Below are 55,714 nucleotides of genomic sequence, written 5' to 3' on the forward strand. Positions count from 1 at the left end.
TAGACCCGGCGCCGCTTGGGCGGACGGCAACCGTTGTGCGGCTGCGGCGTGACGTCGGAGATGGCACCGACCTCCAGGCCGGCGGCCTGCAACGAACGTATGGCGGTCTCACGGCCCGAGCCCGGGCCCTTCACGAACACGTCGACCTTCTTGACACCGTGCTCCTGCGCCTTGCGGGCGGCGTTCTCGGCGGCCAGCTGCGCAGCGAACGGGGTGGACTTACGCGAGCCCTTGAAGCCGACGTGGCCCGACGACGCCCAGGCGATGACGTTGCCCTGCGGGTCGGTAATCGTCACGATGGTGTTGTTGAAGGTGCTCTTGATGTGTGCGGCACCATGCGGGATGTTCTTCTTTTCCCGCCGCCGGGTCTTGTGCCCCTTCTTGGGCCCGGTCACTTTCTTCGGTGGCATGACGATTACCTGGCCTTCTTCTTACCGGCGATGGTGCGCTTCGGGCCCTTACGGGTGCGCGCGTTGGTCTTGGTCCGCTGGCCGCGCACCGGCAGGCCGCGGCGATGCCGCAGGCCCTGGTAGCAGCCGATTTCGATCTTGCGACGGATGTCGGCCTGCACCTCGCGGCGCAGGTCGCCCTCAACCTTCAGGTTGCGCTCGATGTAGTCACGCAACTGGGTGAGCTGGTCGTCGGTGAGGTCCTTGGTGCGCTGGTCCTTGTCGATACCGGTCGCGGCCAGGATTTCGTTGGAACGGGTACGGCCGATGCCGAAGATATAGGTCAGCGCGATCTCCATGCGCTTATCGCGCGGCAAATCGACGCCCACTAGTCGTGCCATGGGTGGCATTCCCTCTTTCGTAGCGGAGGTGTTGGTCCCAGCCCGTTCCCGGCCCAAACAGCTCCGGGGCCCGGCCTCCGATCCGGGCGTGTGTGAGCCGGCCCATCTCTAAAGATGCCAGCCGTTCACTGGTACTGGGAGGTCTGCATTCAGTTGTGGTCTGCGGTGCTGCCGGGGACTAGCCCTGGCGCTGCTTGTGGCGGGGGTCCGAGCAGATCACCATGACCCGGCCGTGCCGACGGATCACCCTGCACTTGTCGCAGATCGGCTTGACGCTGGGGTTCACCTTCACGGCGCTGTGGTCCTGTTCTAATCGCTGGTTGACGTACTGCGGCGGTGCTTGAAGCTACTTGTACCGGTAGACGATGCGTCCCCGGGACAGGTCGTAGGGAGACAACTCCACGACCACCCGGTCTTCGGGCAGGATTCGGATGTAGTGCTGCCGCATCTTGCCGCTGATGTGGGCGAGCACCTTGTGGCCGTTCTCCAACTCAATGCGAAACATCGCATTGGGCAGGGGTTCGACCACTCGACCCTCGACCTCGATGGCACCGTCTTTCTTGGCCATTACTCTCCGGCGATCCTCCGTGTCTGACTTACCCTTGTCGCGTGTGCATGCGCCCGCCCGGCGCAGCATCGACTACGACTGCAAAACGTGAGCCGGTGACAGGAAATTCCAGGTAGATCGCCAAGAATCTCAGACTGGGCACGCAAGAGTCGACGCGGACGCCGCACCGTCGACCTACGATACCCGCATCCGCCTCACACGCCAAAAGCGCGCGCATTCGCACGCAGCCGCGGCATGCGAGGATGGCCTCACAACCGGTGAAGTGGCCGTCGGGCGGTCGCCGTTCGATCTGGCAGGAGGCGTCGTGACGGCTGTGTACCTGGCGGCGTTCACCGTCGGTGCGATCGCGCTGCTCACGGCCCTGCTGCTGACCGATATCGAACACGACGGGATGCCATTCCTGAGCCTGACCGGGTTGGCCGCCGCCCTGGTCGGAACGGGTGCCGGCGGCTTGGTGGGCACCTGGGCCGGCTTCGGCGCCGTGCCCACGGGTGCGCTCGGGCTCGGCACCGGGGTCACCCTGGCCGGCATCCTGCACGGCGTGGCGCTGCCCTACCTGCGCCGACAGGAATCCAACTCACAGCATGGCCGGTCGGCCTACGTCGGCCTGCTGGGAACGGTGACTCTCGACGTGCCGCCGGGCGGGTGGGGCGAGGTCGCGTTCACCGACCCCGACGGCAACCGGGTCCGGGCCCGCGCGATCAGCCCGGAGCCGCAGACCCTTGCCAAGGCCACCCGCGTCTACATCGCCGATGTCGACGCCGACTACCTGCACGTCGTCGCAGTACCCGCTCAGTAACGCAGCTGGAGAGGCAGGCTCATGTCCCTTGTCCCGATCGTGGCCATCATCGCCGTCGCAGCACTGTTGCTGCTGGTCGGGCTGCCGATGATCTACGTCAAGAACTACATCAAGGTCCCACCGAACGAGGTCGCGGTGTTCACCGGGCGCGGTCAGCCGAAAGTGGTGCGCGGCGGGGCCCGGTTCCGGATGCCGGGTATCGAACGGGTCGACATCATGTCGCTCGAGCCGTTCAACGTCAGCATCAACCTGCAGAACGCGCTGTCCAACAACGGGGTGCCGGTCAACGTGGAGGCCGTGGGCCTGGTCCGGATCGGCTCGGCCGATGAGGCGGTGCAGACGGCGGTGCAGCGCTTCCTGACCTCCGACCTGGACGGGCTGCAGCGCCAGATCAACGACATCCTGGCCGGCAGCCTGCGCGGCATCACCGCGACCATGACCGTCGAGGATCTCAACTCCAACCGCGACACGCTGGCCCGCAGCGTGGTCGAGGAAGCCGGTACCGACCTGGCCCGCATCGGCATGGAGGTCGACGTCATCAAGATCGCCGGCATCTCCGACCGCAACGGCTATCTCGAATCGCTGGGTCAGCGCCGCATCGCCGAGGTGAAACGGGACGCCACGGTCGGCACCGCCGAGGCCGAGCGGGACGCCCAGATCCGGTCTGCCAAGGCCCGTCAGGAGGGGGCGGTCGCCCAGGCCGAAGCCGACACCGCGATCGCCGCCGCCAACCAGAAGCGCGATGTCGAGCTGGCCCGGCTACGTGCCCAGACCGAGGCCGAGAACGCCCAGGCCGACCAGGCCGGCCCCTTGGCGCACGCCCGTGCCGAGAAGGATGTCGGGATCGCCGTCGAGCAGGCGGAGGCCGCCCGGGTGCAGGCCCGCATCGAGGTGGAGCAGCGGCGCGCCGAGCAGGCCCAGGCCGCTCTGCAGGCCGACGTGATCGCCCCGGCCGAGGCCCAACGGCAGGCCGACATCGCCCGCGCCGAGGGCCAGCGGCAGTCCGCGATCCTGGCCGCTCAGGCCCAGGCGGAGGCGGCCCGGCAAGCCGGTGAAGCCCAGGCCGACGCGCGCAAGGCGGCCGCCGACGCCCTGCGGGTGGAACGCCAGGCCGAGGCCGACGGCGCCAGGGCGAGCCTGGTCGCCGAGGCCGAGGGCACCAAGGCCAAGCTGCTTGCCGAGGCCGAGGGCAAGAAGGAGATCGCCAACGCCCTCAACAGCTACAGCGCCGAGGCGGCCCGGATGCTGATGCTCCCCGACGTGCTGGCCTCGGTGGTGCAGGCCACCCAGGCCGCAGCCGCACCGCTGTCGGACATCGAGCGGCTCTCGATCGTCGGCGGCGCCGGCGATGCCCAGGAGGCAATCGGCGGTCTACTGGGTATCAGTCCATTGGGCATTGCCAAGGTGCTGGAGACGCTGAAGACGTCCGGGGTGGACGTGGCGGCCATGCTGCGCCCGGATTCCACCGAACCCCCGCCGGCACCCAACTCGCATCCGCTGCCCACCGAGTAACCAGAGCAGAGGAAGTCAAATGTCGGACACGCTCGCACTCAAACCCGACCTGAGCCGCTACGGGGTGTGGACCGGCGGCTCCCCCACGCCTGCGCAGGCCGCCGAGATCGAACGGCTCGGCTACGGCGCGATCTGGGTGGGCGGCTCGCCGGCCGCTGAACTGGCGTTTGTCGAACCGCTGTTGGAGGCGACGTCGACGCTGCAGGTGGCGACGGGGATCGTCAACGTCTGGTCGGCGGCGGCGCAACCGGTCGCGGAGTCCTACCACCGCATCGAGGCCGCCTACCCGGGCCGGTTCCTGCTCGGTATCGGCGTCGGCCACCCCGAGGCCAACACCGAGTACCGCAGCCCGTATGCGGCCCTGACGGACTACCTCGACGCCCTGGATGAGGCCGGGGTACCGACCAGCCGCCGGGTGCTGGCGGCACTGGGGCCCAAGGTGCTGGAGCTGTCGGCGGAGCGCAGCGCGGGGGCGCACCCCTATCTGACCACCCCCGAGCACACCGCGACCGCCCGCGAACTGATTGGCCCGTCGGTGTTCCTGGCGCCTGAACACAAGGTGGTGCTCTCCACCGATGCCGCCGCGGCCCGCGAGACCGGGCGTGAGGCGGTCGGCTTCTACCTGCGGCTGTCCAACTACGTCAACAACTGGCGGCGGCTGGGCTTCAGCGACCGCGACGTGCGCGCGCCCGGCAGTGATCGGTTGATCGACGCGGTCGTGGCCCACGGCACCCCGGAGGCCGTCGCCGCCCGGCTGGGCGAACATCTGGAGGCCGGAGCGGACCAGGTGACGATCCAGGTTCTGGGTGGTTGGAAGAAGCTGCTGCCGACGCTGACGGAGCTGGCCGGGCCGCTGGGGTTGACGCCTCAGGACTGAGCGCGAGTGGGGATCTCACGACACGACACGCGAGGTTGGCGTCGTGGATTTCCCGCCGGCGAGCGCAGCTTTGCCCGCGGCCGCCCCCGCCACCGTTAGGGTTGCCCCATGCGTCTGCTGGTCACCGGTGGCGCCGGGTTCATCGGCGCGAACTTCGTGCACAGCACGCTCGTGCAGCGTCCCGGTACGGCGATCACCGTGCTGGACGCGCTGACCTACGCCGGCAGCCGCGAATCGCTGGCCGACGTCTCCGGTGACATCCGGCTGGTGCAGGGTGACATCACCGACGCCGCGCTGGTCGCCGAGCTGGTCGCCGAGCTGAATCCGGAGACCGACGCGGTGGTGCACTTCGCCGCCGAAACCCACGTCGACAACGCACTGGCCGACCCCGAGCCGTTCCTGCGGTCCAACGTGATCGGCACCTTCACCGTGCTGGAGGCCGTGCGCGCGCATCAGGTGCGGCTGCACCATGTCTCCACCGACGAGGTCTACGGCGAGCTGGCCCTCGACGATCCGCGCCGGTTCACCGAGACGACCCCCTATCGCCCGTCCAGCCCGTACTCGTCGACCAAGGCCGCCGCCGACATGCTGGTGCGGTCCTGGGTGCGCTCCTATCGGGTCCGCGCGACGATCTCGAACTGCTCCAACAACTACGGGCCGTACCAACACGTGGAGAAGTTCATCCCTCGGCAGATCACCAACCTGCTGACCGGGCGCCGGGCCAAGCTGTACGGCAGCGGCGCCAACGTGCGGGACTGGATCCACGTCGACGACCACAACAGCGCGGTCTGGCAGATCATGACCGGCGGCCATGCCGGGCGCACCTACCTGATCGGTGCCGACGGGGAACGCGACAACCGCAGCGTGCTGCAGACCATCCTGCGGCTGATGGGCCACGACCCGGATGACTTCGACCACGTCGCCGATCGGCCCGGCCATGATCTGCGCTACGCAATCGACCCGTCGGCGCTGCGCGACGAACTGGACTGGAAACCGGAGCACACCGATTTCGAGGCGGGCCTGCGCGCGACCATCGACTGGTACCGGGCCAACGAATCCTGGTGGGCGCCTTTGAAAGACGCCGCCGAAGCCCGCTACGCCGCGCTGGGACGCTGAGGTGGACGTGCGCGAACTGGCCATCCCGGGAGCCTGGGAGCTCACCCCGACCCAGCATTCCGATACCCGCGGCGTGTTCTACGAATGGTTCACCGACGCTGAGTTCACCGGGTTCGCGGGACATCGTTTCGACCTGCGGCAGGCCAACTGCTCGGTGTCGAGCGCGGGCGTGCTGCGCGGCCTGCATTTCGCCCAGGCGCCCCCCGGGCAGGCCAAATACGTCACCTGCGTGTCGGGATCGGTCTTCGACGTCGTCGTCGACATCCGGGTCGGTTCACCGACCTACGGCCGCTGGGACGCGGTCCTGCTGGACACCACCGATCGCCGCTCGGTGTACATCGCCGAAGGACTGGCCCACGGATTCCTTGCATTGCAAGACAATTCGACGGTGATGTACCTGTGCTCAGCCGAATATGACCCGCAGCGCGAGCACACCATCTGCGCCACCGACCCGGCGATCGGCATCGACTGGCCGAACGATCACCCGCTGGTGCTCTCCGGCCGGGACGCCGACGCACCGTCACTGGCAGAGGTCCGGGCCGCCGGCCTGTTGCCCAGTTGGGACCGGGGCTGACCGCGAGCTGCGTTCAGGTCAGCGCGATGTACTTGGTCTCAAGGTATTCCTCGATTCCCTCCCCGCCGCCCTCTCGGCCCAGCCCGGACTCCTTGATGCCGCCGAAGGGCGCGGCCGCGTCGGAGATGACGCCGCGGTTGACTCCGACCATTCCGGATTCGACCTGTTCGGCCACCCGCAGCGCCCGGTCCAGGTCACGGGTGTAGATGTAGGCGGCCAGCCCGTATTCGGTGGCGTTGGCCGCGGCCACCCCGTCGGCTTCGCCGTCGAATCCGGCGATGGCCGCCACCGGTCCGAACACCTCTTCGGTGAGCAGCCTGGCGCCGGAGGGGATTTCGGTCAGCACGGTCGGGGGGTAGAAGTAGCCGCGCCCCGGGGTGGGCTGCCCTCCCAGCAGCAGCGCCGCGCCCTTGTCGACCGCATCGTCGACCAGTTCGCCGACCCGGCTGCGCTGCCGCTCGTTGATCAGCGGTCCGACGTCGACGCCGGGACGCGTCCCGTCTCCGACGGTCAGCTTCGCCATCCGGACGGTGAGCTTCTCGGTGAATTCGGCCAGCACCGCGTTGTCAACGTGAATACGGTTGGCCGCGGTGCAGGCCTCACCACCGTTGCGCATCTTCGCTGCCAGCGCTCCTTCGACGGCGGCGTCGACATCCGCGTCGGCGAACACCACGAACGGTGCATTGCCGCCGAGTTCCATCGAGGTTCGCAACACCCGGTCGGCGGCCTGCGCCAGCAGGCTCTTGCCGACGCCGGTGGAGCCGGTGAAGGTGAGTTTGCGCAGTCGCGGGTCGGCCAGCAGCGGTGCGGCCACGGCGGCCGCGTCCGAGGTGGGCAACACCGACAGCACCCCCTGCGGCAGGCCGGCCTCGGCCATCACCGCCCCGAAGAGCAGCATCGTCAGCGGGGTGTCGGGCGCCGGCTTGATGATGGTGGTGCAGCCGGCGGCCACCGCGGCGGCGACCTTTCGGGTTCCCATCGCCAGCGGGAAATTCCACGGTGTGATCGCCAGCGTCGGCCCGACCGGCTGTTTTGTCACCAGGATCCGGCCCGCGCCCGACGGGGCGGCGGTGTAGCGGCCGTTGATCCGGACCGCCTCCTCACTGAACCAGCGCAGAAACTCCGCCCCGTAGCTGACCTCGGCGTGGCTCTCCGCCAACGGCTTTCCCATTTCCAGGGTGATCAGCCGGGCGAACCGGTCGCGGTATAGCTCTACGAGTTCGTATGCCCGGCGCAGGATCTCAGCCCGTTGTCGGGGCGGCGTGGCCGCCCAATCGGGTTGCGTGGCAGCAGCGATGTCCATGGCCTGTGCTGCGTCGTCCGGCCCTGCGTCGGCGGTCTCGAGCAGGATCTCTTCGGTGGCCGGGTTGTAGACCGGGAAACGGCGGGCCCTGGCAGCCGGCTTCTCGCACCCTCCGAGCAGTAGCTCAGTGGGTACCGATGTCAATGTGGCGTCCATCAATCCCCTCTCGCAGCGAAGAACCTGCGCCGGCCCCGCCCGTCGAAGATCCGCATCAGGGTGGTCACCAGCCGGGAACGGACTCGCGACGCCGGGTACCACAGTGGTTCACGTTTCAAGGCCGGACCGCGGGGCACCAGAATCGCCTGCTGGCGGCAGTATTTGCGGATTCCCGCCGGCCCACCGAAGCGGGCGCCCATACCGGAGTTCTTCCAACCGCCCATCGGCACCGCGAAGTTGACCAAGTTGGCGAACGCGTCGTTGATGTTGACCGCACCGGCCTCCAGGCGGCGCGCCACCCGTTCGCCGCGTTGCCGATCGCCGCACCACACGGTGGCCGACAGGCCGTAGTCGGAATCGTTGGCCAGCCGGATCGCCTCGTCTTCGTCGGCAACCCTGATCACCGGCAGCAGCGGCCCGAAGGTCTCTTCGGTCATGCAGGTCATCGAATGGTCGACATCGACCAGAACGGTTGGCTCGAAGAACGCGCCGGCGCCGGTGGCCTTGCCACCGATCAGGATCCGCGCGCCGCGTGAGACCGCGTCCTCGACATGCCGCGTCACGATCTCGCACTGGCCCGGGGTCGCCATCGCGCCGATGTCGAAGCGGAACCCGCGGTCGTCGTGACCTTGCCGGAGCTCTCGAACCTGGTCGACCAGGCACGCCACGAACCGGTCGTAGACCGGCGCCTCGACGTAGATCCGCTCCACTGAGATGCATACCTGGCCGGAGTTGAACAATCCCCCGTAGACGATGCCGGCGACCGTCCGGTCGATGTCGGCGTCGGCCAGCACGATGGCCGGATCCTTGCCGCCCAGTTCCAGACTGCAGGGCTTCAGGGCATCTCCGCACACCGAGGCGATCGCCCGCCCGGTCGCGGTGGATCCGGTGAACTGCACATAATCCACCGCATCGACCACGGCGCGCCCGGTTTCCACGCCTCCGGTCAGCACCGAAAACACCGGCGGGGCACCGATCTCCGCCCAGCCGCGGGCCAGCTCACCCGCGCTCAGCGGAGTCACCTCCGACGGCTTCACCAACACTGCGGCGCCGGCCATCAGCGCCGAGAACGCGTCGAAGCACGGGTTGAGCAACGGCAGATTCCACGGCGTGATGATGCCCACCACCGGGTAGGGCTGGTATCGGGTGATCAACCGCTTCGTCAGCCCGATCGGACTGTGCGGTGTCGGCCGTTCCTCGGTGAGGAATCCGCCGGCGTGCCGCGCCCAGTACTTCGCGAGGTCGATCGCGGCCGGCACTTCGATTCCCGCGTCGAACCGGGTCTTCCCGGTCTCCGACTGCACCACGTCGGTCAACCGGTCAGAGTTGTCCATCAACCAGTCCAGCAGCCGCAACAGCCATTCCGCACGCGCCGCGCTGCCGATTGCGTCCCACTCCGGCTGCAGTCGGCGCAGTTGCCCAACGGTGTCGGCCACCATGGCGGGTGGGTGGTCCTGGACCTGTCCCACCACCAGACCATCGGCGGGATTGCGGACGTCGATCGTGGGTGTCGTCACGGCTGTCCCAATGCCTGCCGGTACAGCGGGCCGTCGGCGCTGTAGTAGTTGCAGTGGAATCCGCTCGGGACGCGGAACGGAATGCGCACCCGCGCCAGCGGCCCCGCCGAGAGATTCTGGGCGTCGAAGACCACCAGCTCAGTCTCGTTGGCGCCGGCTTGATGGACCAATGTCACGGCGTAGCCGTCTGATTCGTCGCGACCACCGATACGCGGGGCGAAGATGAGTTCCCCCGCAGCGGCACCGTCGCCGAAGTGGTACACGTCCTCGGCGCCGGTCTGGGTGTCGACCCGCAGTACCGCGTCCATACCGTCGGCGCGGCCGTCGATCGAGTGCAGATTGCTGTTGGCGAACACGTTTCGGCTTGGCCGGGTCATCATCCGGTCGTCGGGGCGGGGGAACTGGATGTCGTGGTCGCTGAGGATCTGCTCGAACACCACATCGGTGCCTGCCGCCGGGTCGATCGTCCAACGGCGCAGGCTCTGCTGGGTTTCGGCGTGTGAGCGGCGATTGCCGTGAACGTCGGGGAACAGTGCGGTCCCTTCGGCGGCCGCCACGTCGGCGACGATACAGCCGCCCTCCTCCCATACGTTGGCCTGATGCATCATGTGCCGCGGCTCGGCTTCGAACCAGCGAACGTCTGCCGCCGACCCGGTGCGTGGCATGACACCGAGTTTGGTCGGACGGTCGGGGTCCCACGCCACCATCGGCCCACCAGACATCGCCCGTTCCAGGCTGATGTCCAACGGTGTCACCGGAAACACCACGTGGTTCTCGGTGACGAAGAAGGTGTGCATCAACGTCTGGTGCGGTATTGGAATCACCTCGTAACGCAGCAGCTCACCGTCGAAATCCACGACTTCGTAATGGATTTCCGGCACCGCCCCCGGACGATACGGAACCGAACCGATGTTGATCAGTTCACCGGTGGCGTAGTCGACGGTGGGATGCGCCGAGAACGTGGTGGTGATGGCCCCGCCGTAGTGTTCCTCGCCGATGGTGTCCAGGGTGCGTGGCTCCAGCCGGACCGGAGGTGCGCCCTCCATCAGCGCCAACAGCTTTCCGCCGTGCAGGATGATGTTGGTGTTGGCGGTGTTGTACCGGGTGCCGCGGGCGAGCGGGTCGGTGGTGGCCGGGTTGTCGAGCACCCCGAACAATCGCCGGCCGTGCTTGAGCTCCAGCTCCAGCTTTTCGGTGCGCACCCATCGGCTGCGCATCGATACCCGGCCGTCTTCGATGAAGAACGCATAGACCATGCCGTCGCCGTCGAACCAGTGGTAGTCCTCGTCGGTCGGCGGGTACAGCGGTTCGGCGCCGTTGCGATAGAACACCCCGGCCAGATCGTCGGGCAGGTCGCCTTCGACGAACAGGTCCGGTGCGGTCACTTCCATCCGGTTGGGCTGGTGATGCCCGGTGAGAAAAGGGCTTTCGCGGAAACGCGGGCTAGCCACTGGTGCCTCCGTTCATTCGATGGCACCCAGGTGGGTGCCTACCGGGTAGCTTTCGTCGGCCTGGGCGTCGCCGTGGCGCAGGATACCGGCACAGGGTGCCGGGATGTCGGTCTCCACCTTGTCGGTGCCCACGGTGTAGAGGTCTTCGCCCTCGGCCACCGGGTGACCGTCCGGAACCAACCAGCCCATGAAGATGCCCTCGGTCATCGTGACGTCGAGTTTGGGCATTCTGATGTCCATCGCAGCCTTCCTAATCGGTGATCCGCAACGCCTGGCTCGGGCAGGACGCCACCGCCTGGGCAACTGTCTCGTGGTGGTCCTCGGGAATCTCGTCGAACAGCACCTGGGAGATGCCGTCGTCGCCGACGGCGAAGACGTCCGGGGCCTTCATCTCGCACATGCCGTGCCCCACGCAGCGGTCTTGGTCGACAGTGACTTTCACGATTCGGCGACTCTTCACGGTTCCTCCGATCAGCGGGTCAACACGGTGCAGGCACTCAGGCCCGGTGCGCCATAGACGTGGGAGAAGGCCACCCGGGGTGATTCGCCGACCTGGCGGCCGCCCGCTGCGCCCCGCAGCTGCAGTACATTCTCGTGGATCTGACGCAGACCCGACGCGCCGATCGGCTCGCCGTTGGCCAGGCAGCCACCGTCGGTGTTGATCGGCAGCCGGCCGGTGAGTTCGGTGGCGCCGGCATCGATCAACGAGGTCTGGGCGCCGTGCTCGCACAGGCCCGTCTCGGCCAGGTGGATGATCTCGGCGCCGGCGTCGGTGTCCTGCAGCTGGGCCAGGTTGACCTCGCCGGGTCCGATACCGGCCGCCTCGAACGCCGCGGCCGCCGCATCCACACTCGGACTGACACCGCGGTGCACCGACAGCGACGGGCTGAGCACCTCGAAGGAACCCGGCCGGCGGGTCCGCACCGCCGCGCCCGCGATATACACCGGATCGGCCCGATACTGCTTGGCGCGTTCGGCCCGGCACAGCACCAGTGCGGCGGCACCGTCGCCGGGCGAGCAGAGCATGTACTGGCGCAGCGGGTCGGACAGCATCATCGACGCGCGCACGTCGGCTTCGGTCAGCGGCTTGCGCCGCCAGGCGTTCGGGTTCAGCGCTCCGTTGCGGAACGCCTTGCTCGCAACGGTTTCCAGCAACCGCGCCGGCAATCCGTGCTCATGCAGGTAGCGCTGGATCTTCAGCGCGAAGAACTGCGACGTCATCGCCAGGCCGGTGGTTCCGTACCAACGGCCCAGGCCGAGGGCCTCCGGCTGGATCGCGAACGCGCCCCGCGGATGCGAATCGAAGCCCACCACCAGTGCGGTCTCGGCGGCCCCGGAGGCGATGGCCTGCATCGCGGCCACCAGTGAACTGGTGCCGGTCGCGCAACCGTTCAGCACATTGACGAACGGAACCCCGGTGAGCCCCAGATCGGCGACCAGGGTGTCCGCCGAACCCGCGTCCATGCTGCCGCCCACCGCGTAGTCGATCTGGTCCCAGGACATCCCGGCGTCGTCGAGCGCGGCGCGGACCGCATGGACGGCCTGCTTGCGTGCGGTGGTGTCCAGGTAACGGCCGAACGGCCGGCAGCCGATACCGACGATCGCAACGGATGCCATCAGCTCCCCTCCTCATGCTCGGGCGCGAAAGCGAATGTTATTGCGGCGCTGTCCGTCTCCGCAGGCACTTCGACGCCGGTCAGCCGCATCGGCATTCCGATGTGCAGGCGCGCCGGGTCGGACTCGGTGAGCCGGGTCTCGACGATGACTTCGCCGGGCAGTTCGACATAGCCCAGACCGAACGGGGTGAAGTCGTCGCCGTCGGGCAGGTATGGCGGGCTGGGCGGCGGAAACCGTTGAATGGTCCAGCTCCACAGCACACCGCGATCGGCCAGCCGAACCGGCTGCACCCCGTCGGCGCCGCAGGTCGGGCAACTGTCCCGGCGAGGGAAGGTGATCTCGCCGCAGGATCCGCACCTCCCGCCGAGCAGCCGGACTTCGCCCTCGGCGAGCTCCATGATCTCGGGATCGATCGGTTTCAAGCTCATGTGGCCGGCCCCTTTCTGCGGTTGCGTACCCCACGCTTGCGGACGACGACGTCTCCGTTGACGGCGGCCTGGCAGGCCAGCCGGACGTGATCTCCGCGTCCGCCGTGATCCCCCGAAAGACCCTGTACCGCCTTCGCTTCGGTGTCGCTGGGCGGCGCCAGACACTCGGGGTGCTCGAGTACCTCCACGTGGCACACCAGGCATTCGCCGTTGCCGCCGCAGATCGTGGGCCACCGGTAGCCGGCGGTCTCGGCGGCCGCCATGATGGTCTGCCCGTCGTCGGCGCTGAATCGGACGCCGGACGGTTGGACGGTGACGGTAGCCATGTCAGCCTCGCCGTAGTTCGCGCCAGGGCCGGCCACGGTCCAGGTCGGGCTCGCGGTCGAGCCCGAGTACCCGCTCGGCGATGATGTTGCGCTGAATCTCTGAGGTTCCGCCGGCAACGGTGAGCCGGCGGCTGTCCAGCAGCCCGTAGGCCTCGGGCGGCTCCTGATCGCCGTCCCAGCACGCGGCCGACGGCCCGGCCAGATCGAAGGCCAGTTCGCTGATGCGCTGGGACAACTCGGATTGCAGCAGTTTGGTGATGGACCCTTTGGCGTCCCCGGTGTTGTGCAACCGCAGATTAGTCAGGGACAGTGCACGTTCGGTGGCGATCAGTGCGGTCAACCGGTCCGCCAGCAGGGCATCGTCCCATCCGCCGCTGCGCCGGGCCAGCTCCACGACCGGGCCAATCTCCACCCCGCTGGCCGCCGATGCCCCGGACAGCCCGGATCGCTCGGCGGTCAGGGTCGACATCGCCACCCGCCACCCGCCGTCCAGCGGGCCGAGGATGGCATCCGGCGGCAGCACGACGCCTTCCAAGAACACCTCGCAGAAGTGTTCGCTGCCGGTCATCTGGCGCAACGGCCGCACCGTCACCCCCGGAGCCTGCATGTCGACGATGAAACAGGTGATGCCGGCATTCTTCGGCTTGTCGATATCAGTGCGTGCCAACAGCATTCCGTACCGGGACAGATCGGCGAACGAGCTCCACACCTTCTGCCCGTCCACGATCCAGCCCCCGTCGGCGTCCGGTACCGCGCGAGTCGCCAGGCTGGCCAGATCGGATCCGGCCCCCGGTTCGCTGAACAGCTGACACCACATGTGCTCGCCGGAGACGATCCCGGGCAGATGGCGCCGGCGCTGTTCGTCGGTGCCCCACTCGATGATGGCCGGGCCGATCAGGGTGAGCGGTACGAAATGCTGCACCGGCAGATCGGCTTGGGCACTTGCTGATTCATACCAACTGCGCGCCGAGTCGGGATCGAAGCTCTGGTCAGCCATCGGTACGCTGCCCCGCTTCCAACAGCGCAGCCAACCGGCGGCGGTGGTGGCCTGCCGTTCCGGTGAGGGCGGTCACCGCGTACGCCCGGCGCAGGTAGCGGTGCGCCCAATGCTCCCAGGTGATCGCGATGCCGCCGTGCAATTGCACTGCGGCCTTGGTCATCTCGACGGCGGTCTGCCGGGAAAGCACGGCGGCCACCGCGAGGTCCGCCTCGGCCTGGGCGCTACCGTCCGGGAACTGCCAGGCGGCGGCGTACACCGCGGAGCGGGTCAGCTCCACCTGGGCGAGCAGGTCGGCCAGCCGATGTTTGACCGCCTGAAAGGATCCGATGGTTCGCCCGAATTGGACACGCTGGCGCACGTAGTCGACGGTGCCGTCCAACACCCGCTGGGCCACCCCCAGCAGCTCCGCGGAGAGCACCAGGTCGCCGCGGCGGCGCATCGTGGCCAGGGTTTCCGGCGAACACGCCAGCGGCGACGACGTCCCCGCACCTCCGGCCCGGCCCACGACTCGGGACAGGTCCAGGCCGGACAGCGCCCGCAGTCCGGCCGCAGCGCCGTCCTCGACAACGACCGCCGGTTCGCCATCGATCTCGCGTACCACCACGGTGTTCTCACTGAAATCCCAGTAGTCGCGGGAACTCCCGGCGTCGACCCGGGTCAGCGAGACCGCCGCTGACACCCCGCACTCCCCGCTGCGCACCCGATCGAATGCGGGGGCGCCGGCCAGCGGGCCCACCGCGGTCGCCGACAGCAGGGGACCGTCGAACAGGGCGGCTCCGGCTTCTTCAGCCAGGATCACCCATTCGACCGCAGAGCCACCGTCGTCGTCGAAGAGCAGATCGTCGAGGCCGACCTCGGTGAGCAGGCGCCGCCACCGGACGCCGCGCTCCACATCGGCGGTGGCGGCGAAGTAGTCGCGCAGCACCTCGCGCAGCGCGTCGTGTTCGTCGGTGAAGGCGAACATGGGGGCGTCGAGCTGGGTAGACGTCATCAGCGGTGCACCGGGTCCGGTTGGCGGGCGGCCAGATACTGCTCCCGCAGCTGGCGCTTGTTGATCTTGCCCATGGCGGTGCGCAGCTCGACGTCCACCAGCTCGACCAGGCTCGGACATTTGTGGTGCGACAACCGGTCCCGGCACCAGGCGACCAGCTCGGCCGGGTCGGTGCCGGGGTCGGCGACCACCAGCGCGCAGAGCTGTTCACCGAGGTCGTCATGCGGGATGCCGATCACCGCGACGTCACGCACACTCGGATGCGTGCGCAGCACCGCCTCGGACTCGGCCGGATACAGGTTCACCCCGCCGCTAACCACCATGTCGGAGGCGCGGTCGGTCAGGTACAGGTAGCCGTCGGCGTCGAGGTAGCCGATCTCGCCGATCGCGAACACTCCGTCGGCGACGTAGCTGCGCCGTGTCTTGTCCGGATCTCCGTGGTAGCTGGGCCGATGCCCGGTGGTGGATTCCACACACACCAGACCGGATTCGCCGGTGGGCGCCACGGTGCCGTCGTCGCTGCGGATGGTGAGCTGGTAGCCGGGCAGCGCCCGCCCGACCGATCCGGGATGGGCCAGCCATTCGGTCGAGTCGATCGTGGTGACGGTGCCCGCCTCGGTGGATCCGTAGGCTTCGACGAACACCGGCCCGAACCAGTCGATCATCGCCCGTTTCACGTGCACGGGGCAGGCCGCGCCGGTGTGGATGATGCTGCGCAGGCTGCTGACGTCGTAGCGCTCCCGAACGTCCTTGGGCAGTGCCAACATCCGGGAGAAATGGGTGGGCACCATCATCGAGGATTCGATGCGGTGCGCTTCGATGGCGGCCAGCGTGGCCTGCGCGTCGAACTTGGGCAGGACGACCAGCGGGGTGCCCACCGCCAGGCCGCGCACACCGGTGATGGGGCCGGTGTGGTGCATGGGCGCGACCACCAGATGCTTGCCGGCCGGACGGATCCGCGAGGCCCTGATCTGCTCGACGTGCTCGACCATGGATGCGCCGCCCGGGAACATCTGCGCGGGAAGCTCCACGCCCTTGGGCAGCCCGGTGGTGCCCGAGGTGTAGTACAGCGGGGCGGCCGGTGCGATTGCGTCCGACGGCTCGGTGTCGGAGTACCCGGAATTCGACGCCACGGTGCGGTCGAATTCGTCCCAGTCCACCACGGCGACACCCGCGCCCGCCTCACGCACGGTCGCGGCGGCGCGCGCGCTGCACAGCACGGTGTGCACCGACCCGTCACGCAGGATGTAGCCGACTTCGCCGGCGGTGAGGTGATAGTTCACCGGTACCACCGAAAGCCCGGCGTAGGTGGTCGCCAGGTGCGCCAGTGCGGTGTGGGCGCTGTTCTCAGCCATCACCGCAACCCGGTGTCCGGGCTCGATGCCCAGTGATGTCAGCCAGTTGACGGCGCGGTTGAGCAGCGAGTTCAGTTGCGGCCACGTCCATGCCGTGACACCGTCGGTGAGGGCCACCCCGGCGTCACGTTTGGCATGCTGCGCAATCCCGTAGACCAATCGGCTATCCCCTCAGCGCGGTCCGCGACCGGGCGAGCGTCGCCTTGGCAGCCGCGACGATCTGACCGGGGTTGGGCACGAACGCATCCTCGAGCACTTTCGCGAACGGGATCGGGGTGTTGGCGCCGGCCACTCGCTGCACCGGGGCGCCCAGCTCGTCGAACAGGTTCTCGGTGATGAGGCTGGCCAGCTCGGCGCCGAAACCGCTGCGGCGCACCGCCTCGTGGATGACCACGGCGTGCCGGGTGCGCCCGACCGACTCCAGGATGGTGGCCTCGTCCAGCGGCACCAGGGACCGCAGGTCGATCACCTCGGCGTCGACGGAGTCCTGCGCCAGCCGTTCGGCGGCGGCCAGCGCGTCATGCACCTGCCGGCCGTAACTGATCAGGGTGATGTCGCTGCCCGGCCGCACCGTGGCCGCACTGCCCAGCGGAACCACGTGGTGGCCGGTCGGGACCGGTTGCGGCGGACCGAAATACAGCAGGCTCTGCTCGACCACCACGCACGGGTCGGGGTCGAAGATGGCCGCGGTCAGCAGTCCCTTGGCGTCGGCCGGGTTGCTGGGCACCACGACTTTCAGGCCGGGAATGTGGGTCAGCCACGCTTCCAGCATCTCCGAATGCTGCGCACCGAACTGCATTCCGGCGCCGGCCGCGCAGCGGATGGTCAGCGGAACGGTCGTCTGCCCGCCGGACATGTAGCGCAGTTTGGCGGCGTGGTTGGACAGCTGGTCCATGCAGACGGCGAGGAAGTCCATCAACATGATCTCCGCGACCGGACGCATCCCGCCGATGGCGGCGCCGATCGCCGCCCCGACAATGGCCTGCTCGCTGATCGGCGTGGCCCGCACCCGGTGCGCGCCGTATTTGGTGGACAGTCCCACCTGCGTCTTGAACACTCCGCCGCTGGGGTCGGCGATGTCCTCACCGAGCAGGATCACCGACGGATCGCGGCCCAGTGCGTCATCGAGCGCGCTGCAGACCGCCTGAAACCCCGACATCGGTTGCTCGCTCACGCCAGCGCCTCCTCGTACACGTCGGTCAGCCCCTCCGACAGCGGCGGTTCGGGACTGTCGATGGCGAACTTCACCGCCGACGCGATCTCGGCCTTGGCGTCGGCTTCGATGGCCTCGATGGCGTCGGCGGTGAGCACGTCGTTGTCGATCAGCCATCCCCGGAAGGCCAGTACCGGGTCGGCGGCGCGCGCGGCGTCGAGCTCACCGGGCTTCATGTATTCGTTGCCGTCGGACATCTGGTGGCCGTAGAACCGGAAGGTCATCGCCTCGATGAGGGTGGGACCTTCCCCGGCTCGGGCCCGCTCGACGGCGTGGGCAGCCGTGGCGTACATCGCGATCGGGTCGTTGCCGTCCACCCGCACGCCCGGCATGTTGTAGCTCGCGGCGCGGTCGGCGATCCGGCCCACGCTGGTGCCGTCCTCATACGAGGTGTGTTCGGCGTACCGGTTGTTCTGACAACAGAAGATCACCGGCAGCTTCCACAGGCCGGCCAGATTGCACGCCTCGTGGAACGCCCCGATGTTGGTGGCGCCGTCACCGAAGTTGACCACGGTGACCCGGTCGCTGCCCTGCAGCTGCGCGGCCAGCGCCAGCCCGGCCGCGATCGGCAGACCGCCGCCGACGATGCCGGTGGTGACCATCAGCCCCGACGCCGGATGGGTGATGTGCATCGGGCCGCCCTTGCCCTTGCAGGTGCCGGTGGCCTTGCCCATGAACTCGGCCCACAGCTCCGGCATCGGCACGCCCTTGGCCAGGTGGTCGTGCAGCCCCCGGTAGGTGGTGACCACGTAGTCGGTGGGCTTGAGCAATGCACCGATGGACGCCGGGATGATCTCCTGCCCGCGCGGTGAGTAGTACTGCGCGCTGACCTGCCCGGTGAGGATCAGCGAGCGGAACTTCTCGTCGCACAGTTTGATCCGGGTGGCTGTGGTGAAGATTCGCGCCAGCGTGGAGTTGTCCACGCCGGTATCGGCGATCGAACTGGTCACGACGCCTCCCTATTAGTTAGTTCGATAATTAATTTGTAACACCGGTCACGATCCACTGTCAACGTCGATGTCACCGCGGTGCTAATGCCGCGGCCCCAGCTTCGCCTCTCCTCCGTCGAGCCTCGCTGAACCGCGGTATTCGGCTACTCGCCGGCGTCCAACAGCAGTGAGTCGAACAGTGCGGTCATGTCGTCCATGGCCGCCGGGCTGGTGGTCGCGGCCGCGTGCGCGAACCCGTCGACGATGGCGCTGATCATGTGTGCGATCGCGACGGGGTCGCGGTCGGCGGGGATCAGGCCGTGCTCCTGGCCGTGGCGAACCGCCGCCGCCAGGGTCTCGGCCATGGCGACGGCCTGCTTGGAGAACGCCTCGGTGAGCTCGGGATGACGGCGCGCGTCGATGGGTGCGGTGGCGACGAACCCGGCCAGTGCGGGCGACTCGTGGTTGATCCGCATGGACTCCCCCAGCACCGCATGCAGCAGTCCGCGCACCGATTGCGGCTGGGCCATCGCCACTTCCGCCGACCGCGCGATGATCCTGCCGTACACGTCCTCGCACACGGCGTCGAAGAGTTTGCTCTTGGTTCCGTAGTGGTAGTAGACCGCGCCGGCGGTGACCCCGGCCAGTTCGGCGATCAGGCTGTTGGTCGCCGGGCCATACCCGTACTGCGCGAAACACCGACACGCCGCGTCGATCACCCGCTGGCGGGTGTCGCCGCTGTCGATTCCGGCTGGACGCCCCGGACCGGGTTTCACTCGCGCGTCGCTCACGTCACCATCATGGCAAACCGCAACGGAATTCCGGCTCTTCCCGTTCGGCGTGGAACCGCCCTGCCCACATTGACCCATGTAGTGACGCATGTTACAAACTAATTAGTCCGCCAGTCAATACTAACGGGAGGAGCGCAGCAATGGACCTCGGCCTCACCGGAAAGCGCGCACTGATCACCGGCGCCAGCCGCGGGATCGGCTTCGCCATCGCGCGCACGTTGCTGGCCGAAGGTGCCTCGGTGGGAATCTGCGCACGCGGCGCACAGGCGCTCAGCGCGGCAGCCGAGCAGCTGACCGGCCGCGGCACGGTGTTCCACCAGCCGGTCGACGTCAGCGACCCCGCCGCGGTGAGCGCATTCGTGCAAGACGCCGCGGACGCCCTCGGCGGTGTGGACATCGTCGTGGCCAACGCGTCGGCGTCCGTCGGCGAGGGGCCTTCATCGTGGGCGGCCAACTTCAACACCGACCTGATGAGCTTCGTCGGTCTCATCGAGGCCGCCACCCCGCTTCTGGAGGCCAGCGACTCTGCGTCGGTGATCGCCATCGCCAGCACGTCGGCATTGGAGGCCGGTGTGCTGCCGACCGCCAACAGCTTCGGTGCTCTCAAGGCCGCCATGCTCCAACATGCCGCCGCCCAAGCCAGACAGTTGGGCGCCAAGGGGATTCGCGTCAACGCGGTGTCACCGGGACCGGTGTACTTCGAGGGCGGGGTCTGGGAGAACATCAAGGCCGGTATGCCTGAGCTCTACGAAGCGGCCCAGGCGTCGGCGGCCCTGGGCAAGTTCGCCTCCGCCGAAGATGTCGCCAACGCTGTGGCATTCCTGGCCTCACCGGCGGCCGGCCATATCACCGGGACCAACCTGGTCATCGACGGCGCCTTCACCAATCGGTTCGACTTCTGACAAGCCGTGGCCCGTCGCATCCAGGCCGCGCTGGTGTGCGGCGGTCAATGGCACGACTTCGACTATGCGCGGCTGCAGCTGCTGACCGAGCTGGCGGCCTATGAACAGGTCCACACCCGGGTCTGCGCGGACTACGACTGCCTCGACACGCTCGCATCGGTCAATCCCCTGATCACCTACACCTGCAATGTGGTGCCCTCGGACGAGCAGTGCGCGGCGTTGGCGGCGTTTCTCGCCGGCGGCGGACGATGGCTGGCGCTGCACGCCACCAATGCGGCGATCGTCCCCGCACCGCCCACCGCGGATCACCTGTTCAGCACACCTGCGCTTCCCGGCGAACTGGCCGAGATGCTGGGAAGCCGATTCCTGGGCCACCCGCCGATCGCGCCCTACACCGTCGCCCCGTCCACCTCCGATCATCCGTTCACCGCCGGCATCGGCTCCTTCGCGGTCACCGACGAGCTCTACATCAGCGAACTGCATCCGCCGCTGCAGGTGTTGGCGCACACCAACTTCGTGGGCGAGTCGACCGGGTTCGCCGAAGGGCATACCACTGTCGACGAGCCGCGTCCGGTGCTCTATATGAAGCAGCACGGCGCGGGCGCGGTCTGCTACTTCACCCTGGGGCATTGTCGCGGCAGATTCGATCTCGCCGACCTCGGTGTCGAGGACCTGGGCGAGGTGGACCGGGGCAGCTGGAACGTCCCCGAATACCGCACGATCCTGCGGCGCTGCCTGCGCTGGGCGGTCACCGGGCAGCTGGAGCCGACGCCCTGATCAGGTCGCGTCAGACCCCAGGTACGCGTCCAGATCCTGGTGGAACTGGCGGATCCGGCTCTCCTGGTAATTCGCCAGTGTCACACCCGGTTTGGTCATCGACTTCAGCCCCCGCTGCACCCAGCCCAGGTTGGTCAGATCCTGGTTGAGCACCGCGCACAGCCCACCCAACTCCGGTGCGGCGTGGAAGTCTTCGTCGGGCCCCAGCACGTGCGGCGGAGCCGCCTTGGGTTTCGGTGCGCCCGCCGGCAGCGGAATCAGCATCATCACGTCGAACACGCAATGGTCCGGGTCGTTTCCGTACGGCCGGAACCGGTAGGTCAACGGGGCACCCACCCCGGCCCACGGGGCCATGTTGGGAAACACGAAATACTCGATGGCGTCCAGGATCTCGCTGTCGCTGACCTGGGACACGTCGGCCCCGGTGGCTGCCACCAGCTGAGCCCGCATCGCTTCGGCCACCACCGGGCGGGCCTCCTGACCGTCCGGCACCTCGATGCTGCCGACTCCCTCCGGGTAGAAGTCGCGGAACATCGCCTCCAGCACGTCCTGGGGCTCCAGCGGCTCACCCAGGTGCGGGCTGCTGATGGCCTGGGCGGTGATCATCCGGTTGAACCCCGGCAGCCCGTCGTTGCGCCGGTAGATGTCGTACTGGGTGTTGCAGTCCCCGAGGTACTCCAGTAACTGCGGATGGGTCGCAATCACGTGGTAGGACTCGATGAACGCCTCCAGCGCCACCTTCCAGTTGCAGTCCAGAACCTTGACGACATGCACCGCCTTGAAGCGATCCTGCAACCCGAACGGCTCCAGGTGCCGATCCACCTCACCGATGAAGTCGGCCAACGGGACCGCATCGCGGTCGGGGTTGACGAAGACGAATCCGGCCCAGGTCGCGGTAAGCGCTTCGGGCAGCCCGAATTTCTGGTCATCGATGTGCGGGAAGTCCCAGCGGCAGGGCACGTCGGTCAACGCACCGTCGAGGCTCCAGGTGAAACCGTGGAACGCGCAGCGCAATTGGTTGACGCTCCCGGAGTCGTCGCAGAGCCGGCGGCCCCGGTGCAGGCAGGCATTGTGGTAGGCCTTGATCTGCCCGCTCGCCGTGCGGACCACGATCAGCGACATGTCGGCGACGTCGTAGACGACGTAGTCGCCCGGCTCGGGAATGTCTTCTTCCCGACAAGCCATCTGCCACACCCGTTTCCAGAGCTTCTCCACCTCAAGTCGGTGGAACTCGCCGCTGATGTACCGCTCTTTGTCGATATCGGCGGAGCCCAGGAACTCGTAGGACTCCTCGAGCAACGGCTTGGGCACCTCGCGGGTGTCGGTTGCCAACAGTTCCTGCACCGTGGGCCCCGGCGAACGCGCCTCACCCGGATCGCTGGGACGTTGCACACCGGTGTCGCTCATGGTGCCTCCAAACCTAGGATCGGCCGGCCGTGGCCAGCTGGGTGACGTACTGCTCGACCGCGGTGCCGATGAACGCCGAGCCGTTGATCGCCCAGCCCCCATCGACATAGAGCACCTGGCCGGTGATGTAGCCCGCGGCCTCGGAGGCCAGGAACGCCACCGCGGCGGCGATGTCGTCGGGGGTTCCGAGCCTGCCCAGCGGCATCGCGGCGCCGATCGCGTCCTGCAGGCCGGGGTCACCGAACTCACCGGCGGTGCCCTCGGTCAGCACCAGGCCCGGGCCGACGGCGTTGACCCGCAGCTTGCGGCCGGCGTACTCGGCCGCCATCTGCTTGGTCAACGCAACGACCGCGGCTTTGGACGCTGGATAGATGCCGCGCCCCGCCCCGCCGACCTCGGCCAGCACCGAGGCGAGGTTCACGATCGCGCCGCCGTCGGGTCCGAACTTGGGCGCCAGCGCGCGGGTGACCAACCAGGTACCGCGAACGTTGGTCCCCAGCACGTCGTCGATGTCGGCCGCGGTGCTGTCGTCCAGCGTCGCCGATCGCCAGATACCGGCGTTGTTCACCAGCACGTCCACCGACTCGATCGCGGCGGCCAACGCGGCGACCGAGTGTTCGTCGGATACGTCGCACGCCAAGGCGCGCCCGCCGATGCCCTCCGCGGTGTCCCGGGCGGCTTCGGGGTCGCGATCCACCACGATGACGTCGCAGCCCCCGGCCGCGAGGCGCCGCGAAATCGCCCGTCCGATACCGTTTCCGGCGCCAGTCACCACCGCTGTCGGCACATCGCCCTCCACTTCACCACCCAAGACCTAGATATATGACCCAGCTCACTATTATATTAGTGCGCCAATTAGTCAAGTCTCTGACGGGCGTCCAGCGGACACGTCCACAACCGCCCTGCGCCATGGGCGCCGCCCATAAGATTCAAGTGACCTGTTGTCTTTTTGGAGGTGCGATGGCGCCCAGACGTACTCCCGCGGTCAGCCCCGCCGCTGCCGCCCCACGAGCGGTCAAAGCGGTTGACGGGGTCATCGACTCGTTGCGGCAGGACATCGTCTCCCAGCGCCTGCCGCAGGCTTCCCGGCTCCCCAATGAACGTGACCTCGCCGCCCATTACGGCGTCAGCCAACCGACCATTCGCGAGGCGGTCCGGGCGCTGGCCGCGATGGGTCTGGTGGAGGTGCGACATGGCAGCGGTGCCTACGTTCGCGGTGACAGCGACTACCTGGTGGCCACCGCCCTGCAGATCCTGATGCAGATGAAGGACGTCGGGCTGCTGGAAGCGCTGGATGTCCGCACCGCCCTGGGAATGCAGTCCGCCCGGGCCGCTGCGACACACGCCACCGCCGAGGACCTGGAGCAGTTGGACATCGCCTATGCGGCGCTGGATTCGGCCTCGAAGCTGCGCGACCACGACATGCTGATCCGGGCGGTGGCGGGTTTCCAGATCGCGCTGTCCCGCGCCGGGCACAACGCGCTGACCACGGCGATCGAAACGGTACTGGTATCGCTGATCATGCACATGCAGTTCAAAGCGCTGCGCAGCAGGGGAATTCGTTACTGGCAGCAGCGCACCACCGAGTTCCAGCCGGACCGTCGGAGGATCCTTGACGGGGTGGCGGCACACGACCCGGAAGCCGCCGCGGACGCCATGGCCGCGTACCTGGACCATCAGCGGCGCTACTTCACCGACGACCCGGAACTGGCGCGGCTGCGGCTGTCGGACCCGCGCGCGGCCCGGATCCTCGACGAAGTGCAGATGGGTGTTCGCGATTGGGACGGCGGCTGAGGCTCAGAGCATTTCCCGAGCCGCAGCCATGATCTTCTCAGTGGTGGGGTACAGCGGTTTCTCCATCGCGGGACTGAACGGCGCGTGGACGTCCGGTGCGGTCAGTCGACGGATCGGCGAGCGCAACTCGCCGTGCAGGCGCTCCGCGACCTGAGAAGAGATCTCCGCGGCGGCACCACAGGTACGGGTGGCCGGATCGACCACCAACAGGCGCCCGGTCTTGCGGACCGACTGCACAATGGTGTCGGTGTCCAGTGGAGCCAAGGTGCGCGGATCGATCAGTTCCACCGAGATATCCCGCGCGGACAACTCTTTCGCCGCAGCCTTCGCCAGATGGACGGCGCCGGCTATCGCCACCAGGGTGAGGTCGTCGCCGGCCTGCACCACGTTGGCCACCCCGAGCGGGATCGAATAGGGCTCGTCGGGGATCTCCTCCTTGCGTGACCACAGCGTGGCGTCCTCGAACACCAGCACCGGGTCGTTGCAGGCCACCGCCGCCCGCAGCAGTCCCTTGGCTTCGTACGGACTCGACGGGACGGTGACGGTGAGTCCCGGTACACCCATGAACATTCCGTAGGGCCGGTCCGAATGATGGGCCGCCGACGCGGCTCCGTACCACATGCTGGCACGGAAGACCACGGGAATGCTGGCCTGCCCACCGAACATGTAGCGGTTCTTGGCCGCCTGGTTCACCAGCTGGTCCATCGCCAGATACATGAAGGTCGCATAGCTGAAGTCGACGATCGGCCGCAGTCCGGTCATGGCGGCCCCGATGGCCACACCGGTGAACCCGGCCTCGGAGATCGGCAGGTTGAGCACCCTGTCCAACCCGAACTCGTCGACGAAGCCCGGCGCGGTGCCGTACAGGTTCGCCCGGACGTCCTCCCCCATCAGGATCACCCGGTCGTCTTCCCGCAGCGCCTCACGCTGTGCCGCGGCGATCGCGGCGAGGTAGTTGACCCGGGCCATCAGCACACTCCTGCCGGTGCGGTGACGGTGCGGTCGGTGTAGAGGTCGTCGAAGGCCGCTGCCGCCTCGGGCAGCGGGCTGTTCTGGGCGAAGTCCACACAGTCATCGATGGCACCGCGAACTTCGGCGTCGATGGCCGCGATCTCCTCGTCGGCAACACCGCGGCCGCGCAGGCGTTGCGCGGCAAGGTTGATCGGGTCACGCGCCTGCCATGCGGCGATCTCCTGATCGTCACGCCTGGCCCCGGCGTACGCGTCGCGAAACCGCAACCCCTCGGAGTGATCCCGGTATCGGTAGGTCAGCACTTCGACCAGGGTGGGGCCGGTTCCGGCGCGCGCGCGTTCCGCAGCGGTCGCCACCGCCTCAAAAACCGCTTCGACATCCTGGCCGTCCTCGACCCGTACCCCGGGCAGGCCGAAGCCGTGGGCGCGGTCTGCGATCCGGGTGTGCCCGGTGACCTCACCCAGCGGTGTCAACGACGCGTACTGGTTGTTCTCGCACAGGAAGATGACCGGCAGCCGCCACACGGCAGCCATGTTCATGCTTTCGTAGAGCACCCCTTGGTTGGCGCCGCCGTCACCGAAGAAGGCCAGCGAGATCCGGCCGTTGCCGGTCAATTTCGCCGACAGGGCAGCGCCGGTCGCGACCGGCACCCCGCCGGCGATGATCGCGCTTTCGCCCAGCGAGCCGACGCTGAAGTCGGCCAGGTGCATCGACCCGCCCTTGCCGCGGCACACCCCGGTGGAGCGGCCCAATATTTCAGCCATCAGCCCGCGCAGCGAAGCGTTCTTTCCGATCGGGTGACCGTGGGAGCGGTGGTTTCCGGTGATGTAGTCATGGTCGTTCAGCGCCATGCAGGCTCCGACGATCTGGGCCTCCTGCCCGATGCTGAGGTGGATCGAGCCGGGCAGCTCGCCGCGCGCCGCCATCTGCTGGACCGTTTCCTCGAACAGCCGAATGCGCAGCATCCGGCGGTACATCTCCGCCAGTTGGCCGGTTGTTGCCGTCATCGCAGGCCCTTTCCTTGCGCCGGGATGAAGTCCGGCCGGTCACCGTAGACCGCGATGAATCGGGAGCCCTCGCTGCCGGATCGCATCGGACCCCAGTAGGCGCCGGGCTCCTCGTAGTGGAAGTAGCCGGGGAGGAACAGCTGCGGTTCCTCGTCCCCGACAAGCCAGGATCCGTCGAGCAGGAAGTGGCACACGCCGCTGCTGTGCGTGTGGCGCGGAACCCGGGTATGCGGTGGATGTTTGACGAGATAGAACCACGGACCGCGGTCGTCGCCGGGCCGGCCGAGATACTTGCCCAGGTTGCCGATCGACGCCGGCACGGCCCCGTCGAAGCCGAACAGCGTTGACACCGCGACCCAATCGAGTTGCTGTTCATAGATGCCGAAGGTCTCTGCCATGTCGACTGCTCAGGACGGCGTTGTGTCGATGACGGCCAGTACCGCACGCACCTCGACGACGTCGCCCGGTTCGGCAAGTATCTCCACCAGGGTGCCGGCGACCGGCGACTCGAGTGTTTCGTTGACCTTGGCGGTCTCGATCTCCACCAAGCCCTCACCCTCGGTGACCGAATCCCCGACGTTCTTGAGCCATTCGATCACCTCGCCCTCGGTCATTCCCATGCCCCACTGCGGCAGACGCACTTCCACCCGCACCGGTCACTCCTTCCGTTCGACAACTTGGTTGCGCTGCGTTCCCAGGCCGGTGATACCGAGTTCGACGACATCGCCGTCGCGCAGGTAGCCGCGTTCCTCGCAACCGAGGGCGACACCCGACGGTGTGCCGGTGTTGATGAGGTCACCCGGTTCCAGCACCATGAAGTGGGACAGATAGCGGATGATCTCGACCACGCCGAACACCATGTGCCGGGTCGAGGAGGCCTGTCGTTTCTCGCCGTTGACCGTCAGCCACAGCTGCAGGTCCTGCGGGTCACCGATCTCGTCGGGCGTGACGAGGTAGGGACCGCACGGATTGAAGCTCTCGCAGGATTTCCCCTTGACCCATTGGCCGCACCGCTCCAGTTGGAACGCACGTTCGCTGACGTCGTTGACCGCCAGGTAGCCGCCGATGGCCGCAGCCGCAGCCTCATCGTCGGACAGGTACCGGGCGCGGGTACCGATCACCACACCCAGCTCGACTTCGTAGTCGAGCTTTTCTGAGCCCCGCGGTCTGATGATGTCGTCGTGGGGGCCGCTGATGCAGTTCGGCGCCTTGTTGAAGATGACCGGTTCCGCCGCGACCGCAGCACCGGACTCCAGCGCATGCTCCGCATAATTCATTCCGATGCAGAGGATTTGATGCGGTCGGGCAATCGGTGGCCCGAGCCGGCGTCCGGCCAGGGGTTCTACTGCGCCGCTGTCGATACGCTGACGCACCAGTGCGCCCAGTTCTCGGTGTCCGTCGGAGGCGAAGAACGCGGAATCGTAATCGGTGATGCGGTCGGAGACGTCGACGTAGTGCTCCTCTGACACTGCAACCGCCGGTTTCTCGGCGCCCGGCTCGCCGACGCGAACGAGTTTCATCGGGCCGTGTCGCCGAACACGATCCGGCGGGCCGCTTCGACTCCGGCGACCGGGCGACCGATTGTCTCGGCCATCTTCACGATCACCTCGACGAGTTGAGCGTTGCTGGTGGAGCGTTCGCCATTGGGCAGATAGGGGTTGTCCTCCCAGCCCACGCGCACATGCCCGCCCATCCCGATCGCCATTGCCGCCAACCGCCACTGGGTCGAGGGGTCCATGATCGAGACATTCCAGTTGACGCCGGGCGGGAGGTGATCGACGAGGTAGACCAACGATTTCGGTGTCGGCGGCGTCCAGGCTCCCCCGGGCCAGCCCAGGAACAAGGTGGCCCACACCGGATCCTGCAGGAGCTGCATTCGCCTGATGAACTCCAGATTCCAGAACGCTCCGGTGTAGAAGCACTCGATCTCCAGCTTCACGCCGTGCTCGGCGGCGGCGCGGCTGGCCTCCTCGAGTTCGTCTCGGGGATGAAGGGAGTACATCTCGTTAGCCGGAAACTTCGGGTCGGGCCGGAAGTATTCGTCGTGGACGTTGAAGGCGTACGACATCATGTCGGGTTTCTGCCGCATCAGGGCGATCTTCTCGGGAAGCCTGGCGCTGGCGATTCCGTACTGGATGATCGGGTCGCTGCCACCTGATCGGATCTTGTCGGTGAGTCGCTGCCAGCCGTCGTGGTCGACGGTCGAGAGCTTCTTGCCGTCGGGACCCATCTCTTTCTCCAGATAGTGCACCCCGTGGTGGTGGCAGATGCTGGCACCGGCGTTGACCGCATCGACGTACTGCCGGCCCACCGCATCGACGTCCTCGATGGGCGGCATATGGGGGTACCCCGGATACGACATGCTCGAGTCACAGGTCACGGTGATGATCAGGTCGTCCACGAACACTCCTCCAAAAGACACCAGATGACTTGGTATCTGTATACCAGTAGGGAGGCGACTCGCACAGCGGAACCGGAGATCGGTTCCCTTTCGTCGCGGGGTGCGCCGTCATACTGGCATCGGCAACACGGCGGACCGGGGCCACGAAGGAGCGCGCGATGGCAGCCAAGGCCTCAACTCGGGCGGCGGTGAAGCCCGCGCCGATTCGGCGTGCGCAACAGGCCCGCAGCCAGGAGACGCTCAATCGAATTCTCGATGCCACCGAAGAACTGCTCCAGGACAAGCTGTTCCATGAAATCGGTGTCATGGAGATCATCGAGCGATCCGGCCGGGCGGTCGGCTCCTTCTACGCTCGCTTCGACGACAAGTACGCGGTGCTGCGCATGCTGCGCGAGCGAACCGAGGACCGCGCCCGCGCCGCGCTCGAAGATGTGACGGCGCCGGAACGGTTTGTGGGCGCGAGTGCGGAGCACGTCATCGAAACCACGGTGCGCGCCATCCTCGCCACCTACCGCGAGATGGGTCCGGTCTATCGAGCCACTGCCGCACAGGCCTGCGTCGATCCGGAGTTCCGCTCCCGCCGTCAGGAGATATTCCACCTGGTCGCCTCCCGCTACGCGGAATTGCTGGCGCCGCATCGCGACCGCATCGGCGCATCGGACCCCGACCGGGCGATCGACCTCGGTTTCGCGCTCACGGTCGGTCTGCTCGACCAGCGCATGCTGTTCGGTCCGCTCGGCATCACCGATGTCGACGAGGCCCGGCTGGTCGACGAACTCGTCGGGGTGGCCCAGCAGCTGCTTCAGCTCCGCAGCTGAACCCACAACTGAGACCGCAATAGACATTGACGGCTCGGCATGCGCACCTTAGTCTTCGACCATATTAGAAACTTCCTCTAATCTTGAGGCGGGCAGATGAATCGAGTCGCGGTCGTCGGTGCCGGTCCCGGCGGCATGAGCGCCGCGCTGGCCCTGCACCAAGCCGGATTCGAGGTGGCGCTGTACGAACGTCACGCCGACGTCGCCGCGGTCGGTTCGGGCTTGAGCCTGACCTCTCCGCCGCTGCTGGTACTCCGCAACCTCGGCGTGGACATCGACGGTCTCGGTGCGCCGGCCCGACTCGGCTTCAGCAGATACGACGGGCGGCTCCGGTGTGAGTTCCCGGCACTTCCAGAACTCGAAAAAGATTTCGGTGCAACGTTCTTCGGACTGCTACGGCCTGATCTGTATGAGCGCATGCGCGCCGCGCTGCCTGCCGGGCTGCTGCGCGTCGAGCGGGAGTTGGTCGGGTTCGACCAGAACGACTCCTCGGTGCGGCTGCAGTTCGCCGACGGCACCGGCGCCGAGGCGGACCTGCTCGTCGGCGCCGACGGTATCAATTCGATCGTGCGCCGCCATCTTCATGGCACAAGCGAGCTGACCTACCACGGCTTCGTGTGCTGGCAGGGCTACTGCCGGCTGGAGGGGCCGGATCGAGCCATCGGGCGCATCTGCCACAACCGTGACACCCAGGCCAGTTGGACGCCGATTCTGCACCGCGGCCAACCGGCTTGGCAGTGGTGGATGCTGGAGCCGTGGCCGCAAGGCGTGCCATTTGTCGGCGACGCCAAACGTCATCTCCAGGAGAAGGTCACCGGGTGGGTCAGCCCATTGCCCGACCTGCTGGAGGCCACCGATCCCGACCAGATACTGCGGCGCGAAATCGTCGACCGCCCCCGGCTGCGATCCTGGTCTCGCGGAAGGGTGACCGTGATAGGCGATGCGGCCCACCCGACTTCGCCGTACGCCGCCTACGGCGCCGGCATGGCCATCGAAGACGGCTACTACCTGGCACGCCACCTCGGCAACCGTAGGCTGTCCGACCCCGAACAAGTGCGGTCCGCGTTGAATGCCTTTGAGCGGCAGCGCGAAGCACGCACCGCGCGCACCGCGGCGTTCGCCCGCATGCTCGGGCGGATCTACCATTCCCCGAACCCGGTGTGGCAGCGGATGCGCGACTTCACCCTCGATCACACCCCGGTGGCCCAACACCTGCTCGTCGCCGGCTACACCCGCGCGTTACGCCAGGAGTTGAGCTACCTATGAGCCTGTCGCCGATGCGGCGTGCGGTAGCGGCAACCATGACGGCCAGCGCCGCCATACCGCAGTTCACCCTGGAGGCGCGCGCCGACGCCTCCGCCGCCCGCCAACACGCCGGTGATATCAGCGTTGAGGACGTCGTGATCGCCGCGGCCGCACAGGCACTCACCCGGCACCGCCGCCTGAACGCGTCATTCGGTGACAGCATCGAGGAACACCCGGAGATCAACATCGGAGTGGCGATCGCCGTCGACGACGGCATCGTCGCACCGGCTGTTCGTGACGCAGACCAGCTGACAATCGCCGGCATTCGCAAGGAGCGCCGGCGGCTCGTCGACACCGCACGGGCCGGCACACTGCGTCCGGCCGAGCTCTATTCGGCCACCTTCACCATCTCCAATCTCGGCGCCCACCGGATTCGCCGGTTCCACGCCCTGGTGATTCCGCCGCAGGCGGCGATCCTGGCCGTGGGCGCGCTGGACAGGCGGAATCGGCTGTGGCTCAGCCTGTCGGTCGACCATCGCGTCACCGACGGGGTACCGGCCGCGCGGTTTCTCACCGACGTGGTCGACACCATCGAAGGAGGATTGGGGTGAATCAGGTCAAGTTCATCACCGCGTGCCGGCCGATGCCGCACGTGAGCCGACGCGAAATGCACCAGTACTGGGATGAGCAGCACCTGCCGCTGTCACTGAGCGTGCGCCGCGCACTCGATCTGCAGCACAAGGAACACGCCTACACCGTCGAGGACTATCTGCTGCACGATGAGCTCTGGGGCGAGGGCGCCGAGGAACCGCGTGGCTACGACCAAGTGGGGGTGCACTGGCTCGTCGCCGACACCGCAGCGGAGACTTTGGCCTCGCCCGCTGCGCAACAGGCCATGCGGAAACTGGGTGTCGACGAGAAACACATGACCGATCTCACCCAGTCGCCGTCGTGGTTCGCCGAGGAACGGGTGATCGTCGAGTGTGGCCCCGGCCGTACCGTCGCATTGCCGGGCGGTCCGTACGTGAAGTTCTACTCCGGCTGGTACGCCCGCGACGACATCGGCCGCGACGCCGCGCACACCGCGCACCGGGAGGATCACGCCAACCTGGTCGCCTCCCGGGCCGCCGATCTGGGTCTTGCCCGCTATGTCCAGAACACCAACGTCTATGACCCGACGATCGCCCACCTTTCCAAGACCGTGCGCGGCACCATTCCTGAGGCGTTCGACGGCCTCGACGAATACCTCTGGCTCCGGGATGACCTGGTGCGCGCGCTGTCGACGGATCAGGGTGCGGCCGCGGCCAAGGCCATCCGGGAGAGCCAGGACACGTTCGCCGATCGCACCAGCGCTCCGAGTTGGTTCGCCGTCGAACGCATTCTCTACTAGGACCGGGCGTGAAGATCATCGTTGTCGGCGCGGGCATCGGCGGACTGTTCGCCGGGATCACCTTGCGCGAAGCGGGGTTTGATGTCGAGGTGTACGAACGTTATCCGCAGCCGCAGCCGGTTGGTGCCGGCCTGACACTGTGGGCCAACGCCCTGAAGATCTTCCGCCGCTATGGCATGCTCGACCGCGTTCTGGCCGAGGCCGGAACATTTGACTACTCCGAGTTCCGCACCGCGGCGGGCCGCACGCTGGCCAGGGTCTCGCTGGATCAACTCGTGCAACGTTATGGATTGCCGACCATCTGTCTGCACCGCCATCTGGTGTCGGACACGCTGCTCGATCGGTTCGGCACCGCCGGCCTGCATCTCGGCAAGGAGCTGGTCGCCGTCGAGGACGGCGGCGATCACGTCGCCGCCCGGTTCGCCGACGGTGAGACCGTTACAGCCGATGTGTTGATCGGCGCCGACGGCATTCACTCGGTGGTGCGCGGCGCGCTGTTCCCAGCCATGGCGCCCCGCTATGACGGCCAGACCGTCTGGCGCGGGATGGTCTCGGCCGACGACGTTCCGGCCACCTCGTTCGTGGCATTCGGACGGGGCAGCCGCGCCGGCTGGAGTCCGATGGGCCGCGGAAAGGTGTACTGGTTCGGCGCACGTTTCCAGCCCGCCGGGGCCCCGGATCGCCACGGCAGCATCCACCGTGACCTGCTGGCCGAATTCGGTCACTGGGCAAAACCTTTGGGACGCCTCATCGAGTCGACCCCCGAGCAGGCCATTGTGCGCGGCGACGTCTACGCGGTCCCGCGTCTGCCGTCGTGGACCGCGGGACGCGTGGCACTGTTGGGCGATGCGGCGCACGGAATGGCTCCCCATGTCGCGCAGGGGGCCTGCCTGGCCGTCGAGGATGCGGCAGTTCTCGCCCTCCGGCTGGCGGCGGCGCCGACACCGGAGGACGGCTTGCGCCGCTACTCCGAGGAGCGGCGCGCTCGGGTGGGTGCGGTGCTCGACGAAGCCGACGCCATCGGCCGGCTGGCCGCGATGAACGGGCCGGTTTCGTCCCGGCTGCGCAACATGGCGTTGCGCCTGACCCCGAGCAACATGTTGATCGCCGGATTCGCCCGACCCGCAGGATATGAGGTGACCGAATGACCGACGACCTGAAGATCGGTCTGACACTGGGTTATTGGCAGAAGCACGCCGAGGACCTCACCGACACCGTGCTGGCGGCCGAGCGACTCGGCTACCACGCAGTCTTCACCGCCGAGACATACGGGTCGGATGCCTGGACGCCGCTGACCTGGTACGGCGCCCGCACGTCGCGGATCAAGCTGGGCACCGCGGTGTCCCAGCTGTCCGCTCGCACACCGACCGCCACCGCGATGCATGCCCTGACGTTGGACGCCCTGTCCGGCGGTCGACTGCTGCTCGGCGTCGGCGTGTCCGGCCCGCAGGTGGTGGAGGGCTGGTGCGGGCAGCCGTTCGGCCGGCCATTGGCCCGCACCCGGGAATACGTCGACATCATGCGACAGGTATGGGCACGTGAGGCGCCGGTCACCAGCACGGGGCCGCACTATCCACTGCCCTTCCCGGGTGGCACGGGCCTGGGCAAGCCGCTCAAATCAATCGTGCATCCGCTGCGCGCGCAGATCCCGGTGTACATCGGTGCCGAGGGCCCGAAGAACGTGGCGCTGGCTGCCGAGATCGCCGACGGCTGGGTGCCGTTCTTCCTCGACCCCGCCATGGTCGAATCGATCTACGGAGAAGCGATCGCCGGCCGGCGCCCCGGATTCGAGATCGCGGCGCCGGTGACCACGGTCGTCACCGACGACATGGCGCTTGCCCTGCAAATCGCCAAGCTCCCTCTCGCCCTGTACATCGGGGGGATGGGGGCCAGAGAACGCAACTTTCACCTCGATCTGATCGGCCGTCTCGGGTACGCCGAAGAGGCCCAACGGGTTCAGGAGTTGTTCCTGGCCGGCCGCCGAGCCGAGGCCGTGAATGCGGTGCCGGATGAGTTGGCGGACAACACATCGCTGCTCGGACCCATCCAGCGGATCAAGGAGCGGATGTCGCTGTGGCGCGATTCCCCGATCACCACGCTGCTCATTGGCGGCGTCCGAGACGAGCCGACCCTGCGGTTGCTGGCCGACGCCATACGTGCGTGATCACACCCGGCGCGTCGCGCCGCCCCAGAAGGTCTCGCGGACTTGTCTTTTGAGGACCTTGCCGACGGGGCTCCGGGGTAGTTCCGGCCAGATCTCGACCCGCTTGGGGCACTTCACGCCGTTGAGGGCGCCTTTGCAGTGTGCGATCAACTCCTCGGCACTGACCTGCCGACCCGGCGCCAACTCGACCACCGCCGTCACCGCCTCACCCCAATGCGCATCGGGCACCCCGACCACCGCGCACTGCGCCACCGCCGGATGCGCCAGCACGACGGCCTCCACCTCGGCGGAGTACACGTTGAATCCGCCGGTGATGATCATGTCCTTCTTTCTATCCACGATGTAGACAAAGCCGTCGTCGTCGAAACGACCGATGTCACCGGTGTGATGCCAACCATGCTCACGTACGGACGGCTCCGGATCACCGAGGTAACCGCGCATCACCAAAGTCCCGCGTATCACCAGCTCGCCGATCTCCCCGGGCGGCAACAACTCTCCCTGGTCATCCATCACCGCCATCCGGGCGACGATCGACGGGCGGCCACAGGACTCCAGCCGATGCGGTGCGTCCCGGAGAGCCTCGACGTGGTCGGCGGCGGTCAGCACCGTACAGATCATCGGAGCTTCGGACTGGCCGTACATCTGCACCATCCGCGGCCCGAAGACTTCGATCGCCAGGCGGAGCTTTTCGGGGGCCATCGGTGCGGCCGCATAGACGAAGGCGCGCAGCGCCGAGTAGTCGCGGTCGCGCACCGTCGGGTCCCCCAGCAGCATGTAGATCGCCGTGGGCGGCAGGAACAGAAAGCTCACCCGCTGCCGTTCGATGGCCTCCAGAATCGCCGGCGCGCTCACCGCGCGGTGGATCACGATCGTGCCTCCGCATGCCAGTACCGGAAAGCACAAGACGCCTGCGGCATGGGTGAGGGGCGCGGCCGCCAGGTAGACCGGTGGCTCGCCGATGTCGACATGGGCCAGCAGTGCCGTCGTCATCGCCTCGACGTTGCGGGCACTGATCACCACCGCCTTGGGCCGACCGGTTGTTCCACCGGTGAACCCCAGAATCGCTTCGCCGTCGGGATCTTCGGGAAGATCCGGCAGCGATCCGGTGCCGTCGGGCACCGCGTCGGATGGGACCAGCCAGCGCAACGTCGGGACCGCCTGCCCCAGCTGCTCGGCGACATCCTGCAGGCTCGGGTCGAAGAACAGCGCCGCGCAATCGCCGATGGTCAACTGCTCAGCAAGTTCGGTGACGGTCGCACGGGAGTTGGCCGGAATCCACGTCGCACCACTGCGCAACAACCCGAGCACCGCCAGGAACGCCTGCGTCGAATTCGGTCCCAGCACTGCAACGCGGTCGCCGATACCGATGTCGTGGCTGCCGAGCCAGGCCGCGATGCGCTGCGAGTGCCGCACCACTTCCCGATAGGTCAGGCGCAGATCACCGTCGTCGAGGCAGGTCCGTTCCGGCGCGATGAGCGCGCCGCGATCCAGGTAGTCGATCAACCGCATATCACGGCCGCCCGGGCCCGGGTTGCGGGCGCGCGCCCGGCCCGGCGTGGCGGTACAGCCAGGGCAGGATGACTGATTCGACGACGGGCAGTGCCGACACCGACGTGTGGGCGTCGGCTCCGGTTTCGGGGCCCAGTTCGATCAATTGCTTGTCCGGCACTGTCAGTTGTTCGAACAGCTTCCGCGTCAGCTCCTGCCAGGCCGGCGGCTCGGCGGTGCCGCAGACCAGCAGGACCGGGCCTTCGATGTTGCGGATCATCGCCGGCGTGACCGTGAATTCCTTCAGGTCTTCCAGGATCTGGCTGTAGCGCTGCACGGGCGCGGTGTAGTTGCCGCCGCGGCGGCCCCACCAGTGGAACGAGAAGTCGATCGCGGGCAGGTGGCGCAACTGCTCGATGTGCTGGTCGACCTCGGCTGCGCCGGCACCGCCGTCCAGCATCGCGCCGACGCCGGCGACCGAGCGGGGCAGTTCGACCAGCTCGTGCAGCGACGCGTCGAACACCCACCCGCGCACCCGGTGATCGTGCGCGGCGGCCCGCGGCCCGAAGTATCCGCCCGCCGAGAAGCAGACGCACCAGAGGTTGTCGGGGTCGACACCGGGGACCGCCGTCAGCGCGTCGAGCATTGCCGCGAAGGGAACCTCCGCGTCCGCCCGGTATTTGGAGACGGCGTTCATCGCGAGCGAGCCGACCTGTCCGGGCAGCTCGACCAGCGCCACGTTGTAACCACGTTCCAGCAGGGATCCTCCCCCGTAGAAGAAGTTCTCCTCGCACACCACATCGGCACCGCCCACCATGATGACGGTCGGATAGCGTTGCGGTGTCGCCGATCCGGGCAGAAAGTACATCGGCATCCGCACACCGTCGCAGTCGTAGGTCAGCTGCTGACCCGGCGGCGTGGCCAGTTCGCAGACCCGCCCGAACGCGGCGCGAAGTTTGCCGTACAGCTCGGGCCGGCGCTCGTCGAAGCCGTTCAGAAACTGATCGGAGGCGTGGTAGTAGTTGGCGGCACGCAGGTAGGCGCGGCGCGCATCGATCACCGAGGCCTCGTCGGCGGCGAGCCGATCGGCCTGCTCCACGAGCCGGTCCGCGAACGACGCCCAGGACCGGTGCCAACTTTCCACGTCGCCGTCGTCCACCCCGGACAGGATTGCCAGCACCTCGCCGACGGTCGCGCCACCCTGAGAGGCATAGCCGAGGTAGCGAATCACGTTGAAGTCCAACCACGGGTCGCTGAACAGGTGAAAGTGCCGCTGTGCCATCTCGATGGAGCCCACCCGAGCACCTCCGTCCGAAGTCCCAGAGAAATAGAAACAATCTCTAGTTCGCCCTGTCAAGAGGTCGTCGGACCTGGTATATATACACCAAGTCATCAGGTGTCTTTTGCGAAGGGGCGGCCATGAATGACCGTGCACCGCCTGTCCCCCGCGCCCGCGGGCCGGCCAGCTGTGCACCGACCGCACCCCCGTCGCCGCCGGAGCCCCGAGTCGACGCTTCGCGGGTGTCGAGCAGCGGGGTCGGCCCCCGTCGGCCCGATCTTTGCCGCCCCTGTGCCACCCGCCGGAATCGTCACCCGGCGCGCCGGCTCCGCCCGGACCGCAGTGTTGCTTATGACGTAGCTCACTATTATATTGGTGAACCAATTAATGATTGTCGGGCTGCGACCCGGATCCAGCAACCAGCCATGGAGGCGGCGTTGAACGAGACATCTACCGAGTCGACAGCGGCGGCTCGTTGCCCCGTGAGCGACTTCGACCCCCTCGAACCGCAGACGTTGCAGTGCCCCTACCCGTGGTACGAGTCGCTGCGGAACGAGGCACCGGTGCACTTCGTGGCCAGCCGGGGCATGTGGTTCGTCACCTCGCGCGAGCTGGTCGCCGAGGCGCTGACGAATCACGAGGTGTTCTCGTCGAACTTCGGCGTGCCGCAGCTTCCGGCACCGGAATCGGTGGCCGCGCAGGTCGCCGAGATCGAAGCGGAAGGCTGGCCGCCGGTACCGACCCTGCTCACCGCCGACCCGCCGGAACATCACTACTACCGGCGGATGGTGGCCAGAGCGTTCACGCCGCGTCTGATCGCCCAGCAGGAACCGGCGATCCGTCAGATCGCCACCGAGGTCGCCGACGCGCTGCCCGCCGGAGAACCCGTCGACTTCATCCCGGCGTTCGCCGCACCGTTGCCGCTGCGGATCATCGCGCACATCCTCAACGTTCCCGACGACCGGATCGGCGACTTCAAACGGTGGTCAGATCAGTTCGCCGCCACCGTCGGCGCCGAACTCGACGATGTCGGCCGCCTCGAACAAGCACGCAGCCTGCTGGAGTTCCAGCGCTACTTCGCCGCCGAACTCGACGATCGGCGGGCCAACCCCCGCGGCGATCTGATCACCGGACTCGTCAACGCCCCCGACGCCGCCGACGGCGACGAACCGTTGAGCACCGCCGCCTGCCTGAGCATCATTCAACAACTGCTGATCGCCGGCAACGAGACCACCACCAAGCTGCTGACCAGCACGCTGCACATGGCGGCCCAGTCACCCAAGTGGTGGGACTGGTTGCGGGAGAACCCCACCGAGCGCGTCGAGGCGTTCACCGAGGAGGCACTGCGGTACGCCACACCGGTGCAGAGCATGTTCCGGATCGCCAAGGCCGAGACCACACTCGGCGGCTACACCATCCCGGCCGGTGCACTGGTGGTGTTGGCCTTCGCGTCGGCCAACCGCGACGACGCCTGGTTCGACCGAGCCGACGAGTTCAACCCCGAACGCGACAACGCCAGGACCCACCTGGCGTTGGGCCACGGCATCCACGCCTGCCTGGGAGCCCCGCTGGTCCGGCTCGAGGCGAGCATCGCCTTCCGGGAATTGGCCCGCCGCTTCAGCGCGGTCAGGTTCGCCGAGGACAACGACTTCACCTACGAGCCCAGCTTCATGCTGCGGGGATTCAAACGGCTCTCCCTGATCTTCGATCGGGACTGACGGGCGGCACATGACGGTGCAGGCTCCGGAAATCGATGGCGCGCCGAACCGCATGAACCCGGCAAGCCGGGCCATCGGACGGTGGTCGAAGGGCTACCTCAGCCGGCATCCCGTTACCGCACTGCGCACCGTGGGCGGCCAATGCGTGCTGGCGGTGCGGGCGACGCAATACCTGTGCATCGATATCGCCCGAGGACGTTTCCCGTTCACCGAGTTCGTCGAGCAGGCCACCTTCATGGCGCGTACCGCGATCGTGCCGACGATGTTCGTCGCCGTACCGCTGAGTGTCACGCTGGCCATCCAATTCAGCTTGCTGGCGGGACAACTCGGAGCGACGTCGCTGGCCGGTGCCGCCAACGGCCTGGCCGTCATCCGGCAGGGCGCACCGCTGGTGGCGGCCGTGCTGATGGCGGCCGCGGTGGGGTCGGCGACCGGCGCGGACCTGGGCTCCCGTGCGATCCGGGAAGAGACCGACGCCATGGAGGTCATGGGGGTGTCGGTGATCCGGCGGCTGGTGGTTCCGCGGCTGGTGGCCAGCGTCCTGATCTCCGTCGCCCTGACCGGATTCACCTGCTTCATCGGTTTTCTGGCCGGATACGCGTTCACCGTGATGCTGCAAGGCGGCACCCCGGGCAGCTACACCGCGACGTTCTCCTCGTTCGCGAGCGTCGAGGACCTGGTCCTGACACTGCTCAAGGCGGTGGTGTTCGGCGTCATCGTCGCGATCATCTCCAGCTACAAGGGTCTGGACACCCGAGGCGGTCCGGCCGGAGTGGCGAATTCGGTGAATGCCGCGGTGGTGCAATCCATCCTGCTGCTGCTGTTGACCAATGTCCTGATGAGCCAGATGTATCTGGTGCTGTTCCCGAAGACCAGCTTCTGACCATGACGGCCACCACATTCCTGCCCACCGGTGTTCGTCCCGTCCTCGCCGTCGCGGATGTGCCGGTCCAGCAGGCGGCGCGGATCGGGCACATGGTGGCGTTCTTCTTCCGGACACTGGCCGGCATTCCGCTGGTGCTGCGCCGCTATCCACGGGAGTTCTTCCGGCTGCTGTCGGACGTGACATGGGGCAACGGGTCCATCGTCGTCGGCGGCGGCACCGCGGGAGTGGTGCTGCTCAACGGCGCCGCCGGCGGGGCTGTGGTCGCGATCGAGGGCTACAACGCCCTCAATCTCCTCGGCCTGGGTCCGGCGACCGGGTTGATCACCGCGCTGGCCACTGTGCGCGAAATCGCGCCGATGATGGCGGCACTCAGCTTCGCGATCCAAGCCGGCTGCCGCTTCACCGCACAGTTGGGCGCGATGCGCATCTCCGAGGAGATCGACGCGCTGGAGTCGCTGGCCATCCGGCCCATCCCCTACCTGGTGACCACCCGGGTGCTCGCCTCGGCGCTGGCCGTGGTGCCGTTGTTCGTCGTCTGCCTGTGCCTGAACTTCCTGGTGTGCCAGTTCGTGATCTTCTTGGTCAGCGGGCAGGCGTCGGGCACCTACCTGCACTACTTCGGGTTGATGCTGGCCGCGCGCGACATGTTCTTCGCGGTGCTCAAGGTCGCGATATTCGTCGCCGTCATGTCTACCCTGCAGTGTTACTACGGCTTCTACGCCACCGGCGGACCGCGCGGTGTCGGCATCGCGGCCGGCCGGGCGATGCGCGCGAGCATCACCATCATGGTCAGCGTCAACATGCTTCTCACCATGGCTTTTTGGGGCATCGACGCCGGCGGACGGCTGGGCGGGTAGATGCCGAACCGATTCGATTTCGACGGCCGGGGCCCGTCCACGCCGGCTCTGGTGGCGAGCGGAATCGCCTTTGCCCTGGTGTGCGTGCTGACCGGCTGGCTGCTGGTGGAGAAATCACAGGGCAAGCTGGACCCGCGTGTCCAAGTCACCGCGGTACTGCGCAGCGTCGGCGACGGCCTGCCCCCCAAGTCCGATGTGAAGTTCCGCGGCGTGCTGGTCGGGATGGTCCGCGACGTGATACCCGCCGAGGGCGACGCACCCAACGTGGTACATATCGACCTCAAACCCCAGCGGGCGCAGGGTATCCCGAACACCGTGACCGCGCGCATCGTCCCGAGCAACGCGTTTGCGGTGTCATCGGTACAGCTGGTGGACAACGGGCCGGCGTCGGTGCTGCGCAGCGGCGACATCATCACCGAGGACCAGACCCTGGCGACCCAGCTGTTCCAGAACACCCTGGCCAAGCTGCGTGAGCTCATCACGGCGGTCACCCGTCCCGGCAACGATCAGACCCTGGGCATGATCCGGGTGCTGGCGGACGCCACCGCGGGCCAGGGACCGGCACTGAGCTCGGCGGCCCAGGGGCTCAACCGCATCGTGGCCGAGATGAACGATCTCAGCATCGAGGACGGTGCGCCGTCCACGCTGGGAACATGGGAATCCGCCATCGCGGCGCTGCGCGGCACCGCACCCGAACTGCTGGACTCGCTGCACAATGCCGTGGTGCCGATGCGCACCGTCGCCGAAAAGCAAGCGGCCCTGCACAATCTGTTGACCGGAGCGCAGAACACCGTCGGCACCGTGCGCACCGCGATGGACAACCACACCGATGAGTTGGTGGCCATCGGCACCCAGCTGACCCCGGTCGTCGGTGTGCTGGCCGACAGCTCAGGCAAGTTTCCGGCGATCGCATTGGGCATCGACAACGTGGTCAACACGTTCTTCGACGAGCTGTGGACCCGTACCGGCACCAAGCTGAGCTTCACCTTCAAGCTGGTGGTCGCGCTGGCCCCGCTTCGGCTCTATACCCGCAGCGATTGCCCCGTCTACGGCCAGTTGCGCGGCCCCAGTTGCGAGACCGCACCCGAGACCACCCCGGTGGTCGACACCCACGGGATTCCCGACCCCCGCGCCTACGTACCACCGCCGGGCATCACCCTGCCCAGCAATGCCGCCGACCAGGTACTGCTGGCGCCGGCCGGAAACCCGCCGCCAGAACCGACTTTCGAGCTGGGCGGCGCACCATGACCGCCCACCGGCGCCAGCTGGCCTGGCTGATCATGTTCCTGGTGGTGTGCTTCTCGCTCACCTGGACCATCCTGGTCACCCTGCGCCGCGACGTGATCGGCCCCACCAACAGCTACACCGCAGTGTTCACCGATGTCACCGGGCTGCGGCCGGGCTCCGATGTCCGGATGGCCGGGGTCCGGGTGGGCCGGGTGGACTCGGTGGACCTGGACCGCGACCACGCCAGGGTGCGGTTCCGGATCCAACGCGACCAGCCGGTCTACGGCAACACCAAGGCGTCCGTGGTGTACCAGAACATCATCGGGCAGCGCTACATCGGGTTGACGCTGGCCGACTTCGGCCGTCCGGAGAAGCTGCCCGACGGCGCCACCATCCCGGAGGAACGCACCGAACCGTCGTTCGACGTGACCTACCTGCTCAACGGATTCGAACCGCTGTTCACCCTGCTGGATCCGGATAATCGGGGCAACCTGTCCAACGCGCTGATCAAGGCGCTGCAAGGCGACTCGAATTCGCTTGCGGTACTTATCGGCGAGACCTCCCGGCTGGCGCAGTCCCTGGCCGGTCCCGACGATCTGCTGGGTCAACTGATCACCAGCCTGAACGCGGTCACCCAGAACCTGGCCGGCCAGGGTGCCGCGCTGCAGACCACCTTGACGCAGGTGCGCGCGGTCGTCGCCGGGCTCAATGTGCATCGCGACGAACTGATCTCGGCTGCGGGTTCCATTTCCACGGTGGTCGGCCGTCTTTCCGGGATTCTCGCCGCGGTGCGCCCCGACCTGGAAGACATGCTCGACCGCCAGCCCGGGCTCCTGGCGACCATGATCGCCCGCGAGGATCAGTGGGCCACCATGGGGGCCAACCTGCCCGCGGTGCTCAAGGGGCTGGCGAGGATCACCGGTGACAGCACCGCGATGAGTGCGCAGGCCTGCGATTTCAACTTCACCCTGTTCAACTTCCTCAAACCGATCGTGCCCAGCATCATCAACGCGGCGACCCCCGGCGGTTGGCGCAAATACTCGGCGCAGTGCAGGTGATCACCGTGGCCGGCACACACAACAGGAAACGGGTCCTCGAGGACCGCAGCCAGGCCTGGCTGGGCGCCATGGCGGTGCTGACGCTGACCGCGGTGATCGCCGCGACGACACTGCTGACGACGCTGCACCTTGGGAAGACAACGTATTACGCCGATTTTCTGCAGGCGGCCAGTATCCGCTCCGGCGACGAGGTCAGCATCGCCGGCGTACCGATCGGCACGGTCGAGGGCGCCGAGCTGGCCGGTGACCACGTGGTGGTGTCGATGAAGATCCGGCACGATGTGGTCCTGGGTTCGCAGACCCGGGCGGCGATCAAGCTGACCACCGTCCTGGGCGCCCGCTACGTCGAACTGAAGCCGGCCGGTGAAGGGACCCTCGACGAGCATCGAATCCCCTTGGCACACACCAGTGTTCCCTACGACCTGCAACGGCTGTTGCAGGACTCGACCAACACATTCGAAGAAGTCGACGCCCAGCGGTTCGCCCAGTCGATGCAACTGGTGTCCACCCAGCTGCGCGACGTCCCGTCGATCCTGCCCGACGCGCTGAGCAACGTGCAGAACCTCTCCCAAGTCATCGCCGACCGCCGCGGCCAGATCGCCGGGCTGCTGCGCAGCACCGCCGAGATCGCCGACATCCTGGGCGGCCAGCAGACCGACCTGGCCGCCCTGGTCAGCCAGGGCCAACAGCTGTTCGGCGAAGTCGTGGCGCGACGTGACGCCGTCCTGCGGCTGATGGACGCCGCGACCACCCTGGTCGGCACCGCCCGCGACATCACCGTCGGCAACCACGCCCAACTCGACCAGCTCCTCGGCGACATCCGCCAAGTCACCGCGATGGTGGGCGACCACGACGACCTGCTCCGCAACCTGTTCCAGGCGATGCCGCTGTCCATGCGAAACGTGGCCAACGCCACCGGGTCCGGCCCCTTCCTGGACTTCGCCCTGCCCGGCGGCCTGCTGGTGGATTCCTGGATGTGTGCGATCAGCGGCCGCGCCGAGCAATACAAATGGCCGGAGCGCTACCAGTATCTCAAGGACTGCGAATGACCAAGCGGACCATCATCGTCGCCGCCATCGTGGCCGCCGCGGCCGCGGTGCTCGGCGCCGGATACACGCTGCGGCCGGTGGTCAGCACCGAGCAGCGCACCATCACCGCCCAGTTCGACAACGTCATCGGCCTCTACACCGGCAACAGTGTCGCGGTGCTCGGCATGCCGGTGGGTCGCGTGGCCTCGATCAATCCCAAGGGCGACTACGTCGAAGTCGTCCTGGAGATCGACCCGAGGATCCAGCTGCCCGCCGATGTCCAGGCGGTGACAGTGGGAACGTCGATCCTCACCGACCGCCACGTCGAACTCACCCCGCCGTACTCCGGCGGACCGGCCCTTGCCGATGGCGCCCTGTTGCGCCTGGATCGGACCAAGACCCCGATCGAATTCGACCGGGTGCTCAAGATGGTGGACAAGCTGGGCACCGCACTGGGCGGCGACGGACACGGCAACGGCCCGATGGCCGATATCCTCACCGCGACATCGGATATCACCACCGGCAGCGGACAGCAGATCAAGACGGCCCTCGGCCAGCTCTCGGAAGCGCTGCGCACCGGGGACGACGACGGGCAGGCAACCCGCCAGAACATCACCACCATCATCACGAATCTGAGCAGGCTCACCGACGCGGCAGCCCGAAACCAGGACGTGGTGCGCGAGTTCGGCGCCGACATCCGAGCGCTCAGTGACATCGCCGCCCAAGAAGGGGTCGGACGCGGCGATACCGGGCGCTCGCTCAACCAGGTGCTCCAACAGCTCAACACCCTGCTGACCGACAACGGTGAGAACCTGACGGCGACACTGCGCAGCAGCAATGCCCTCACCAAGGCCCTGGTGGACTACCGCCGTGAACTCTCGGAAGTCTTCGACGTCGCTCCGCTGGCGATCGACAACGTGGTCAACGCGATGGACACCGACAACGGGATGCTGCGAGTGGGTGCGCACTTCGATTCGGTGTTCTTCGACAGTTCGATGACCAAAGAGGTCTGCAACATCCTGGGGCTGCGGCAATTGGGCTGCCGCACCGGCACCATCCGCGACCTCGGCCCGGACTTCGGCGTCACGTCCGTGCTGGAAGCGATGACGAGGTTGGGCCAATGAGACGTCGACTCTGCGGGGTGCCGCTTGCCGCGGCGGTACTGGTGCTCGCGGGATGTTCGGTCGGAGTGGAACAACTGCCGTTGCCCGCACCCGGAATCGGCGGCGACAGCTACCGCCTCAACGCGGTCTTCTCCAACGCCCTCAACCTGCCGGACCGAGCCAAGGTCCGCCTCGGCGGCGCCGATGTGGGCGAGGTGGTGTCGATGACGGCCAAGGACTACACCGCCGTGGTCGACATGCGAGTTCTCGCCGAGGTCCGGCTGCCCGCCGGCACCACCGCCGAGCTGCGGTCGGCCACTCCCCTCGGCGACATCTTCGTCGCGTTGCGGCCGCCCGCACCCGCCGCCGACGCGGCGGTTCTGCATGACGGCGACAGCATCCCGATCTCCTCGACGCTGGCCGCCGCCACCGTCGAAGAGGTGCTGGCCTCGACGTCGATGCTGGTCAACGGCGGCGTGATCGGCAACCTGACCCGAGTTCTCAACGGGGTGGGCGCGGCCGTGGGGCACGACGGCGAGGGCCTGGCCGCGATGATCCGGGAATCACGCGCGCTGGTGACCACGATGTCGGCACGCACCGACGACATCCGCGCGGTGATGCAGCAGACCACTGCGCTGGCCGACACGCTGAACAGCCAGCGGGACTCGATCAACGATGTGCTGACGTCGTCGGCGCCGGCCCTGAGCATCATCGCCGACCACACCGCCACCATCGTGGCGCTGCTGAACCAGATGGGCGCGGTCACTGCGCAACTGCAACGGTTCCCGTCGATCGCCGGCGTCGACACCCGCAGCCTGATTCGCGACATGAACGAACTGTCCCGCGCCTTCAACGAGACGGCGGTGGATCCCCAGGTCGCCATGGACAACTTCGTGCGGATCCTGCCGCCGACGCTGAAGCTGTTCAGCGCCAACGCAGCTCACTCCGATGTCGACCTGCAGCAGTTGGCGCTCGGTCACATCCCGGACAAGAACCACCTGGGGGATCCCGAGTTCCACGGCCCCAAGTGGGCCGACTGGGACAACCTGGTGGGATCGTTGCGCTACGTCATCACCCAGTTGGGAGATCGGGTGTGGGGAACCGATCGCGGCCGGATCTGGGGGCCACACCAATGAATCTGGTCGAACCGATCGCCGCGCTGATCCTCCGGGCGGTCCGCTCCGGGGTGGCGCACCGACTGCTGATATCCGGTATCGCGCAGATCGCACTCGTGGTCGTCGGGGTGGCCTATCTGCTGTTCGGTGCGTTGCGCGACAACCCGTTCGCCGATCAGATCACGGTGGCGGTGCAATTGGACGAATCCGGCGGGCTGCTGGCCAACCAGGACGTCACCCTGCGGGGGGTGCCGATCGGCCGGGTGGCCTCGGTCGACTTCACCGGAGACGGCGTGCGCGCCCTCGCCCGCATCGACGCACACGCCCGGATTCCGCGCGACGGCACGATCGCCCGGGTGTCAGGCCTGTCGCCGGCCGGTGAGCAGTACCTCAACTTCGAACCCACCGACGCCGCCGGCCCGCTGCTGTCCCACGGGACGGTGATGGACCGCGCCCACACCACGACCCCGATCCCGATCTGGCGGCTGTTGGGCAATATCGACGGCCTGCTGGCGCAGACCGATCCGGGTCAGCTCAAGGGTGTCCTCGACGAACTCGGGGTCAGTGACGAGGGTCCTGCGAAGCTGCGCCGGCTGCTCACCGGTAGCCAACTGCTCATCTCCACCTTGGACGGGGTGCTGCCGCAGACCATGACGCTGCTGCGCGGGACCCGCCCCGTCTTCAAGATCTTCGAAGATTCTTCGAACGGAATGCGTTCTATCGCCGACAATCTGGGCGCCACGCTGGCCGGTGTCGGCGGCAAGGACGCCGGGTTGCGCCACCTGCTGGACGAGACCCCGAAAGTGCTGGCCACCCTCGACCAGGTGATCGACGACAACTCCGAAACCATGGTGCAGCTGTTAGGAAATCTGACCACCGTCGCGCAACTGTCCTACGTCCGGGTACCGGCCTTGCAGCAGTTGTTCCGCGACGATCGGCCGCCGCTGCTCGATGGTGTCGCCAGCCTGATGCACGGCGGCGGCATCTGGGCGATCGCCGACATCTACCCGCGGTACATGTGCGACTACGCGCACCCGCGCGACGTGCCGTTCATCCCCAACTACCCGGAGCCCTACCTGTACACGTACTGCCTCAACGATGACCCCGGGTTACTGATCCGCGGCGCCCGCAACGCGCCCCGCCCACCCGGCGACGACACCGCCGGTCCCCCACCGGGATGGGATCCGCTGCGCCGCACCGACCCCACCCCCGTCGGCCCGCACACGATTCCACTCCCCTACGGCGGGCCGGTGATGCCGCCGGAGTCCGAGCCGCACCGCCAGGGCATCCCGTGGAACTGACAAGGAGATGACATGCCCGACACCCAGTTGCTGACCGAACCCGAGGTTCTCGGAGTGCCGCCCGGCGATGCCGACGACACGACCGTGCCGGCATCGCGAAAGCGGTTGCCGCACCTGACAACCGGCGCCTTGACCCTGCTGGTCGTCACGCTCGCGGCATTATGCGGCTGCCTGGCGTGGCAGAACAAGAGCGATCGTGACATCCAGGTCGCGGGCGCGGCGGCCCGGCAGGCGGCGCAGGACTACGCCGCCACCTTGACCTCCGTGGACAGCAACAACCTGGACGCGAACTTCGCCGCCGTGCTCGAAGGCTCCACCGGCGAGTTCCACGACATGTACCGTCAGTCCAGCAGTCAACTGCGCCAGATGCTGATCGCGCGCAAGGCGACGGGACACGGCGTCGTCATCGACTCCGCGATCAAGTCGGCGACCAGGGACCAGGTGGTGGTGCTGTTGTTCGTCGACCAGACCGTGACCAACACCGACGTGCCGGATCCACGCGTGGACCGCAGCCGCATCATCATGACGATGCAGCGGATCGACGGTCAGTGGAAGGCCGCGAAAGTCGAGTTGCCATGAGCAGCAGAATCACTGCCCTGCGCGATGACTGGATCATGCGCTCCATGCTGGCCCGGGTGGGTGACATCCCGGAGTCGGTGCTGCTGCCGATGCTGCGGCAGGTGGCCGACGATCGCCAGGCGGTGGATTCCGGGTGGAAAGCGGTGAGCGCCACGCGCGTCCGCCGCGGGGCCCGGCTGTCTGCCCGCGAGTCGTGGCGGCGCCGCTACGGGCAGTTCGTCCGAGAACTGGAGTGGGCCATCACCGGGTTGGTGGCGGTACTGCCGCGAGACGATGTCGAGCAATTGGTTTCCGACGCCGTGGCGAGCCGGCTGCGCCGGTGGCTGCGGTTCCTGCTGCCGGCCTTCGGCACGGTCGGCCTGGTTCCGCGCGGCCTGTATCCGGGTGTCATGGACGCCGGAGTGTCGGTGGCGACGTTCCTGGTCGGTCCGATCCAGCGGACCGGCGTCGAGCCCGACGGCACCCTGATCTACGAGATCCCTGAATGCGCCATGCACACCGCCACCGAGGCGGGCGTGGCGCAGGAGCATTCTTGTCTGATGGCCTGCAAGGCCGCCTGCGAGAAGGTGTTCGACAAGGATTCCGCGATGCCGCTGGAGTTCGACCCGCATCTGCCCGGACTGTCCTGCACGCTGCGGGTTCACCCCGCCGCGAGTCACCCCAACAGATAGGACCGATTGTGACCAACCCGAACACCGCCGGCGCCGACTTCGCCGCGTACACCCCGCTTTACGAAGAATACGACTACACCATCGACGACTACGACGGTGAACTGCCCGAGGAGCTGCAGGGCACCCTGTACCGCAACGGGGCCGGGAAACTCGACGCCGGCGGGCAGGCACTGGGTCACCTGTTCGACGGCGACGGGATGCTGTCGCTGTTCTCCATCGCCGACGGGTCGGTGCACTACCGCAACCGGTATGTGCGGACCAAGCACTACCGCAAATCGCTGACCTCCCGGGGTGCGCCCTACCGCGCGCTGGGAACCATGCGGCCGGGCGGGGTACTGACCAATGCCCTGCGGTTCCCGGCCAACGTGGCCAACACCAGCGTGGTGATGCACGCCGGCAAGCTGCTGGCGCTGTGGGAAGGCGGCCCGCCCACCGAGCTCAATCCCGACACGCTCGACACCGTCGGTGTCCACAACTTCGGCGGCGAGCTGAAATGGCTGGGCGCGTTCTCCGCACACCCCAAATGGGACCCGGACACCAAGGAGATGTTCAACTTCGGCCTGGCGATGGTGCCGTTCCCCAAACTGATCTGTTACCGCGTCGACCGCGCGGGCAAGTTGCACCGGCTGGGTCAGCTGAACCTGCCGTTTGCGATGTTCAACCACGACATGGGCCTGACCAGCAAGCACATGGTGTTCGCGATTCCGCCGCTGATCTTCCCGACGTCCAAGCTGATGGGCGCCGGATTCGGGCTGCTCAACTTCATCGACGCCATCGAGTACGACGCCTCGCGCGGGACCATGATCGGCCTGGTGCCACGCGACGGCGGCAAACCCCGAGTGCTGCACACCGATCCACTGCTGCACCTGCACCTGGCCAACACCTACGAGGACGGCACCGACACCATCGTGGAGCTGGTGCACTACGACTCGACGTGGGAGGAGCTCAACGGCCAGCTCTCCAGCCTGAGCACGGACCGGGCGAGTGAGATCGGTTCCTACGGCGGCACCCTGCTGCGGCTGCGGATCACCAAATCCGACAAGGTCATTCACGAGCCGATAACCGATGTCCGGGGAGAGTTCCCGTCGTTCAACATCTTCCGGACCGGCCGGCCGAACCGCTACACCTATCTGGCGGCGTCCAGCGAGGGCAGCACCTACCCGGATACGGTGGCCAAGGTGGACAACACCACCGGTGCGGTGGTCGCCCACCAGTTCCCGTACGGCCACCAGCCGCACGAGGCCGTTTTCGCCGCCCGCCCCGGCACCACCGACGAGGACGACGGCTGGCTGCTGGTGGCCACCCAGGACGGGGTGAACAACCGCGCCGCCCTGACGGTGTTGGACGCCAAGCACGTCGACGCCGGGCCGGTCTACACCGGCCGGCTGCGGCATCACCTACCGCTCACCTTCCACGGCAGCTTCACCCCGCGGGTGGCGCGGCCTACCCGGTGATCGCCGCGAACTCCGGGGCGATCAGGTCGGCCACCCGCGGCCAGGGCACGGTGATCACCGCAAGGCCGCGGCCGAACTGGTAGTCCGGGAAGTGCAGCTCGATGCCCTCGGCGGTGGGGATCCAGTACTTGAAGTTGATGTCGAGCGGCGCCACCTCGTTGCCGAACTGCCAGGTGCCCTGCCTGGGCGCCGCGTAGACGGTGGGCAGGATCTGTTTGGTCTGCTCGGCCAGCCGGGCCAGGCCGGCCGATCTGTCGAGGAACAGATTGTCCCAGGTGATGAGGATGCCGCTGCGTTTGTCGAATACCCGGGTGGCTACCGCGTGAAAAGGCATATTCGGCTGATCGGCGTTGTATTCGCCGACGAAAAGCTCAGAGACGGTGATCGGGCGAAATGACAAGGTGCCGGTGGAATTGAACGTCCAGGGGACGGTCTTGCTCGCGCTGGGTTCGTACGTCGCGACCTGCCCGCGAGCCTCCGCGTCGATCACCTCGTTGATGGACGCCGCGATGTTCTCGTCACCCCCGGCCAGGCGTTGATAATGAACTTCCCAGGTACCCAAGCGATCCGGACTGGTACCGGCGATCACATCCGGGATCGCGATGTAGCCGCCGGCCGCGTCGGGCTCAGCCGACGCCCCCGAGTCGGCCACACCCCAGGCGACCGTCAATATCACCATGCAGATAATCCCCAGTCGCCCCATACCGTGCCCCTTTGTCAGCGTCGGGTTTCAAATCAAAGAATAGCCGACAGATGAAATCCGAGAGTCGGAATCGGCGCGCAAAGAAGCCATTACGGCGATACCCAGAATTCGATTGCAGCGGTAATCGAAATCTGACGGAGCGGGCCGACTCGGGGCGCGGCGGGGCGCGAACCTCGTCCGGCACCCCCTCTCGCGATTACTAGGATGTCCTAGTATTCTCGGGGTTGGGCCGATCCGGCTCACCACTGAAAACCTTCACGGGATGGCCGCATGAGCACACAGATTCCGCACTTCGTCGATGGCCGCCGAGTCTCCGGCACATCGCAGCGCAGCACCGACGTTTTCGACCCCAACACCGGCGAGGTGCAGGCGACCCTGCCGCTGGCCAACTCCGCCGACGTCGACGCCGCCGTCACCTCGGCAGCGCAGGCCCAGCGCGATTGGGCCGCCTACAACCCGCAGCGCCGGGCCCGGGTGATGATGCGTTTCATCGACCTGGTCAACAGAAACGTCGACGAGCTGGCCGAGCTGCTCTCCCGCGAGCACGGCAAGACCCTCGACGACGCCCGCGGCGACATCCAGCGCGGCATCGAGGTTATCGAGTTCTGCGTCGGCATCCCGCACCTGCTCAAGGGCGAGCACACCGAGGGCGCCGGGCCGGGCATCGACGTGTACTCGCTGCGCCAGCCGCTGGGCGTGGTCGCCGGGATCACCCCGTTCAACTTCCCCGCGATGATCCCGCTGTGGCAGGCCGGCCCGGCGCTGGCCTGCGGCAATGCGTTCATCCTCAAACCGTCCGAGCGCGACCCGTCAGTGCCGGTGCGCCTCGCCGAGCTGTTCGTCGAGGCCGGGCTGCCGCCGGGGGTACTGCAGGTGGTGCACGGCGACAAGGAAGCCGTCGACGCGCTGCTGCACCACCCGGGCGTCGCTGCGATCGGCTTCGTCGGCAGCTCCGACATCGCGCAGTACATCTACTCGACGGCCACCGCCAACGGCAAACGCGCCCAGTGCTTCGGCGGAGCCAAGAACCACATGATCGTGATGCCCGACGCCGACCTGGACCAGGCCGTCGACGCACTGATCGGCGCCGGCTACGGCAGCGCCGGCGAGCGCTGCATGGCCATCAGTGTGGCGGTGCCCGTCGGCGAGCAGACCGCCGAGCGGCTGCGGGCCCGGCTGACCGAGCGGATCAACAACCTGCGGGTCGGCCACAGCCTGGACCCCAAGGCCGACTACGGTCCACTGGTCACCCGGGCCGCCCTCGAGCGCGTCAACGACTACATCGGCCAAGGCGTGGCCGCCGGTGCCGAACTGGTGATCGACGGCCGTGAACGGGCCAGCGACGACACCCAGTTCGGTGACGCGGACCTGACCGGCGGCTTCTTCGCCGGGCCGACGCTCTTCGACCACGTCACCACCGAGATGTCGATCTACACCGACGAGATCTTCGGCCCGGTGCTGTGCATGGTCAGAGCCTCGAACTACGAAGAGGCACTGGCATTGCCGTCAGAACACGAGTACGGCAACGGGGTGGCGATCTTCACCCGCGACGGCGACACCGCCCGCGACTTCACCTCCCGGGTGCAGGTCGGCATGGTCGGGGTCAACGTGCCGATCCCGGTGCCGGTGGCCTATCACACCTTCGGCGGCTGGAAGCGGTCCGGTTTCGGCGACCTCAACCAGCACGGCACGGCGTCCATCACCTTCTACACCAAGGTCAAGACCGTCACCCAGCGCTGGCCGTCGGGTATCAAGGACGGCGCCGAATTCCACATCCCCACAATGGAATAGGGACCCCCGGATGAACACGACCTTGGACGACGAAGAACGGGTGATCGTCGACACCGCGGCGGCGTTCGCCGACAAGCGCCTTGCCCCGTATGCGCTGGAATGGGATGCCACCCACCACTTTCCGGTCGACGTGATGCGGGAGGCGGCCGAGCTGGGCATGGCGGCGATCTACTGCCGCGACGACGTCGGCGGGTCCGGGCTGCGCCGCCTGGACGGGGTGCGTATCTTCGAGCAGTTGGCGATCGCCGACCCGGTGATCGCCGCCTACCTGTCGATCCACAACATGTGCGCCTGGATGATCGACACCTACGGCACCGAAGATCAGCGCAAGAGCTGGGTACCCAGGTTGGCGTCGATGGAGGTCGTCGCCAGCTACTGCCTCACCGAGCCCGGCGCCGGATCGGACGCCAGCGCGTTGAGCACCCGTGCGGTGCGGCAGGGAGACTACTACGTACTCGACGGCGTCAAGCAGTTCATCTCCGGCGCCGGAGTCTCGGACGTGTATGTGGTGATGGCGCGCACCGGCGACCCGGAAAGCAAACCCGGCCCCCGGGGTATCTCCACGTTCATCATCGAAAAGGACACGCCGGGACTGAGTTTCGGTGCCGCCGAGCAGAAGATGGGCTGGAACTCCCAGCCGACCGCACAGGTGATTCTCGACGGTGTACGGGTGCCCGCCGAGGCGATGCTCGGCGGTCCGGAGGGCGAGGGCAACGGCTTCACCATCGCGATGAGCGGCCTCAACGGCGGCCGGATCAACATCGCGGCCTGCTCGTTGGGGGGTGGCCAGGCCGCGTTCGACAAGACCGGCCGTTACCTGGCCGACCGGACGGCATTCGGCAAGGCGCTGCTCGACGAGCCGACCATCAGGTTCACCCTCGCCGACATGGCCACCGCACTGGAGACCTCGCGGCTGCTGCTCTGGCGCGCGGCGACCGCGCTGGATGACAACGCCGGCGACAAGGTGGAGCTGTGCGCGATGGCCAAACGCTACGTCACCGACGCCTGCTTCGACGTCGCCGACCAGGCGCTGCAACTGCACGGCGGGTACGGGTATCTGCGCGAATACGGTCTGGAGAAAATCGTCCGGGATCTGCGGGTGCACCGCATCCTGGAGGGCACCAACGAGATCATGCGGCTGGTGATCGGCCGGGCCGAGGCTGCCCGCGTCCGCTCCGGCCAGTAACCCCGCGAAGGAGACACATGGCGGACATCCGCACGGTCGCGTTTCTCGGCCTGGGCCACATGGGTGGGCCGATGTCGGCGAACCTGGTCGCCGCCGGGCACACCGTGCGCGGCTTCGACCCGGCGCCGGCGGCCGCGGCGGCCGCCGAACAGCACGGCGTGAGCATCCACCCGAGTGCCGCCGAGGCGGTGGCCGGCGCCGACGCGGTGGTCACCATGCTTCCGCACGGGGAGGCGGTGAAGCGCTGTTACGCCGAGATCCTCACCAGCGCCCGGCCGGACACCCTGTTCATCGACAGCTCCACGATCTCGGTGGCCGACGCCCGCGAGGTACACGCGCTGGCCGGCTCACACGGGTTCGACCAGCTCGACGCGCCGGTGTCCGGCGGGGTCACCGGGGCGGTCGCCGGACGCCTGGCGTTCATGGTGGGCGGCGATCAGGCCGCGGTGGCGCGTGCCCAGGCGGTGTTGGAGCCGATGGCCGCCAAGATCATCCACTGCGGCGGGGCGGGCGCCGGCCAGGCCGCCAAGATCTGCAACAACATGGTGCTGGCCGTCCAGCAGGTGGCCGTCGCCGAGGCGTTCGTGCTGGCCGAAAAACTCGGGCTGGCCGACCAGGCCCTGTTCGACGTGATGACCGGGGCCACCGGAAACTGCTGGGCGCTGCACACCAACTGCCCGGTTCCGGGACCGGTGCCCACCTCCCCGGCCAACCGGAACTTCGAGCCGGGTTTCGCCACCGCGCTGATGAACAAGGACCTGGGCCTGGCGATGGACGCGGTTGCCTCGACCGGGTCAGCTGCCCCGCTCGGCAGCCACGCCGCGGCGATCTACGCCGACTTCGCCGCCGAACACGGCGCGCAGGACTTCAGCGCGGTGATCAACCTACTGCGGGAGGGCTGAGCGCCCCGCCGACCTTCCAGCGGGACAACAGATTCCGAATCTCTTCCGGGCCGGCGGACAGCGGCTTCGGTGGCGCTGCCGGTGTTCGACTGAATCGCGGTGCCGGTGCAGGCTGACGCACTCCATCGACCTCGATGAAGGCGTCCCGGGCCTGGTTGTGCGGATGCTCGTGTGCCTCCCACGGGCTCAGCACGGGCACGACGCAGGCGTCCGATTCAGCGAACGCCGCCGCCCATTCGTCACGGGTGCGTTCCTTGAACGCGGCGCCGATGACGTCGCGCAGTTCATCCCAGCGGGTGCTGTCGAGCTGGAACGGCAGCTCCGGATCATCGATGCCGAGTCCGTCCAGCAGCTGCAGATAGAACGGGTGCTCGACACAGCCGACTGCCACGTATTTGCCATCGGCGCACTCGTAGGTGTCGTAGAACGGAGCGCCACCGTCGAGCAGGTTCTGCCCACGCGGCTGGTTCCACAGCCCGTTGTGGTGCATGCCGTGCATGAATGCGGTGAGCAGCGCCGAACCGTCGACCATCGCCGCGTCGATCACCTGCCCAAGGCCGGAGCGTTCGCGCTCGTAGAGCCCGCCGAGCACACCGAGTGCGAGAAGCATTCCGCCGCCGGCGAAGTCGCCGATGATGTTGGCCGGCGGTAGCGGACGCTCCCCGGCGCGGCCGACGAGATCGAGCGCCCCGGAGATGGCGATGTAGTTGATGTCGTGGCCGGCGAGAGGGGCCAGCGGCCCGTCCTGCCCATAGCCGGTCATCCGTCCGTACAGCAGCCGCGGGTTGCGCGACATCAGGTCGTCCGGACCGATTCCGAGCCGTTCGGCGACACCGGGACGGAAGCCCTCGATAAACACGTCCGCAGCGTCAACGAGCCCAAAGAGGGTCTCGCGGTCTGCGGGTTCTTTGAGGTCGAGCCGGATGGTGTGCTTGCCGCGGTCCAGCGGTCCGTCGGGCGGCACCAACCCGGCGCCGGGAGCGCCGCCCCGGTCGACCCGGACCACCTCGGCGCCCAGGTCGGCGAGGATCATGGCACCGAACGGGGCCGGCGCCAGCCCTGCCATCTCGACGACCTTGACACCGTGCAGCGGACCCATGGTCACAGGCTCTTTCCGATGATCATCTTCATGATCTCGTTGGTGCCCCCGTAGATCTTCTGGATACGGGAGTCGGCGA

The 55,714-nt window shown here is 67.5% G+C and carries 60 protein-coding genes (2 of these 60 cut by a window edge); 29 read left to right on the top strand and 31 right to left on the bottom strand.

Annotated features, from left to right (window positions below; genetic code table 11):
- The 4 genes from rpsK to infA all read right to left on the bottom strand — a co-directional run.
- A protein-coding gene (gene rpsK, locus AWC16_RS01410) for a 30S ribosomal protein S11 (RefSeq protein WP_085263047.1) crosses the window boundary here: on the bottom strand, positions 1-410 show its 5' portion. Its footprint begins 1 nt before the window's first position; the window shows 410 of its 411 coding nt (coding positions 1-410); its start codon is at positions 408-410; its stop codon straddles the left edge of the window (only 2 of its three bases are visible, at positions 1-2).
- A gap of 5 nt (positions 411-415) precedes the next feature.
- Entirely contained in the window at positions 416-790 is a 375-nt protein-coding gene (gene rpsM, locus AWC16_RS01415) for a 30S ribosomal protein S13 (protein WP_085263048.1), read from the bottom strand.
- Positions 791-968: 178 nt separating this feature from the next.
- Entirely contained in the window at positions 969-1,082 is a 114-nt protein-coding gene (gene rpmJ / locus AWC16_RS01420) for a 50S ribosomal protein L36 (protein ID WP_003879483.1), read from the bottom strand.
- 54 nt (positions 1,083-1,136) lie between these two features.
- Complete coding sequence (infA, locus tag AWC16_RS01425; RefSeq protein WP_003418601.1) at positions 1,137-1,358, bottom strand: translation initiation factor IF-1; 222 nt, start codon at positions 1,356-1,358, stop codon at positions 1,137-1,139.
- Positions 1,359-1,662: 304 nt separating this feature from the next.
- Between infA and AWC16_RS01430 the strand changes: the two genes are divergently transcribed.
- From AWC16_RS01430 to rfbC, 5 genes are all read left to right on the top strand, one after another.
- Positions 1,663-2,157 (top strand): NfeD family protein, encoded by a 495-nt coding sequence (locus tag AWC16_RS01430; protein WP_085263258.1) that lies wholly within the window; start codon positions 1,663-1,665, stop codon positions 2,155-2,157.
- A gap of 21 nt (positions 2,158-2,178) precedes the next feature.
- On the top strand, positions 2,179-3,669 hold the full coding sequence (locus tag AWC16_RS01435; RefSeq protein WP_085263049.1) for a flotillin family protein: 1,491 nt from the start codon (positions 2,179-2,181) through the stop codon (positions 3,667-3,669).
- Positions 3,670-3,688: 19 nt separating this feature from the next.
- Positions 3,689-4,546 carry an LLM class F420-dependent oxidoreductase gene (locus tag AWC16_RS01440; RefSeq protein ID WP_085263050.1) on the top strand — a complete coding sequence of 286 codons (858 nt, stop codon included), beginning with the start codon at positions 3,689-3,691 and terminating at the stop codon, positions 4,544-4,546.
- A gap of 108 nt (positions 4,547-4,654) precedes the next feature.
- Complete coding sequence (rfbB, locus tag AWC16_RS01445) at positions 4,655-5,662, top strand: dTDP-glucose 4,6-dehydratase (RefSeq protein WP_085263051.1); 1,008 nt, start codon at positions 4,655-4,657, stop codon at positions 5,660-5,662.
- A 1-nt stretch (position 5,663) separates the two neighbouring features.
- Positions 5,664-6,236, top strand: a complete 573-nt coding sequence (rfbC, locus tag AWC16_RS01450; RefSeq protein ID WP_085263052.1) for a dTDP-4-dehydrorhamnose 3,5-epimerase — start codon at positions 5,664-5,666, stop codon at positions 6,234-6,236.
- Positions 6,237-6,249: 13 nt separating this feature from the next.
- Here the strand turns inward: rfbC and AWC16_RS01455 are convergent, their stop codons facing one another.
- The 14 genes from AWC16_RS01455 to AWC16_RS01520 form a co-directional block, all read right to left on the bottom strand.
- Positions 6,250-7,695 (bottom strand): NAD-dependent succinate-semialdehyde dehydrogenase, encoded by a 1,446-nt coding sequence (locus AWC16_RS01455; RefSeq protein ID WP_085263053.1) that lies wholly within the window; start codon positions 7,693-7,695, stop codon positions 6,250-6,252.
- Positions 7,695-9,212, bottom strand: coding sequence for an aldehyde dehydrogenase family protein (locus AWC16_RS01460; RefSeq protein ID WP_234812075.1), 1,518 nt, complete (start codon positions 9,210-9,212; stop codon positions 7,695-7,697). The genes AWC16_RS01455 and AWC16_RS01460 overlap by 1 nt, the downstream gene beginning before the upstream one ends.
- The gene (locus AWC16_RS01465) at positions 9,209-10,663 is read right to left on the bottom strand and encodes a carotenoid oxygenase family protein (RefSeq protein ID WP_133055899.1); all 1,455 of its coding nucleotides are present in this window, start codon (positions 10,661-10,663) and stop codon (positions 9,209-9,211) included. The genes AWC16_RS01460 and AWC16_RS01465 overlap by 4 nt, the downstream gene beginning before the upstream one ends.
- Before the next feature lie 12 nt (positions 10,664-10,675).
- On the bottom strand, positions 10,676-10,903 hold the full coding sequence (locus AWC16_RS01470) for a lipoyl domain-containing protein (RefSeq protein WP_085263055.1): 228 nt from the start codon (positions 10,901-10,903) through the stop codon (positions 10,676-10,678).
- Between the two features lie 10 nt (positions 10,904-10,913).
- Complete coding sequence (locus AWC16_RS01475) at positions 10,914-11,123, bottom strand: ferredoxin (protein WP_234812076.1); 210 nt, start codon at positions 11,121-11,123, stop codon at positions 10,914-10,916.
- A gap of 11 nt (positions 11,124-11,134) precedes the next feature.
- Entirely contained in the window at positions 11,135-12,280 is a 1,146-nt protein-coding gene (locus tag AWC16_RS01480) for a thiolase family protein (RefSeq protein WP_085263056.1), read from the bottom strand.
- The gene (locus tag AWC16_RS01485; protein ID WP_085263057.1) at positions 12,280-12,708 is read right to left on the bottom strand and encodes a Zn-ribbon domain-containing OB-fold protein; all 429 of its coding nucleotides are present in this window, start codon (positions 12,706-12,708) and stop codon (positions 12,280-12,282) included. Before AWC16_RS01485 ends, AWC16_RS01480 begins: the two co-directional genes overlap by 1 nt.
- Positions 12,705-13,034, bottom strand: a complete 330-nt coding sequence (locus tag AWC16_RS01490) for a 2Fe-2S iron-sulfur cluster-binding protein (protein ID WP_085263261.1) — start codon at positions 13,032-13,034, stop codon at positions 12,705-12,707. The genes AWC16_RS01485 and AWC16_RS01490 overlap by 4 nt, the downstream gene beginning before the upstream one ends.
- 1 nt (position 13,035) lies before the next feature.
- Complete coding sequence (locus AWC16_RS01495; protein ID WP_085263058.1) at positions 13,036-14,031, bottom strand: acyl-CoA dehydrogenase family protein; 996 nt, start codon at positions 14,029-14,031, stop codon at positions 13,036-13,038.
- The gene (locus AWC16_RS24845) at positions 14,024-15,025 is read right to left on the bottom strand and encodes an acyl-CoA dehydrogenase family protein (protein ID WP_234812077.1); all 1,002 of its coding nucleotides are present in this window, start codon (positions 15,023-15,025) and stop codon (positions 14,024-14,026) included. The genes AWC16_RS01495 and AWC16_RS24845 overlap by 8 nt, the downstream gene beginning before the upstream one ends.
- Positions 15,025-16,539, bottom strand: a complete 1,515-nt coding sequence (locus tag AWC16_RS01505; RefSeq protein ID WP_207572227.1) for an AMP-binding protein — start codon at positions 16,537-16,539, stop codon at positions 15,025-15,027. The genes AWC16_RS24845 and AWC16_RS01505 overlap by 1 nt, the downstream gene beginning before the upstream one ends.
- A gap of 4 nt (positions 16,540-16,543) precedes the next feature.
- A complete protein-coding gene (locus tag AWC16_RS01510; RefSeq protein ID WP_085263059.1) occupies positions 16,544-17,554 on the bottom strand; it encodes an alpha-ketoacid dehydrogenase subunit beta in 1,011 nt (336 codons plus the stop codon).
- Positions 17,551-18,543, bottom strand: a complete 993-nt coding sequence (locus AWC16_RS01515; protein WP_234812078.1) for a thiamine pyrophosphate-dependent dehydrogenase E1 component subunit alpha — start codon at positions 18,541-18,543, stop codon at positions 17,551-17,553. The genes AWC16_RS01510 and AWC16_RS01515 overlap by 4 nt, the downstream gene beginning before the upstream one ends.
- 143 nt (positions 18,544-18,686) lie before the next feature.
- The gene (locus AWC16_RS01520) at positions 18,687-19,313 is read right to left on the bottom strand and encodes a TetR/AcrR family transcriptional regulator (RefSeq protein ID WP_234812079.1); all 627 of its coding nucleotides are present in this window, start codon (positions 19,311-19,313) and stop codon (positions 18,687-18,689) included.
- 140 nt (positions 19,314-19,453) lie between these two features.
- Here AWC16_RS01520 and AWC16_RS01525 point away from each other — a divergent pair, with 140 nt between their 5' ends.
- Positions 19,454-20,215 (top strand): SDR family NAD(P)-dependent oxidoreductase, encoded by a 762-nt coding sequence (locus tag AWC16_RS01525; RefSeq protein WP_085263060.1) that lies wholly within the window; start codon positions 19,454-19,456, stop codon positions 20,213-20,215.
- Between the two features lie 6 nt (positions 20,216-20,221).
- A complete protein-coding gene (locus tag AWC16_RS01530) occupies positions 20,222-20,992 on the top strand; it encodes a ThuA domain-containing protein (protein ID WP_085263061.1) in 771 nt (256 codons plus the stop codon).
- On the opposite strand, the gene AWC16_RS01535 is transcribed toward AWC16_RS01530, so the two are convergent.
- Positions 20,993-22,399 carry an aromatic ring-hydroxylating oxygenase subunit alpha gene (locus AWC16_RS01535; protein WP_085263062.1) on the bottom strand — a complete coding sequence of 469 codons (1,407 nt, stop codon included), beginning with the start codon at positions 22,397-22,399 and terminating at the stop codon, positions 20,993-20,995. It abuts the gene before it with no gap.
- A 13-nt stretch (positions 22,400-22,412) separates the two neighbouring features.
- Positions 22,413-23,186 carry an SDR family NAD(P)-dependent oxidoreductase gene (locus tag AWC16_RS01540; protein WP_085263266.1) on the bottom strand — a complete coding sequence of 258 codons (774 nt, stop codon included), beginning with the start codon at positions 23,184-23,186 and terminating at the stop codon, positions 22,413-22,415.
- A gap of 173 nt (positions 23,187-23,359) precedes the next feature.
- Here AWC16_RS01540 and AWC16_RS01545 point away from each other — a divergent pair, with 173 nt between their 5' ends.
- Positions 23,360-24,193, top strand: coding sequence for a FadR/GntR family transcriptional regulator (locus tag AWC16_RS01545; protein ID WP_165759145.1), 834 nt, complete (start codon positions 23,360-23,362; stop codon positions 24,191-24,193).
- 3 nt (positions 24,194-24,196) lie between these two features.
- Here the strand turns inward: AWC16_RS01545 and AWC16_RS01550 are convergent, their stop codons facing one another.
- From AWC16_RS01550 to AWC16_RS01575, 6 genes are read right to left on the bottom strand one after another with little or no spacing between them, the layout of a single operon-like run.
- The gene (locus tag AWC16_RS01550; protein ID WP_085263267.1) at positions 24,197-25,162 is read right to left on the bottom strand and encodes an alpha-ketoacid dehydrogenase subunit beta; all 966 of its coding nucleotides are present in this window, start codon (positions 25,160-25,162) and stop codon (positions 24,197-24,199) included.
- Positions 25,162-26,172, bottom strand: a complete 1,011-nt coding sequence (locus tag AWC16_RS01555; protein ID WP_207572228.1) for a thiamine pyrophosphate-dependent dehydrogenase E1 component subunit alpha — start codon at positions 26,170-26,172, stop codon at positions 25,162-25,164. Before AWC16_RS01555 ends, AWC16_RS01550 begins: the two co-directional genes overlap by 1 nt.
- Positions 26,169-26,570 carry a cupin domain-containing protein gene (locus AWC16_RS01560; protein WP_085263064.1) on the bottom strand — a complete coding sequence of 134 codons (402 nt, stop codon included), beginning with the start codon at positions 26,568-26,570 and terminating at the stop codon, positions 26,169-26,171. The genes AWC16_RS01555 and AWC16_RS01560 overlap by 4 nt, the downstream gene beginning before the upstream one ends.
- Positions 26,571-26,579: 9 nt before the next feature.
- A complete protein-coding gene (locus tag AWC16_RS01565; protein ID WP_085263065.1) occupies positions 26,580-26,825 on the bottom strand; it encodes a biotin/lipoyl-containing protein in 246 nt (81 codons plus the stop codon).
- A 3-nt stretch (positions 26,826-26,828) separates the two neighbouring features.
- The gene (locus tag AWC16_RS01570) at positions 26,829-27,692 is read right to left on the bottom strand and encodes a fumarylacetoacetate hydrolase family protein (protein ID WP_085263066.1); all 864 of its coding nucleotides are present in this window, start codon (positions 27,690-27,692) and stop codon (positions 26,829-26,831) included.
- The gene (locus AWC16_RS01575) at positions 27,689-28,573 is read right to left on the bottom strand and encodes a beta-keto acid cleavage family enzyme (protein WP_133055900.1); all 885 of its coding nucleotides are present in this window, start codon (positions 28,571-28,573) and stop codon (positions 27,689-27,691) included. Before AWC16_RS01575 ends, AWC16_RS01570 begins: the two co-directional genes overlap by 4 nt.
- A gap of 158 nt (positions 28,574-28,731) precedes the next feature.
- On the opposite strand from AWC16_RS01575, the gene AWC16_RS01580 reads away from it, so the two are divergent.
- The 6 genes from AWC16_RS01580 to AWC16_RS01605 all read left to right on the top strand — a co-directional run bounded on the left by AWC16_RS01580 (position 28,732) and on the right by AWC16_RS01605 (position 34,190).
- The gene (locus AWC16_RS01580; RefSeq protein ID WP_085263068.1) at positions 28,732-29,391 is read left to right on the top strand and encodes a TetR/AcrR family transcriptional regulator; all 660 of its coding nucleotides are present in this window, start codon (positions 28,732-28,734) and stop codon (positions 29,389-29,391) included.
- Positions 29,392-29,487: 96 nt separating this feature from the next.
- On the top strand, positions 29,488-30,657 hold the full coding sequence (locus tag AWC16_RS01585) for an FAD-dependent oxidoreductase (protein ID WP_085263069.1): 1,170 nt from the start codon (positions 29,488-29,490) through the stop codon (positions 30,655-30,657).
- Positions 30,654-31,247 (top strand): 2-oxo acid dehydrogenase subunit E2, encoded by a 594-nt coding sequence (locus tag AWC16_RS01590; RefSeq protein ID WP_085263070.1) that lies wholly within the window; start codon positions 30,654-30,656, stop codon positions 31,245-31,247. The genes AWC16_RS01585 and AWC16_RS01590 overlap by 4 nt, the downstream gene beginning before the upstream one ends.
- A complete protein-coding gene (locus AWC16_RS01595; protein WP_085263071.1) occupies positions 31,244-32,026 on the top strand; it encodes a hypothetical protein in 783 nt (260 codons plus the stop codon). The genes AWC16_RS01590 and AWC16_RS01595 overlap by 4 nt, the downstream gene beginning before the upstream one ends.
- Before the next feature lie 8 nt (positions 32,027-32,034).
- Positions 32,035-33,174, top strand: a complete 1,140-nt coding sequence (locus tag AWC16_RS01600) for an FAD-dependent monooxygenase (RefSeq protein ID WP_165759146.1) — start codon at positions 32,035-32,037, stop codon at positions 33,172-33,174.
- A complete protein-coding gene (locus tag AWC16_RS01605) occupies positions 33,171-34,190 on the top strand; it encodes an LLM class F420-dependent oxidoreductase (protein ID WP_085263073.1) in 1,020 nt (339 codons plus the stop codon). Before AWC16_RS01600 ends, AWC16_RS01605 begins: the two co-directional genes overlap by 4 nt.
- Here the strand turns inward: AWC16_RS01605 and AWC16_RS01610 are convergent, their stop codons facing one another.
- Positions 34,191-35,699: an AMP-binding protein gene (locus AWC16_RS01610; RefSeq protein ID WP_085263074.1), complete on the bottom strand. Its 1,509-nt coding sequence runs from the start codon at positions 35,697-35,699 to the stop codon at positions 34,191-34,193.
- 1 nt (position 35,700) lies between these two features.
- Positions 35,701-36,975 (bottom strand): alpha/beta hydrolase family protein, encoded by a 1,275-nt coding sequence (locus tag AWC16_RS01615; RefSeq protein WP_085263075.1) that lies wholly within the window; start codon positions 36,973-36,975, stop codon positions 35,701-35,703.
- A 464-nt stretch (positions 36,976-37,439) separates the two neighbouring features.
- Between AWC16_RS01615 and AWC16_RS01620 the strand changes: the two genes are divergently transcribed.
- Genes AWC16_RS01620 through AWC16_RS01670 form a run of 12 tightly spaced genes read left to right on the top strand, consistent with a single transcriptional unit; the run spans position 37,440 to position 49,954 of the window.
- A complete protein-coding gene (locus AWC16_RS01620) occupies positions 37,440-38,675 on the top strand; it encodes a cytochrome P450 (protein ID WP_165759147.1) in 1,236 nt (411 codons plus the stop codon).
- A 10-nt stretch (positions 38,676-38,685) separates the two neighbouring features.
- A complete protein-coding gene (locus AWC16_RS01625; protein ID WP_085263077.1) occupies positions 38,686-39,558 on the top strand; it encodes an MlaE family ABC transporter permease in 873 nt (290 codons plus the stop codon).
- 2 nt (positions 39,559-39,560) lie between these two features.
- Positions 39,561-40,418 carry an MlaE family ABC transporter permease gene (locus AWC16_RS01630; RefSeq protein WP_085263078.1) on the top strand — a complete coding sequence of 286 codons (858 nt, stop codon included), beginning with the start codon at positions 39,561-39,563 and terminating at the stop codon, positions 40,416-40,418.
- Positions 40,419-41,666, top strand: coding sequence for an MlaD family protein (locus tag AWC16_RS01635; protein ID WP_085263079.1), 1,248 nt, complete (start codon positions 40,419-40,421; stop codon positions 41,664-41,666).
- Positions 41,663-42,703, top strand: a complete 1,041-nt coding sequence (locus tag AWC16_RS01640) for an MCE family protein (protein WP_085263080.1) — start codon at positions 41,663-41,665, stop codon at positions 42,701-42,703. The genes AWC16_RS01635 and AWC16_RS01640 overlap by 4 nt, the downstream gene beginning before the upstream one ends.
- Positions 42,694-43,752, top strand: coding sequence for an MCE family protein (locus AWC16_RS01645; RefSeq protein ID WP_085263081.1), 1,059 nt, complete (start codon positions 42,694-42,696; stop codon positions 43,750-43,752). Before AWC16_RS01640 ends, AWC16_RS01645 begins: the two co-directional genes overlap by 10 nt.
- Positions 43,749-44,855, top strand: a complete 1,107-nt coding sequence (locus AWC16_RS01650; protein ID WP_085263082.1) for an MCE family protein — start codon at positions 43,749-43,751, stop codon at positions 44,853-44,855. The genes AWC16_RS01645 and AWC16_RS01650 overlap by 4 nt, the downstream gene beginning before the upstream one ends.
- The gene (locus AWC16_RS01655) at positions 44,852-45,970 is read left to right on the top strand and encodes an MlaD family protein (RefSeq protein ID WP_085263083.1); all 1,119 of its coding nucleotides are present in this window, start codon (positions 44,852-44,854) and stop codon (positions 45,968-45,970) included. Before AWC16_RS01650 ends, AWC16_RS01655 begins: the two co-directional genes overlap by 4 nt.
- Positions 45,967-47,250 (top strand): MlaD family protein, encoded by a 1,284-nt coding sequence (locus AWC16_RS01660; protein WP_207572229.1) that lies wholly within the window; start codon positions 45,967-45,969, stop codon positions 47,248-47,250. The genes AWC16_RS01655 and AWC16_RS01660 overlap by 4 nt, the downstream gene beginning before the upstream one ends.
- Before the next feature lie 12 nt (positions 47,251-47,262).
- Positions 47,263-47,829 (top strand): hypothetical protein, encoded by a 567-nt coding sequence (locus tag AWC16_RS01665; RefSeq protein WP_085263084.1) that lies wholly within the window; start codon positions 47,263-47,265, stop codon positions 47,827-47,829.
- Complete coding sequence (locus AWC16_RS24850) at positions 47,826-48,500, top strand: hypothetical protein (RefSeq protein ID WP_234812080.1); 675 nt, start codon at positions 47,826-47,828, stop codon at positions 48,498-48,500. The genes AWC16_RS01665 and AWC16_RS24850 overlap by 4 nt, the downstream gene beginning before the upstream one ends.
- 8 nt (positions 48,501-48,508) lie before the next feature.
- A complete protein-coding gene (locus tag AWC16_RS01670) occupies positions 48,509-49,954 on the top strand; it encodes a carotenoid oxygenase family protein (protein WP_234812081.1) in 1,446 nt (481 codons plus the stop codon).
- On the opposite strand, the gene AWC16_RS01675 is transcribed toward AWC16_RS01670, so the two are convergent.
- The gene (locus AWC16_RS01675) at positions 49,944-50,633 is read right to left on the bottom strand and encodes an RsiV family protein (RefSeq protein WP_234812082.1); all 690 of its coding nucleotides are present in this window, start codon (positions 50,631-50,633) and stop codon (positions 49,944-49,946) included. The genes AWC16_RS01670 and AWC16_RS01675 overlap by 11 nt on opposite strands.
- Before the next feature lie 294 nt (positions 50,634-50,927).
- Between AWC16_RS01675 and AWC16_RS01680 the strand changes: the two genes are divergently transcribed.
- The 3 genes from AWC16_RS01680 to mmsB are packed head-to-tail and all read left to right on the top strand — an operon-like array spanning position 50,928 to position 54,536.
- Positions 50,928-52,448 (top strand): CoA-acylating methylmalonate-semialdehyde dehydrogenase, encoded by a 1,521-nt coding sequence (locus AWC16_RS01680; protein ID WP_085263086.1) that lies wholly within the window; start codon positions 50,928-50,930, stop codon positions 52,446-52,448.
- Between the two features lie 10 nt (positions 52,449-52,458).
- The gene (locus tag AWC16_RS01685; protein WP_085263087.1) at positions 52,459-53,634 is read left to right on the top strand and encodes an isobutyryl-CoA dehydrogenase; all 1,176 of its coding nucleotides are present in this window, start codon (positions 52,459-52,461) and stop codon (positions 53,632-53,634) included.
- Between the two features lie 26 nt (positions 53,635-53,660).
- The gene (gene mmsB, locus AWC16_RS01690) at positions 53,661-54,536 is read left to right on the top strand and encodes a 3-hydroxyisobutyrate dehydrogenase (RefSeq protein WP_109561248.1); all 876 of its coding nucleotides are present in this window, start codon (positions 53,661-53,663) and stop codon (positions 54,534-54,536) included.
- Here mmsB and AWC16_RS01695 read toward each other — a convergent pair.
- Positions 54,514-55,635 carry a CaiB/BaiF CoA transferase family protein gene (locus AWC16_RS01695; RefSeq protein WP_109561235.1) on the bottom strand — a complete coding sequence of 374 codons (1,122 nt, stop codon included), beginning with the start codon at positions 55,633-55,635 and terminating at the stop codon, positions 54,514-54,516. The two genes, mmsB and AWC16_RS01695, sit on opposite strands and share 23 nt — an antisense overlap.
- Positions 55,636-55,637: 2 nt before the next feature.
- A protein-coding gene (locus tag AWC16_RS01700; RefSeq protein WP_085263089.1) for an acyl-CoA dehydrogenase family protein crosses the window boundary here: on the bottom strand, positions 55,638-55,714 show its end. It continues 1,048 nt past the right edge of the window; only the last 77 of its 1,125 coding nucleotides appear in the window; the start codon falls outside the window, past its right edge; the stop codon is at positions 55,638-55,640.

The organism is Mycolicibacter longobardus, from assembly GCF_002102265.1.
Taxonomy (GTDB): Bacteria; Actinomycetota; Actinomycetes; order Mycobacteriales; family Mycobacteriaceae; genus Mycobacterium; species Mycobacterium longobardum.

What these genes read in the sequence shown, in the direction of transcription:
- AWC16_RS01665 (WP_085263084.1), top strand. Translation starts at nt 47,263, where the DNA reads ATGCCCGACACCCAGTTGCTGACCGAACCCGAGGTTCTCGGAGTGCCG.
- AWC16_RS01685 (WP_085263087.1), top strand. Translation starts at nt 52,459, where the DNA reads ATGAACACGACCTTGGACGACGAAGAACGGGTGATCGTCGACACCGCG.
- AWC16_RS01655 (WP_085263083.1), top strand. Translation starts at nt 44,852, where the DNA reads ATGAGACGTCGACTCTGCGGGGTGCCGCTTGCCGCGGCGGTACTGGTG.
- AWC16_RS01495 (WP_085263058.1), bottom strand. Translation starts at nt 14,031, where the DNA reads ATGGCTGACCAGAGCTTCGATCCCGACTCGGCGCGCAGTTGGTATGAA.
- AWC16_RS24845 (WP_234812077.1), bottom strand. Translation starts at nt 15,025, where the DNA reads ATGACGTCTACCCAGCTCGACGCCCCCATGTTCGCCTTCACCGACGAA.
- infA (WP_003418601.1), bottom strand. Translation starts at nt 1,358, where the DNA reads ATGGCCAAGAAAGACGGTGCCATCGAGGTCGAGGGTCGAGTGGTCGAA.
- AWC16_RS01635 (WP_085263079.1), top strand. Translation starts at nt 40,419, where the DNA reads ATGCCGAACCGATTCGATTTCGACGGCCGGGGCCCGTCCACGCCGGCT.
- AWC16_RS01590 (WP_085263070.1), top strand. Translation starts at nt 30,654, where the DNA reads ATGAGCCTGTCGCCGATGCGGCGTGCGGTAGCGGCAACCATGACGGCC.
- AWC16_RS01625 (WP_085263077.1), top strand. Translation starts at nt 38,686, where the DNA reads ATGACGGTGCAGGCTCCGGAAATCGATGGCGCGCCGAACCGCATGAAC.
- AWC16_RS01695 (WP_109561235.1), bottom strand. Translation starts at nt 55,635, where the DNA reads ATGGGTCCGCTGCACGGTGTCAAGGTCGTCGAGATGGCAGGGCTGGCG.
- rpsM (WP_085263048.1), bottom strand. Translation starts at nt 790, where the DNA reads ATGGCACGACTAGTGGGCGTCGATTTGCCGCGCGATAAGCGCATGGAG.
- AWC16_RS01545 (WP_165759145.1), top strand. Translation starts at nt 23,360, where the DNA reads ATGGCGCCCAGACGTACTCCCGCGGTCAGCCCCGCCGCTGCCGCCCCA.
- AWC16_RS01440 (WP_085263050.1), top strand. Translation starts at nt 3,689, where the DNA reads ATGTCGGACACGCTCGCACTCAAACCCGACCTGAGCCGCTACGGGGTG.
- AWC16_RS01650 (WP_085263082.1), top strand. Translation starts at nt 43,749, where the DNA reads ATGACCAAGCGGACCATCATCGTCGCCGCCATCGTGGCCGCCGCGGCC.
- AWC16_RS01555 (WP_207572228.1), bottom strand. Translation starts at nt 26,172, where the DNA reads ATGACGGCAACAACCGGCCAACTGGCGGAGATGTACCGCCGGATGCTG.
- AWC16_RS01550 (WP_085263267.1), bottom strand. Translation starts at nt 25,162, where the DNA reads ATGGCCCGGGTCAACTACCTCGCCGCGATCGCCGCGGCACAGCGTGAG.
- AWC16_RS01455 (WP_085263053.1), bottom strand. Translation starts at nt 7,695, where the DNA reads ATGGACGCCACATTGACATCGGTACCCACTGAGCTACTGCTCGGAGGG.
- AWC16_RS01480 (WP_085263056.1), bottom strand. Translation starts at nt 12,280, where the DNA reads ATGGCATCCGTTGCGATCGTCGGTATCGGCTGCCGGCCGTTCGGCCGT.
- AWC16_RS01535 (WP_085263062.1), bottom strand. Translation starts at nt 22,399, where the DNA reads ATGAGCGACACCGGTGTGCAACGTCCCAGCGATCCGGGTGAGGCGCGT.
- AWC16_RS01610 (WP_085263074.1), bottom strand. Translation starts at nt 35,699, where the DNA reads ATGCGGTTGATCGACTACCTGGATCGCGGCGCGCTCATCGCGCCGGAA.
- AWC16_RS01560 (WP_085263064.1), bottom strand. Translation starts at nt 26,570, where the DNA reads ATGGCAGAGACCTTCGGCATCTATGAACAGCAACTCGATTGGGTCGCG.
- AWC16_RS01470 (WP_085263055.1), bottom strand. Translation starts at nt 10,903, where the DNA reads ATGGACATCAGAATGCCCAAACTCGACGTCACGATGACCGAGGGCATC.
- AWC16_RS01675 (WP_234812082.1), bottom strand. Translation starts at nt 50,633, where the DNA reads ATGGTGATATTGACGGTCGCCTGGGGTGTGGCCGACTCGGGGGCGTCG.
- AWC16_RS01640 (WP_085263080.1), top strand. Translation starts at nt 41,663, where the DNA reads ATGACCGCCCACCGGCGCCAGCTGGCCTGGCTGATCATGTTCCTGGTG.
- AWC16_RS01605 (WP_085263073.1), top strand. Translation starts at nt 33,171, where the DNA reads ATGACCGACGACCTGAAGATCGGTCTGACACTGGGTTATTGGCAGAAG.
- AWC16_RS01525 (WP_085263060.1), top strand. Translation starts at nt 19,454, where the DNA reads ATGGACCTCGGCCTCACCGGAAAGCGCGCACTGATCACCGGCGCCAGC.
- AWC16_RS01570 (WP_085263066.1), bottom strand. Translation starts at nt 27,692, where the DNA reads ATGAAACTCGTTCGCGTCGGCGAGCCGGGCGCCGAGAAACCGGCGGTT.
- AWC16_RS01630 (WP_085263078.1), top strand. Translation starts at nt 39,561, where the DNA reads ATGACGGCCACCACATTCCTGCCCACCGGTGTTCGTCCCGTCCTCGCC.
- AWC16_RS24850 (WP_234812080.1), top strand. Translation starts at nt 47,826, where the DNA reads ATGAGCAGCAGAATCACTGCCCTGCGCGATGACTGGATCATGCGCTCC.
- AWC16_RS01485 (WP_085263057.1), bottom strand. Translation starts at nt 12,708, where the DNA reads ATGAGCTTGAAACCGATCGATCCCGAGATCATGGAGCTCGCCGAGGGC.
- AWC16_RS01435 (WP_085263049.1), top strand. Translation starts at nt 2,179, where the DNA reads ATGTCCCTTGTCCCGATCGTGGCCATCATCGCCGTCGCAGCACTGTTG.
- AWC16_RS01660 (WP_207572229.1), top strand. Translation starts at nt 45,967, where the DNA reads ATGAATCTGGTCGAACCGATCGCCGCGCTGATCCTCCGGGCGGTCCGC.
- AWC16_RS01680 (WP_085263086.1), top strand. Translation starts at nt 50,928, where the DNA reads ATGAGCACACAGATTCCGCACTTCGTCGATGGCCGCCGAGTCTCCGGC.
- rfbB (WP_085263051.1), top strand. Translation starts at nt 4,655, where the DNA reads ATGCGTCTGCTGGTCACCGGTGGCGCCGGGTTCATCGGCGCGAACTTC.
- AWC16_RS01580 (WP_085263068.1), top strand. Translation starts at nt 28,732, where the DNA reads ATGGCAGCCAAGGCCTCAACTCGGGCGGCGGTGAAGCCCGCGCCGATT.
- AWC16_RS01585 (WP_085263069.1), top strand. Translation starts at nt 29,488, where the DNA reads ATGAATCGAGTCGCGGTCGTCGGTGCCGGTCCCGGCGGCATGAGCGCC.
- AWC16_RS01490 (WP_085263261.1), bottom strand. Translation starts at nt 13,034, where the DNA reads ATGGCTACCGTCACCGTCCAACCGTCCGGCGTCCGATTCAGCGCCGAC.